The sequence below is a fragment of the Neisseria macacae ATCC 33926 genome (assembly GCF_022749495.1).
GTDB lineage: Bacteria > Pseudomonadota > Gammaproteobacteria > Burkholderiales > Neisseriaceae > Neisseria > Neisseria macacae.
Window position 1 is genome coordinate 1779295 of sequence record NZ_CP094241.1, and the last position, 57671, is coordinate 1836965.

50 protein-coding genes, 1 other RNA gene and 1 pseudogene (2 of these 52 only partly in view) are annotated in these 57671 nt (G+C 52.1%); 29 read left to right on the forward strand and 23 right to left on the reverse strand.

The genetic code is table 11. The annotated features are described in order from the left end of the window. The 3 genes from MON40_RS08590 to MON40_RS08600 form a co-directional block, all read left to right on the forward strand. Positions 1–1478, forward strand: partial view of a carbon starvation CstA family protein gene (locus tag MON40_RS08590; RefSeq protein ID WP_003777867.1) — the 3' portion only. Its footprint begins 604 nt before the window's first position; only the last 1478 of its 2082 coding nucleotides appear in the window; its start codon lies beyond the left edge, outside the window; its stop codon occupies positions 1476–1478. Beyond that, on the forward strand, positions 1468–1662 hold the full coding sequence (locus MON40_RS08595) for a YbdD/YjiX family protein (protein ID WP_003744600.1): 195 nt from the start codon (positions 1468–1470) through the stop codon (positions 1660–1662). The genes MON40_RS08590 and MON40_RS08595 overlap by 11 nt, the downstream gene beginning before the upstream one ends. A gap of 401 nt (positions 1663–2063) precedes the next feature. Continuing rightward, positions 2064–3332 (forward strand): DUF945 family protein, encoded by a 1269-nt coding sequence (locus tag MON40_RS08600; RefSeq protein ID WP_003777866.1) that lies wholly within the window; start codon positions 2064–2066, stop codon positions 3330–3332. Between the two features lie 298 nt (positions 3333–3630). Here the strand turns inward: MON40_RS08600 and MON40_RS08605 are convergent, their stop codons facing one another. The 3 genes from MON40_RS08605 to MON40_RS08615 form a co-directional block, all read right to left on the reverse strand. Then, on the reverse strand, positions 3631–4041 hold the full coding sequence (locus MON40_RS08605) for an MliC family protein (protein ID WP_003761628.1): 411 nt from the start codon (positions 4039–4041) through the stop codon (positions 3631–3633). Between the two features lie 273 nt (positions 4042–4314). Continuing rightward, positions 4315–4440, reverse strand: coding sequence for a type B 50S ribosomal protein L36 (ykgO, locus tag MON40_RS08610; protein ID WP_003685279.1), 126 nt, complete (start codon positions 4438–4440; stop codon positions 4315–4317). After that, on the reverse strand, positions 4440–4715 hold the full coding sequence (locus MON40_RS08615) for a type B 50S ribosomal protein L31 (protein ID WP_003765525.1): 276 nt from the start codon (positions 4713–4715) through the stop codon (positions 4440–4442). The genes ykgO and MON40_RS08615 overlap by 1 nt, the downstream gene beginning before the upstream one ends. A 150-nt stretch (positions 4716–4865) precedes the next feature. Between MON40_RS08615 and hemH the strand changes: the two genes are divergently transcribed. Both hemH and MON40_RS08625 read left to right on the forward strand, forming a co-directional pair. Beyond that, entirely contained in the window at positions 4866–5876 is a 1011-nt protein-coding gene (gene hemH, locus MON40_RS08620) for a ferrochelatase (protein ID WP_003777861.1), read from the forward strand. Positions 5877–6005: 129 nt separating this feature from the next. After that, entirely contained in the window at positions 6006–6407 is a 402-nt protein-coding gene (locus tag MON40_RS08625) for a c-type cytochrome (RefSeq protein WP_003765473.1), read from the forward strand. A gap of 84 nt (positions 6408–6491) precedes the next feature. On the opposite strand, the gene rpoH is transcribed toward MON40_RS08625, so the two are convergent. From rpoH to MON40_RS08640, 3 genes are all read right to left on the reverse strand, one after another. After that, entirely contained in the window at positions 6492–7355 is an 864-nt protein-coding gene (rpoH, locus tag MON40_RS08630; RefSeq protein ID WP_003744881.1) for an RNA polymerase sigma factor RpoH, read from the reverse strand. A gap of 273 nt (positions 7356–7628) precedes the next feature. Further along, on the reverse strand, positions 7629–9170 hold the full coding sequence (lnt, locus tag MON40_RS08635) for an apolipoprotein N-acyltransferase (protein WP_003777860.1): 1542 nt from the start codon (positions 9168–9170) through the stop codon (positions 7629–7631). Between the two features lie 81 nt (positions 9171–9251). Then, positions 9252–10118 carry a DUF808 domain-containing protein gene (locus tag MON40_RS08640; RefSeq protein WP_003777858.1) on the reverse strand — a complete coding sequence of 289 codons (867 nt, stop codon included), beginning with the start codon at positions 10116–10118 and terminating at the stop codon, positions 9252–9254. Between the two features lie 464 nt (positions 10119–10582). Here MON40_RS08640 and MON40_RS08645 point away from each other — a divergent pair, with 464 nt between their 5' ends. Together MON40_RS08645 and hisH are read left to right on the forward strand one after the other, a co-directional pair. Next, on the forward strand, positions 10583–12745 hold the full coding sequence (locus MON40_RS08645; RefSeq protein WP_003777854.1) for a heavy metal translocating P-type ATPase: 2163 nt from the start codon (positions 10583–10585) through the stop codon (positions 12743–12745). 233 nt (positions 12746–12978) lie between these two features. Further along, positions 12979–13623: an imidazole glycerol phosphate synthase subunit HisH gene (hisH, locus tag MON40_RS08650; RefSeq protein ID WP_003777852.1), complete on the forward strand. Its 645-nt coding sequence runs from the start codon at positions 12979–12981 to the stop codon at positions 13621–13623. 364 nt (positions 13624–13987) lie between these two features. Here hisH and MON40_RS08655 read toward each other — a convergent pair whose 3' ends face one another. From MON40_RS08655 to gshA, 4 genes and pseudogenes are all read right to left on the reverse strand, one after another. After that, entirely contained in the window at positions 13988–14707 is a 720-nt protein-coding gene (locus tag MON40_RS08655) for an SDR family oxidoreductase (RefSeq protein ID WP_003761605.1), read from the reverse strand. Between the two features lie 114 nt (positions 14708–14821). Beyond that, positions 14822–14884, reverse strand: a pseudogene (locus tag MON40_RS13590) (transposase); the annotation flags it as partial. 214 nt (positions 14885–15098) lie between these two features. Continuing rightward, positions 15099–17873: a DNA gyrase subunit A gene (gene gyrA / locus MON40_RS08660; protein WP_003777847.1), complete on the reverse strand. Its 2775-nt coding sequence runs from the start codon at positions 17871–17873 to the stop codon at positions 15099–15101. Positions 17874–18138: 265 nt separating this feature from the next. Beyond that, positions 18139–19491 carry a glutamate--cysteine ligase gene (gene gshA / locus MON40_RS08665; RefSeq protein WP_003777845.1) on the reverse strand — a complete coding sequence of 451 codons (1353 nt, stop codon included), beginning with the start codon at positions 19489–19491 and terminating at the stop codon, positions 18139–18141. A gap of 268 nt (positions 19492–19759) precedes the next feature. Between gshA and leuC the strand changes: the two genes are divergently transcribed. From leuC to MON40_RS08710, 10 genes are all read left to right on the forward strand, one after another. After that, entirely contained in the window at positions 19760–21169 is a 1410-nt protein-coding gene (leuC, locus tag MON40_RS08670; RefSeq protein WP_003765512.1) for a 3-isopropylmalate dehydratase large subunit, read from the forward strand. Between the two features lie 124 nt (positions 21170–21293). Next, positions 21294–21515, forward strand: coding sequence for a hypothetical protein (locus MON40_RS08675; protein ID WP_003777842.1), 222 nt, complete (start codon positions 21294–21296; stop codon positions 21513–21515). A gap of 107 nt (positions 21516–21622) precedes the next feature. Continuing rightward, positions 21623–21988: a VOC family protein gene (locus MON40_RS08680; protein ID WP_003777841.1), complete on the forward strand. Its 366-nt coding sequence runs from the start codon at positions 21623–21625 to the stop codon at positions 21986–21988. A 55-nt stretch (positions 21989–22043) separates the two neighbouring features. Further along, positions 22044–22685, forward strand: coding sequence for a 3-isopropylmalate dehydratase small subunit (gene leuD / locus MON40_RS08685; protein WP_003742170.1), 642 nt, complete (start codon positions 22044–22046; stop codon positions 22683–22685). A 132-nt stretch (positions 22686–22817) separates the two neighbouring features. Next, the gene (locus MON40_RS08690; protein ID WP_003777839.1) at positions 22818–23543 is read left to right on the forward strand and encodes an SH3 domain-containing protein; all 726 of its coding nucleotides are present in this window, start codon (positions 22818–22820) and stop codon (positions 23541–23543) included. Positions 23544–23578: 35 nt separating this feature from the next. Further along, on the forward strand, positions 23579–24040 hold the full coding sequence (locus MON40_RS08695) for a NanQ anomerase/TabA/YiaL family protein (protein WP_003777836.1): 462 nt from the start codon (positions 23579–23581) through the stop codon (positions 24038–24040). 102 nt (positions 24041–24142) lie between these two features. Beyond that, positions 24143–24274: a hypothetical protein gene (locus MON40_RS13380; RefSeq protein ID WP_003777834.1), complete on the forward strand. Its 132-nt coding sequence runs from the start codon at positions 24143–24145 to the stop codon at positions 24272–24274. A gap of 10 nt (positions 24275–24284) precedes the next feature. Further along, positions 24285–25355 (forward strand): 3-isopropylmalate dehydrogenase, encoded by a 1071-nt coding sequence (gene leuB, locus MON40_RS08700; RefSeq protein ID WP_003777832.1) that lies wholly within the window; start codon positions 24285–24287, stop codon positions 25353–25355. Between the two features lie 186 nt (positions 25356–25541). Beyond that, positions 25542–26105 carry a YceI family protein gene (locus MON40_RS08705; RefSeq protein ID WP_003761584.1) on the forward strand — a complete coding sequence of 188 codons (564 nt, stop codon included), beginning with the start codon at positions 25542–25544 and terminating at the stop codon, positions 26103–26105. Positions 26106–26254: 149 nt separating this feature from the next. Next, complete coding sequence (locus MON40_RS08710; protein WP_003761582.1) at positions 26255–26821, forward strand: peptidylprolyl isomerase; 567 nt, start codon at positions 26255–26257, stop codon at positions 26819–26821. Positions 26822–26923: 102 nt separating this feature from the next. On the opposite strand, the gene MON40_RS08715 is transcribed toward MON40_RS08710, so the two are convergent. Next, positions 26924–28315, reverse strand: a complete 1392-nt coding sequence (locus MON40_RS08715) for a nucleobase:cation symporter-2 family protein (protein ID WP_003777829.1) — start codon at positions 28313–28315, stop codon at positions 26924–26926. A gap of 379 nt (positions 28316–28694) precedes the next feature. Here MON40_RS08715 and dapA point away from each other — a divergent pair, with 379 nt between their 5' ends. Continuing rightward, positions 28695–29576: a 4-hydroxy-tetrahydrodipicolinate synthase gene (gene dapA, locus MON40_RS08720; RefSeq protein ID WP_003761579.1), complete on the forward strand. Its 882-nt coding sequence runs from the start codon at positions 28695–28697 to the stop codon at positions 29574–29576. Between the two features lie 72 nt (positions 29577–29648). Beyond that, positions 29649–30776: an outer membrane protein assembly factor BamC gene (bamC, locus tag MON40_RS08725; protein WP_003777827.1), complete on the forward strand. Its 1128-nt coding sequence runs from the start codon at positions 29649–29651 to the stop codon at positions 30774–30776. Positions 30777–31700: 924 nt separating this feature from the next. Here bamC and MON40_RS08730 read toward each other — a convergent pair. Further along, the gene (locus tag MON40_RS08730) at positions 31701–35534 is read right to left on the reverse strand and encodes a DUF3683 domain-containing protein (protein ID WP_242925871.1); all 3834 of its coding nucleotides are present in this window, start codon (positions 35532–35534) and stop codon (positions 31701–31703) included. 333 nt (positions 35535–35867) lie between these two features. Between MON40_RS08730 and ffs the strand changes: the two genes are divergently transcribed. After that, positions 35868–35964: signal recognition particle sRNA small type (gene ffs, locus MON40_RS08735), an RNA gene on the forward strand. Positions 35965–36112: 148 nt separating this feature from the next. Here ffs and MON40_RS08740 read toward each other — a convergent pair. The 3 genes from MON40_RS08740 to folB form a co-directional block, all read right to left on the reverse strand. Then, positions 36113–36994 carry a DMT family transporter gene (locus MON40_RS08740; RefSeq protein ID WP_003760017.1) on the reverse strand — a complete coding sequence of 294 codons (882 nt, stop codon included), beginning with the start codon at positions 36992–36994 and terminating at the stop codon, positions 36113–36115. A gap of 139 nt (positions 36995–37133) precedes the next feature. Beyond that, positions 37134–37667 carry an NUDIX hydrolase gene (locus MON40_RS08745; protein ID WP_003760014.1) on the reverse strand — a complete coding sequence of 178 codons (534 nt, stop codon included), beginning with the start codon at positions 37665–37667 and terminating at the stop codon, positions 37134–37136. A gap of 157 nt (positions 37668–37824) precedes the next feature. Continuing rightward, positions 37825–38175: a dihydroneopterin aldolase gene (gene folB / locus MON40_RS08750; RefSeq protein ID WP_003762738.1), complete on the reverse strand. Its 351-nt coding sequence runs from the start codon at positions 38173–38175 to the stop codon at positions 37825–37827. 57 nt (positions 38176–38232) lie between these two features. Between folB and plsY the strand changes: the two genes are divergently transcribed. From plsY to MON40_RS08780, 6 genes are all read left to right on the forward strand, one after another. Continuing rightward, positions 38233–38844, forward strand: a complete 612-nt coding sequence (gene plsY / locus MON40_RS08755) for a glycerol-3-phosphate 1-O-acyltransferase PlsY (protein WP_003777818.1) — start codon at positions 38233–38235, stop codon at positions 38842–38844. 156 nt (positions 38845–39000) lie between these two features. Further along, positions 39001–40452, forward strand: coding sequence for a patatin-like phospholipase family protein (locus MON40_RS08760; RefSeq protein WP_039862895.1), 1452 nt, complete (start codon positions 39001–39003; stop codon positions 40450–40452). Positions 40453–40519: 67 nt separating this feature from the next. Then, complete coding sequence (locus tag MON40_RS08765; RefSeq protein ID WP_003777814.1) at positions 40520–41263, forward strand: epoxyqueuosine reductase QueH; 744 nt, start codon at positions 40520–40522, stop codon at positions 41261–41263. Between the two features lie 146 nt (positions 41264–41409). After that, entirely contained in the window at positions 41410–42633 is a 1224-nt protein-coding gene (gene pncB / locus MON40_RS08770; RefSeq protein ID WP_003777811.1) for a nicotinate phosphoribosyltransferase, read from the forward strand. A gap of 209 nt (positions 42634–42842) precedes the next feature. Beyond that, positions 42843–43690, forward strand: a protein-coding gene (locus MON40_RS08775; protein ID WP_242925872.1) for an IS630 family transposase whose coding sequence is annotated in 2 segments (ribosomal slippage) — positions 42843–43158 and positions 43158–43690 — 849 coding nt in all. Because the reading frame shifts where the segments join, the coding sequence is not laid out codon by codon here. Between the two features lie 100 nt (positions 43691–43790). Next, positions 43791–45032: an NAD(P)/FAD-dependent oxidoreductase gene (locus MON40_RS08780; RefSeq protein ID WP_003777808.1), complete on the forward strand. Its 1242-nt coding sequence runs from the start codon at positions 43791–43793 to the stop codon at positions 45030–45032. Positions 45033–45216: 184 nt separating this feature from the next. Here the strand turns inward: MON40_RS08780 and MON40_RS08785 are convergent, their stop codons facing one another. Beyond that, a complete protein-coding gene (locus MON40_RS08785; RefSeq protein WP_003777806.1) occupies positions 45217–45363 on the reverse strand; it encodes a hypothetical protein in 147 nt (48 codons plus the stop codon). Here MON40_RS08785 and MON40_RS08790 point away from each other — a divergent pair. Together MON40_RS08790 and MON40_RS08795 are read left to right on the forward strand one after the other, a co-directional pair. Beyond that, the gene (locus MON40_RS08790) at positions 45351–45881 is read left to right on the forward strand and encodes a hypothetical protein (RefSeq protein WP_003777804.1); all 531 of its coding nucleotides are present in this window, start codon (positions 45351–45353) and stop codon (positions 45879–45881) included. The two genes, MON40_RS08785 and MON40_RS08790, sit on opposite strands and share 13 nt — an antisense overlap. Continuing rightward, positions 45881–47095, forward strand: coding sequence for a beta-ketoacyl-ACP synthase (locus tag MON40_RS08795; RefSeq protein WP_003777802.1), 1215 nt, complete (start codon positions 45881–45883; stop codon positions 47093–47095). Before MON40_RS08790 ends, MON40_RS08795 begins: the two co-directional genes overlap by 1 nt. Positions 47096–47376: 281 nt before the next feature. On the opposite strand, the gene MON40_RS08800 is transcribed toward MON40_RS08795, so the two are convergent. The 7 genes from MON40_RS08800 to MON40_RS08830 all read right to left on the reverse strand — a co-directional run bounded on the left by MON40_RS08800 (position 47377) and on the right by MON40_RS08830 (position 55448). Then, positions 47377–47745, reverse strand: a complete 369-nt coding sequence (locus MON40_RS08800; RefSeq protein ID WP_003777800.1) for a hypothetical protein — start codon at positions 47743–47745, stop codon at positions 47377–47379. A 105-nt stretch (positions 47746–47850) separates the two neighbouring features. After that, on the reverse strand, positions 47851–49467 hold the full coding sequence (locus MON40_RS08805; protein WP_003777798.1) for an NAD(P)-binding protein: 1617 nt from the start codon (positions 49465–49467) through the stop codon (positions 47851–47853). Between the two features lie 85 nt (positions 49468–49552). Beyond that, positions 49553–51343 carry a hypothetical protein gene (locus MON40_RS08810; protein WP_003777794.1) on the reverse strand — a complete coding sequence of 597 codons (1791 nt, stop codon included), beginning with the start codon at positions 51341–51343 and terminating at the stop codon, positions 49553–49555. Positions 51344–51443: 100 nt separating this feature from the next. Further along, positions 51444–53294, reverse strand: coding sequence for a hypothetical protein (locus tag MON40_RS08815; protein ID WP_003777793.1), 1851 nt, complete (start codon positions 53292–53294; stop codon positions 51444–51446). Positions 53295–53393: 99 nt separating this feature from the next. Next, a complete protein-coding gene (speD, locus tag MON40_RS08820; protein ID WP_003777791.1) occupies positions 53394–53777 on the reverse strand; it encodes an adenosylmethionine decarboxylase in 384 nt (127 codons plus the stop codon). After that, the gene (locus MON40_RS08825; protein WP_003758673.1) at positions 53774–53920 is read right to left on the reverse strand and encodes a hypothetical protein; all 147 of its coding nucleotides are present in this window, start codon (positions 53918–53920) and stop codon (positions 53774–53776) included. The genes speD and MON40_RS08825 overlap by 4 nt, the downstream gene beginning before the upstream one ends. Position 53921: 1 nt before the next feature. After that, entirely contained in the window at positions 53922–55448 is a 1527-nt protein-coding gene (locus tag MON40_RS08830) for a DUF4178 domain-containing protein (RefSeq protein WP_003777790.1), read from the reverse strand. A 678-nt stretch (positions 55449–56126) separates the two neighbouring features. Here MON40_RS08830 and MON40_RS08835 point away from each other — a divergent pair. Continuing rightward, positions 56127–57671, forward strand: the 5' portion of a protein-coding gene (locus tag MON40_RS08835) for a CRISPR-associated helicase/endonuclease Cas3 (RefSeq protein ID WP_003777787.1). It continues 738 nt past the right edge of the window; the window shows 1545 of its 2283 coding nt (coding positions 1–1545); its start codon is at positions 56127–56129; its stop codon lies beyond the right edge, outside the window.

Consider the following 57671-nt stretch of genomic DNA (forward strand, 5'->3'; position numbering starts at 1 on the left):
TTGCGCTGTTTATGGGTATTTACACCCGCTATATCCGTCCGGGCAAAATCGGCGAGATTTCCATCGTCGGCTTTATCCTGCTGATGCTGGCGGTGATTTACGGCGACAATGTGGCACACAGCTCCATCGGTCATTGGTTTGACCTTGACGGCATCCAGCTCACTTGGGCGATTATGATTTACGGCTTCGTAGCATCAGTATTGCCGGTATGGCTGCTGCTGACTCCGCGCGACTATCTCTCTACCTTCCTGAAAATCGGTACGATTGTCGCACTCGCCATCGGTATCCTCATCGTCAGCCCTGCGCTGCAAATGCCTGCCGTAACCCACTTTATCGACGGTTCCGGCCCGGTATTCTCAGGCGCATTGTTCCCGTTCCTCTTCATTACCATTGCTTGTGGTGCGGTTTCAGGCTTCCACGCGCTGATTTCTTCCGGTACTACGCCGAAAATGCTGGAAAACGAAACCCACGTCCGCATGATCGGTTACGGCGGTATGTTGATGGAAAGTTTCGTGGCCATTATGGCGCTTGCCGCTGCCGCATCGCTTGATCCAGGCGTGTACTTCGCCATGAACAGCCCTGCCGCCCTGATCGGTACAGATGCCAATACTGCCGCCGAAGTGATTACCACCAAGCTGCAATTCCCTGTCGATGCCGCAACCCTGTTGCACACCGCTAAGGAAGTGGGCGAAAACACCATCCTGTCCCGTGCAGGCGGTGCGCCAACCCTCGCAGTCGGTATGGCACACATCATGAGCCGCCTGATTCCGGGCGAAGCCATGATGGCATTCTGGTATCACTTTGCCCTGTTGTTTGAAGCCTTGTTCATCCTGACCGCCGTCGATGCAGGTACCCGCGTCGCACGTTTCATGATTCAAGACTTGGGCAGTATCTTCTACAAACCCTTCGGCAACACCGACTCCATCCCCGCCAACCTGATTGCAACCTTCTTCGCCGTGGCATTGTGGGGCTACTTCCTCTACACCGGCGTGACCGACCCGTTGGGCGGCATCAACTCGCTCTGGCCTTTGTTCGGCATCGCCAACCAAATGCTGGCAGGCGTAGCCTTGATTATGTGTGCCGTTGTGCTGATTAAGATGAAACGCGACCGTTATGTCTGGGTGGCACTCGTTCCTGCTGTCGGCGTACTGTTTGTAACCTGCTACGCCGGTCTGCAAAAACTGTTCCACAGCGATCCGCGTGTCAGCTTCCTTGCCCATGCCGGCAAATACAGCGACGCATTGGCTAAAAACGAAGTCCTCGCGCCCGCTAAAGACATCGGCGAAATGTCGCAAATCATCTTTAACGACCAAATCAATGCCGGTCTGACCGCATTGTTCCTCTCCGTCGTCGTCGTCGTTGCCATCTACGGCGTGCGTACCGCCATGAAAGCACGCAAAGTCGGCTGGCCGACCGCCAAAGAAATCCCAGCGGTGTACCGCGACGGCAAACAACCGGAGGCACAAGGTGAAGCGTAAACTCGCCGCTTGGTGGAAAACCGCCAAACTTACCGCCAATCTCATGGCAGGCGTGCCCGATTATGAAAACTACGTTGCCCAACAGCGCAAACATAATCCCAACGCCCCCGTCATGACCGAGCTGCAATTTCAAGACTACTGCCGCAAACGCCGCTGCGGTGCAAACGGCGGAAGATGTTGTTAATCGCTTGAACGGTTGAAAAAAGGTCGTCTGAAAGTTTTCAGACGACCTTTTTATATTACAATATTGGCATTTTTAAAATCGGCATAGGCAAATATAGTGGACTAAATTTAAATCAGGACAAGGCGACGAAGCCGCAGACAGTACAGATAGTACGGAACCGATTCACTTGGTGCTTCAGCACCTTAGAGAATCGTTCTCTTTGAGCTAAGGCGAGGCAACGCCGTACTGGTTTAAAGTTAATCCACTATACCAACAGTTGATCCAATTTCCGCCAAAGCGCAACCCGGCAGCGTCGCAGTTTGAGTTCAACAGGAAACTGCCCTATCTTGCGCAAAGCTGATTTGAATCTACCCGATTCCAACCCATCCATTACATTTTTACCACCTACTTAAGGACAAGACATGAAGAAAAGCATCATTGCGACATTAGTCGGCATCGCCGCACTGGGAGGAGCAACCGTTGGCGGCGGCATTTATGCCGACAACAAATTGAAACAGGAATACTATTTCCAAAACAATCCCGATGCCGACAAACGCCTGAAAATCACTTTGGATAAATTCGACATGGGCCTCACTTCGGGTAAAGCTTCATGGAGGGGCGACATCACGCCCGACTTGTGCCATCAGGACACAAAATTCTCAATACGCGGCGAGGATATCATCACCCGCGGTCTGAACGGCTACACCATCCAAACCAAACTCTATCTGATTGGAGATGACAATAAAGAAATATTCCGGTTGGACGGCAATACCGTGCTTTCTTGGGGTGGCGAATTAGAGGGCAAACTGACCGCACCGGCAGGCTCATTAAACATCGATTCCGACGAAGTCAAATGGGAAACGGCGACTTTGGCTGTCAAAGGCCACAAAGCCGACCATCAGTACCATCTCGATAATTTCAATTTCGAATGGCCCGGCATGACTGCCTCACACCCTGACAAACCTGATAGCCCGGGATACCAATTTAGCTTGAAAAACGTTAAATATCAGGCCGATATGGAAAAAGGTGACACCACTGCATTGCGCAACGGCACATCCCTCTTCACCCTAGACTCTGCCGCATTCAAAATGGGCAACCAAACCTTTGATTTCGCTGTCGACAAAATCAAAGCAGGAAGCAAACAGTCTGCAAAAGACAACAAATACGCTATGGAAGGACAAAGCGAAGTCGAAAACTTCCGCATCAACAACATCAAATTCGACCGCATACATTACAACTTCAACCTCCGCGATATCAATGGCGAAGGTATCGACCGCATCAATAAATTCTTCGACCGTCAAGGTAAAGAGTGCGTCGATATGAACAGTCCCGACACACAAAAAGAACTGATGGAAGCCGTAAAAACCTTTTTAAAAACCGGCATCAAATTCGACTCAAAAGGCAATCAAATCTACTTGAACAACAGCGCAGTCAAAGCCGACGCAGACGCCTCCATTCCGCCTATCGAATATAAAAACGACGAGCAGCTTCAACAAGACCTCCTCAGTAAGCTGAAATACAACGTCAACGCGGAGGTCGATAAAAACTTCATCAGAGAAGTGCTCAAACTGGCTTCTCAATACGATCCCAATATCAAAGAAAGCGATTTGGACAACGTCGTCAAAGAAATGGCAACCGCGCTCAATGCCGAAGTCACCGAAGACAAGCTGATTATCAAACGCAGCCAATAATCCGCCGGCAAACCTGTTGGAAAATATAGCGGATTAAATTTAAATCAGGACAAGGCGACGAAGCCGCAGACAGTACAGATAGTACGGAACCGATTCACTTGGTGCTTCAGCACCTTAGAGAATCGTTCTCTTTGAGCTAAGGCGAGGCAACTCCGTACTGGTTTAAAGTTAATCCACTATACCGACAGGTTTCGCATTTACCCATAGCAAAAGGTCGTCTGAAAATTTCAGGCGACCTTTTTGGTTTCACGGAGATAGGCATCGCAAACCCGCCATCCCCTAACAATTCACGCAGTCATTAACGCTGATTGCAAGAAGTGTCTACTTTGTTGCCATAAGGATCAACGAAGCTGAAGAAGGCTTGGCTGCCTTTTTGATGCCATTCTGCACCTTTACCGAACAGACCGCGGTTGGAAACATAACGCTCGCCGGAACCGGAAACCGCAGAAGACAAGACAGCGCGTTTGTCATCCAGGCTCAACTCGACGCGGTTGGTGTCCAGATTGCGTACAGTCACAGACAAACCGTTTTCACACTCAAAAGATTGGGGCGAACGGCGGTCGCTAGACTGACCACGATCATCATAGTTGCGATCTCCATGGTCATGACGGTGCTCGTGGCGAGGAGCATCATTATCATCATAATCAGGGGCAGCACAAGCGCCCAAGGACAAAACAGCCGCTACGGCCAATACAGCTTTAAGTTTCATATTAATACTCCTGAAAAATGTGGAACTGCATAACAGTCGTTCCATGTTATAAACATCTTTATAGTCTAGCAAGGGAGCTTACCCTAATTTACCTGCACGCCCCGAATGTAGCTTTTTCCAAAGCTCCGTAGTTTTTTCGCAAACATTAAAACTTCCCTCAACCATTGCTTCACACTTACCCGCCCGTCCGAGGTCGTCTGAAAACAAAAAAAACCGCCCACGAAAATCATCGCGAGCGGCAATCCATTGAGAGCATTACAAAATATGAAAACATTACCGCTGACGGGCTTTAAAACGGGGATTGCTTTTACAGATGACGTAAACTTTACCTTTGCGTCGAACGATTTGACAATCGCGATGGCGCTTTTTCGCTGTTTTCAATGAAGACAAAACCTGCATTATTTATCCTTTCTAAAAGACGAAATCATAGATTGGAACCTTTGGTTGAACTTGCTGGCGCGGCCTTCGATATTCACATTGCGCTGTTTGCCCGTATAGACGGGATGCGAGGCAGAAGACGTATCCAAAGAAAATAAGGGATATTCTTTACCATCGTTCCAAACCATCGTTTTGCCGTGCGTATCCGCACAAGAACGGATCAGCCAGCCTTCATTGGCACCACTGTCGTAAAAAAGCACAGTACGGTAATTTTCAGGGTGGATATTCGCTTTCATCATTCCTCCAATAAATGTTATGGTATAACATTATACATCATAAACTTTAAAACACAACCCCGAAAAAAGGTCGTCTGAAAACGCAGACCATATTCAGACGACCTTCACATTGCTACAATACGGGCTTCCACTCCAATCCAAAGGCACATCATGCCGCTTTTCCACGTCGAACCCTCCCTGTCTTACACTCAGCAAAACCGTGTAGGCGTCCTCCTCCTCAATCTCGGCACGCCCGATGCCCCGACCGCCGCCGCCGTCAAACCATATCTTCGAGAATTTCTATCGGACCAACGCGTCGTCGAACTGCCCAAACTACTTTGGCAGCCGATTTTGCATGGCTTGGTGCTGACACTGCGTCCCAAGAAAAGCGCACATGCTTACGCCAAAATCTGGTTTGAACAAGGCTCTCCGCTTGCCGTCTATACCCAACGCCAAGCAGACGCCCTCGCCAAAGCCATGCCCGACACCATCGTCCGCCATGCCATGACCTATGGCAACCCGGGCATCGAAACCGTCCTTGCCGAAATGAAATCCCAAGGCGTAGGCAAATTGCTGATTGTCCCTTTATATCCGCAATACGCCGCCTCCAGCACCGGCGCGGCATTAGACAAAGTGTTCCAACAACTGCTGAAGCAGCGCAATCAAATGAGCCTGCGTACCGTTTCGCGTTTTTACGACGACGCAGCCTATATTGATGCCATGAAACAACACATTGAAGCATATTGGAAAGAACACGGACGCGGCGAGAAACTCATGCTCAGCTTTCACGGCATTCCGCAAAAAAATTACGACGACGGCGACCCTTATCCCGACGAATGCCGACATACCGCGAAACTTCTTGCCCAAGCGCTCAACCTAAACGAGCAAGAATACATCGTTTCCTTCCAAAGCCAATTTGGCAAAGCAAAATGGGTGACGCCCAGCACACAAGCCCTGTTTGACCAACTGCCCAAACAAGGCGTCAGCAAATTAGATGTATTCTGTCCGGGCTTTATGGCGGATTGTCTGGAAACCATGGAAGAGATTGCCATCATGGGGCGCGAACAATTTCACGCAGCCGGAGGCAAAGAATACCGCTACATCCCCTGCTTGAACGACCACCCCGCATGGATTCTCGCCCTGACCGAACTGGTCAAAAACAACCTGCAAGGCTGGCAATAACCAGATACATCATGTTTCCGATGAAAGCGTTACATTTGATTTAAGTCTAAGGTCGTCTGAAAAATCTGTTTTCAGACGACCTTTATTGTATTATCGATAAACAGACCACACCGATAAAAAGGACACATCATGACCACAACAAAAAAAATATTGGCGGCTGCAATTTTTACCCTGTCCGTCCACAGCACCTTTGCCGCCGATGCTGCCCAAATGACGCAAGGCCAAAAAATTTATGAAAGCAACTGCGCCGCCTGCCACGGTAAAAAAGGGGAAGGCAGGGGAACCATGTTTCCCCCTCTTTACCAATCGGACTATATTATGAAAAAACCGCAGGTATTGCTGCAAAGCATGACCAAAGGCATCAACGGCCCCATCAAAGTCAACGGTAAACCTTACAACGGCTTTATGCCCGCGACCGCCATCAACGACGCCGATCTCGCTGCCGTTGCCACCTATATCATGAATGCGTTTAACAACGGCGGCGGCACCATTACCGAAAAAGACGCCAAACAGGCCAAAGCGAAAAAATAAGGCATCCATACACCAAAAAGGTCGTCTGAAACCGAGATTTCGGGTTTCAGACGACCTTTTTCCTTCTACTGAACTGTTTATTTTTTAAACCGCTTCCGCTTCTTCCGCGAGGAAACCGCGCAGTTTTTGCATGGCTTTGGCTTCGATTTGACGGATACGCTCGGCAGACACGCCGTATTCGGCTGCCAGCTCGTGCAAAGTCAATCCGCCATCGTCTTGCAGCCAGCGGCTTTCTACGATGCGGCGACTGCGGTCGTCCAATTGCGCCAACGCGTTTTGCAGACCTTCGGTTTGCAGGGCGTAGTGGGCTTGTTTGGACAGTTGGCGGCTGGGTTCGGCATCGTGGTCGGCAAGCCAGTCGATGGGGGCGAAGCTGTCTTCGTCATCGTTGTTGTCCGCCATGATGGCGATGTCGTGTCCGGTCATGCGTTGTTCCATTTCCATGACTTCGGACAATTTGACGCCCAAATCGTCGGCGATGTCTTGCGCTTCTTTCGGAGACAAGGCATTCAGGTTTTTACGCATGCTGCGCAGATTGAAGAACAGTTTGCGTTGCGGTTTGGTGGTCGCTACGCGTACCAGTCGCCAGTTGCGCAGGATAAATTCGTGGATTTCTGCCTTAATCCAGTGTACGGCGAATGAAAACAGGCGCGCACCACGGCTGGGCTCGTAGCGTTTGACCGCTTTCATCAGTCCGATGTTGCCTTCTTGGATAAGGTCGGCTTGGTTCAGGCCATAGCCGTCGTAGCCTCGTGCGATGGATACGACGACGCGCAAATGGGAAAGAATGAGTTGTTTGGCGGCGTTAAGGTCGCCTTTTTGCTGACGCTCCGCGAGTTGGCTTTCTTCTTCGGGCGTCAACATGGGAATGCTGTTGACGGTATGAATGTATTGCTCAAGGCTGCCGTTGCCGCTGTGGATAACGGGTAATGCAAAGGCGTTATTCATGAGAGTTGCTTTCCTTTATATGATGTAGAGACTATTGTTTACTTGTTGTTTGCCGTGCAGTATATCACTGCCTGTTGCCCTATCGTATGCTGTCAAATGCCTTTTTCTGTAAAAGACTGTTTGATAGGTGGATTTTTTTGCTTTTTGAAATTCGATTGATTTTGAAAATTTGACTGTTTTACTGGGAATAAGTTCAGTATATTACAAACATTCTTGTATGTAAATATTAAAGTTCAAGAAAAACGGTCTGGTAAAAAGACCGCTTTTTCAAACTCAATCTGCTTTTTTCCTGATTAAAAACAGTGCGATGGCAATGATTGACAATACCCCGATCAGCCACAGCGAACCGCCCGCCTTCATATAAGGAGTTTCGCCGACATAGCCTTTGATATGCCCTTCCAAGACGGCATCGGTATTGGGTTCGCTCTCGGCGATGATGCTGCCTTTGGGAGAAATAATGGCGGTTGCGCCGGTATTGGTGGCACGGACCATATAGCGTCCAAGCTCCATCGCGCGGGCTTGGGATTGCTGGAGCTGTTGGTACATGGCGTTGGAATCGCCGTACCACGCCATATTGCTGACGTTGGCAAGCAGCGTAGCATTTTTGGCGGTAGCAATGAGTTCGTCGCCAAAGCCGTCTTCATAGCAAATGTTGAAGGCGACTTTTTGATCTTTCATCGTCAAGGGAGCCTGTCCCGCTCCGCCGCGACGGAAATCGGCAAGCGGCATATTCATCATTTTGTACAACGGTTCGGTCAAAAAGGGCAACGGTTTGTATTCGCCAAAGGGAACCAGATGATTTTTGGCGTAATACGGGAGGTCGTCTGAAATATCATCGTAGTCGCTCAAATTGATTACGGCGTTTTCGTATCCGCTGCCGTCGGCTGTGTATTGACCGATACCGACGGCCAATGCGCTGCCGTTCGTGCGCGCCTGCTCGGCAAACTGGGTCAGGATGTTTTCCGGCAAATCCTGACGCATCACGGGCAATGCGGTTTCCGGCAGGATAACGATGTCGGCGGATGTTTTGCTGATTTGACCGTAGTATTTCTGAATGGTGGGGACGACTTGTTCTTCATTCCATTTCAGACTCTGCTCGATATTGCCCTGCACGAGCGCGACGGTACTGGTGCTGCCGTCGGGTTTGGTAAAGTCGGTTTGCTGGGCGACATAGCCGACGGTACACAGCATGACAATCATGCACATCGGCAGCAGGCGCTGTTTCAGACGACCCGTATTGTCAATCAGCAACACCAGCCATGCGCTGACAAATGCCGTCGCCAGCGTTACCAGATGAATACCGCCCAAAGGCGCAAAGCCGGCAAGCGGGCTTTCTTTGACGATTTGGGAATAGCCGATTGCCCCCCAGCCGAAGCCGGTCAACAGGCGTTCGCGGGCAAATTCCGCCAGCGTCCACAAAATCGGCAAAACGATGCCGACCTTAACCCAACGTGGCAGATGAAACTTCTTCCATAACCAAAAACAGGCGGCAGGGTACAGCGCGAGAAACGCCGGCAGCAGGAAAGTCAGCGGAACCGCGTATAAATTAGGCAGGCCGGAAACATCGTGCAGCGCGGTATGTATCCAATAAAACTGCGCCGTATAAGCAACCAGCCCAAACAGATAGGCGGTAGAAACAGCAAAGCGCGGACGCAGTTCAATCAGTCGGATCAATGCGCCAAACAGCAAAGGCATCAACCAAAAATGGTAATAAGGTGCGAAAGTCAACGGCGTGGCGGCGGCAATCAGGATCACCAGCGGCCAGTACAGCACAGGATGCTGCCAATATTGTTCGAGTTTGCGGAAAATGTTCATTGCAGAGAAAAGAAAATAAGAGGTCGTCTGAAAATACAGCTTCAACAAAGTTAAACCATTTTCAGACGACGTATCGATTGTTTAGTGTTTTTGAAACAGCTTCATCAATGGCAGAGCAACAGCGCAGGCGACGGCGCCGGCAATCAGCCCGACGGCGAGGTTGGCGACATGCTCCATCAAACCGCTGTCCCAATGTTGCGCGTGTAAGAAATCATGCAAAAAGCCCAAGTTGTGGGTAATCAGACCGCCGCCGACGAGGAACATGGCAAGCGTGCCCACCACGCTCAAACCGCGCATGAACCAAGGCATAAAGGCAATCAAGCCCCGTCCGACCGTTTGGATGCCCGTGCTTTTTTGACGCATCAGCAGCATGCCGAAGTCGTCGAGTTTGACGATAACGCCGACCAAACCGTACACAAAAGCGGTCATACCGATGCCGATTGCCGTCATCACCAGCGAACGGGTCATCAGATCGTATTTTTCAACCACGCCCAAAGCAATAATAATGATCTCGGCAGACAGGATGAAATCCGTACGAATCGCGCCTTTAATCTTGGTTTTTTCGTCCAGCGTTTCGGCGGCAGCCTCCTCGTCTTCATGCGCTTCGTGGCGGTGTAGAAATTTATGCAGCAGCTTTTCCACGCCCTCGAAACACAAATAAATCCCGCCTATCATCAATAAAGGCGTAATCAGCTTCGGCAAAAAGGCAGACAGCAGCAAAGCCAGCGGCACCAAAATCAGCTTGTTCACCAAAGAACCTTTCGCCACCGCCCAAATAATCGGCAGCTCGCGTTCCGCCGACACGCCCGTAACCTGATTCGCATTGAGCGCCAAATCATCGCCGACCACGCCCGCCGTTTTCTTCGCGGCCATTTTGGTCATCAGGGCAACGTCGTCCAAGACAGCGGTAATATCGTCCAAAAGGGTGAAAAGCGAGGCAAATGCCATGATATATTTCCGAAAAGGGTCAGATTGAAGAAGCCGGCTATTATAACCGAGAAAGTATGACACCGAAGGCTTTCAGACGACCTTTAATGGAAATTAACGGAATTTGGCGCGGCTTAATTAAAAACCTTCCGCAGCGGCATAAAATATGTGTATTCCCAAGATTTTAAATCTAACAACAAGCCCTCCGCCCCACTCAAAAAGGTCGTCTGAAAACCGCCATCCCCCTTTTCAGACGACCCTGCCCTTTTTGCCATTATGCCGTTTTAGTTCGATAATATATAGTGGATTAAATTTAAATCAGGACAAGGCGACGAAGCCGCAGACAGTACAGATAGTACGGAACCGATTCACTTGGTGCTTCAGCACCTTAGAGAATCGTTCTCTTTGAGCTAAGGCGAGGCAACGCCGTACTGGTTTAAAGTTAATCCACTATATAAACGCTAACAAACAACAGAGGCTTTACCATGCAACAAAAAGTCCGTTTCCAAATCGAAGGCATGACCTGTCAGGCATGTGCTTCGCGCATTGAAAAAGTGTTGAACAAAAAAGATTTTGTCGAATCGGCTGGAGTGAACTTCGCCAGCGAAGAGGCGCAGGTGGTGTTTGACGACAGCCAAACCTCCGCCGCCGACATTGCGAAAATCATCGAGAAAACCGGTTACGGCGCGAAGGAGAAGATGGAGGACGCGCTGCCGCAACCCGAAGAAACCGCGCATGTAAGCTGGCGACTGTGGCTTTTGCTGGCAATCAATATTCCGTTCCTTATCGGCATGGCAGGCATGATGATTGGTCGGCACGATTGGATGATTCCGCCGTTGTGGCAGTTTGCGCTGGCGAGCGTGGTACAGCTTTGGCTGGCGGTGCCGTTTTACAAAAGCGCGTGGGCGAGCATTAAAGGCGGGCTGGCGAACATGGACGTGCTCGTTACCATCGGCACGGTGTCGATTTACCTGTATTCTGTCTATATGCTGTTTTTCAGCCCGCACGCGGCACACGGCATGGCGCATGTGTATTTTGAAGCGGGCGTGATGGTGATTGGTTTTGTGTCGCTGGGTAAGTTTTTGGAACACCGCACCAAAAAATCCAGTCTGAACAGCTTGGGCTTGCTGCTGAAACTTACGCCGACCCAAGTCAACGTGCAACGCGATGGCGAATGGAAACAACTGTCCATTGACCAAGTGCAAATCGGCGACCTAATCCGAGCCAACCACGGCGAACGCATTGCCGCCGACGGCATTATCGAAAGCGGCAGCGGCTGGGCGGACGAGAGCCACCTCACCGGCGAATCCAATCCCGAAGAGAAAAAGGCGGGCGGCAAAGTGTTGGCGGGCGCGCTGATGACCGAAGGCAGCGTGGTGTATCGCGCCACGCAGCTCGGCAGCCAAACCCTGCTCGGCGACATGATGAATGCGCTCTCCGAAGCGCAAGGCAGCAAGGCGCCGATTGCGCGCGTGGCGGACAAGGCGGCGGCGGTATTCGTGCCTGCCGTCGTGGGCATTGCGTTGTTGACTTTTATCGCCACTTGGCTGGTGAAAGGCGATTGGACGGTTGCGCTGATGCACGCCGTTGCCGTTTTGGTGATTGCCTGCCCGTGTGCGCTTGGTCTGGCGACGCCCGCCGCGATTATGGTCGGCATGGGCAAGGCGGTGAAACACGGCATTTGGTTTAAAGACGCGGCGGCGATGGAGGAAGCAGCCCACGTCGATGCCGTCGTGTTGGACAAAACCGGCACGCTGACCGAAGGCAGGCCGCAGGTTGCCGCCGTTTATTGCGTTCCCGACAGCGGCTTTGACGAAGACGATTTGTACCGCATTGCCGCCGCCGTCGAACAAAACGCCGCCCACCCGCTCGCCCGCGCCATCGTCTCCGCCGCCCAAGTGCGCGGTTTGGACATTCCCGCCGCACAAAACGCGCAAACCGTCGTCGGCGCAGGCATTACCGCCGAAGTCGAAGGCGCGGGATTGGTGAAAGCGGGCAAAGCCGAATTTGCCGAACTGACCTTGCCCGAGTTTTCAGACGACGTCTGGCGCATCGCAAGCATCGTCGCCGTTTCTGCCAACGGCAAACCCATCGGCGCATTCGCACTCGCCGATGCGTTGAAAGCCGATACTGCCGAAGCCATAGGTCGCCTGAAAAAACACGGCATTGACGTTTACATCATGAGCGGCGACAACCAAGGCACGGTCGAATACGTCGCCAAACAACTGGGCATCGCGCACGCCTTCGGCAACATGAGTCCGCGCGACAAAGCCGCCGAAGTGCAGAAACTCAAAGCCGCCGGCAAAACCGTGGCGATGGTCGGCGACGGCATCAACGATGCACCCGCACTCGCCGCCGCCAACGTCAGCTTCGCCATGAAAGGCGGTGCGGACGTTGCCGAACACACCGCATCCGCCACGCTGATGCAGCATTCGGTCAACCAGCTCGCCGATGCCCTGCTGGTATCGCAGGCAACTTTGAAAAACATCAAACAAAACCTGTTTTTCGCCTTCTTCTACAACATATTAGGCATCCCGCTCGCCGCACTCGGCTTCTTAAACCCCGTCATCGCAGGCGCGGCAATGGCGGCAAGCTCGGTGTCGGTGTTGGGCAATGCGTTGAGGCTGAAACGGGTGAAGATTGAGTAATATGGGAAAGGTCGTCTGAAACAAGGTTTTCTCTTTCAGTTGCCTATTTCAGACGACCCATCATCCGGTAAACGATATAAAGAGCCAAGTTTTCAAACTTGGCTTTGTAACATATCCCACCCTGGCCGCCGCTCAACGCAACGATTTTCCGCGTTCGGGGTTTGCTATAAAATCATTACCATCGCAATGCCCTTCCCCGCCTTGCCCCGTTATCCAAAAATCAAGGAGAAAACATGAAAACCGCTATTGTCGATTACGGCATGGGCAACCTGCATTCCGTCCTCAAATCCGTACAGGCCGCGCAAGCCTTGTCCGGCAAAGCTGCTGAAATTTATCTGACCGACCGCCCCGAAGACATCTTCGCTGCCGACAAAATCATTTTCCCCGGTCAGGGCGCGATGCCCGACTGTATGGCGGCGCTGCGGCAAAGCGGTTTGGGCGAGGCAGTGGAAGACGGATTGAAAAACAAACCGTTTTTCGGCATCTGCGTCGGCGCGCAATTATTGTTCGAACACAGCGAAGAAGGTGATACTGCCGGACTGGGCTGGTTTAAAGGCAGGGTCAAACGCTTCGCCGCCAATCAAACCGATGGACACGGAGGTCGTCTGAAAGTGCCACACATGGGCTGGAATACAGTACGCCAAACCCGCCCGCACCCGCTGTTTAAAGACATCGGGCAAGAAACGCGCTTTTACTTCGTCCACAGCTACTACTTCACCCCCGAAGACGCCGAAACCGTCCTTGCTACCAGCGAATATCCAAACGAATTTGCCTGCATCGTCGGCAAAGACAATGTGTTCGCCACCCAGTTCCACACGGAAAAAAGCCACAACGCGGGACTGTTGCTGTTGCGTAACTTCTTGGATTGGCAGCCCTAGCAGTCTGTTTATAGCAGAAGGTCGTCTGAAATTTTTCAGACGACCTTTCGTATCACAAACTCAGATTCAGTTAAAAACCAACACTTCTTTTCTATTCACAAAAAATCGTCGGAATACCAAACTTGATTTCAGACGACCTTATGCATCGCTTGCCTGACATTTCAATCGTATAGTGGATTAACTTTAAACCAGTACGGCGTTACCTCGCCTTGCCGTACTATCTGTACTGTCTGCGGCTTCGTCGCCTTGTCCTGATTTAAATTTAATCCACTATAAAAAACTGCTTTCAGACATAAAGATAATGTTTTGAAAATCAAAACGCGTCAGTCATCGAAGGATGATTTTGCCGCGTTACCGTTCAAGCTTAGAGGTACACAATCTCGCCGCTGCGCCCTTTGCTTTCCTGACTTGCCCACCACACAAACTGCGGCAATACGTCGGTATAGTTTTTACGTTCGCTTTTCGACTCGCCCGGATGGGACTTGATGCGCTGCGGCGAGTTAATCGGACCCGGAATCAGAACATTGGCGCGCAGGTTGTCAAAACGTTCCCACTCGTCGGCAGCGACTTTGCACAAATAATTCAACGCGGCTTTAGACGCACCGAACCCGCCCCAATAAGCCTTGGGATCTTCGCCATGACTCTCTCCGACAAAAATCACGGAAGCATCGGAAGAAGCTTTGAGCAAAGGCAGCATTGCGCGTGTCAAACCCATCGGCGCGACGGTGTTGATCCGGTATTGGTTGACCCATTCGGATACGGTCTGGAAATCCAAAGGAGAAAGCGCATAGAAATAGCTGGCGCAATGCACGATACCGTCCAAGCGTCCGCCGGTCGCCTCGGAAATGGTTGCGGCAAATTGGTCAAACTCTTTTTCTTCCGCGCTCATTAAGTCGAAGCAGATGGCAAAGGGTTCGGGATAGCCGGCATCGACAATGGCATCATAAACTTTTTCCAACTTCTTTTGATGACGCGCCACCAAAATGACGGTCGCGCCAGCCGCCGCATAAGCCTTGGCAACCTGCTCGCCCAAACCTTGGGACGCGCCGGTTACCATGATGATTTTATCGGATAAAGTTGACATGATTTCTCCATTTTTAGATTTATAGTGGATTCACTTTAAACCAATACGGCGTTGCCTCACCTTAGCTCAAAGAGAACGATTCTCTAAGGTGCTGAAGCACCAAGTGAATCGGTTCCGTACTATCTGTACTGTCTGCGGCTTCGTCGCCTTGTCCTGATTTAAATTTAATCCACTATATCAATAAATTATCGAAAATCTGAAAGAAGGCCGTGACAGGGCGGACATATAAAAAATCGATTTTAAAACCATTTGGTTTATTGCCTGCTCACCCACTCTTTCTATTGAAATAGAAACGATGAACAGGCAATCGTTCAGCCGATATTCTTAATATTGTGAAACCTATTATTTCAGACGACCCTGCCAATCGGCGCTAGTCAATCGGAAGATTGATTTACGCTTCGCCGCCTTCAGTATCCGATACGGCGTTCTCGGCTTCATTGCCTTCCGGATTTTCCACTTCGGGATTTTCATCTTCCGCTTCTTCGGCGACACGTTCCAGCGATACCAAGGTTTCGCCTTCGTCCAGATTAATCAGGCGCACGCCTGCCGCGGCGCGGCCGGTTTCACGGATTTGTTCGACTTTGGTGCGGATGAGGACGCCGCCGCTGGTAATCAGCATCAGGTCGTCGGTTTCGCCGACTAGGGTTGCGGCGACCAAATCACCGTTGCGCTCGCCGGTATTGATGGCGATATTGCCTTGTCCGCCCTTGTTTTTACGGCTGTAATCGGCAATCGGGGTACGTTTGCCGTAGCCGTTGGCGGTAGCGGTCAGCACTTGCAAATCGCTTTGCGCGGCTTCGGGGGCAAAGGTAATCAGGCTGACGATTTTGCCGTCGGCAGGCAGGCGCATACCGCGTAGGCCGCCGCTGCCGCGACCGGACGGACGCACACCGTGTTTGCCGCTTGGCAGGGCATTTTCGTTGTCGGCGGTTTCGTCTTCGAGGTCGTCTGAAATCTCGGTTTCGATGTCGGCATCTTCCGCTTCGTCGTTACCGGATTTTTCCCAGTATTCGTTGAAGCGGATGGCTTTGCCCAAGTTGGAGAACAGCATGATGTCGTCCGAGCCGCTGGTTTGCGCGGCGCCGACGAGGTAGTCGCCTTCTTTGAGCGCGATGGCTTTGATGCCTTGGCTGCGGACGTTTTTAAAGGCGGAAAGCTGGACTTTTTTCACCATGCCTTGTGCGGTGGCGAAGAAGACGTATTGGTCTTCGGGGAACTCGCGCACGGCGAGGATGGCGCTGACTTTTTCGCCTTCTTCCAACTGGATAACGTTGTTAATCGGACGGCCGCGGCTGTTGCGTCCGCCTTCGGGCAGTTTGTAAACCTTAATCCAGTGGCACTTGCCGAGATTGGTGAAACACATCAAATAGTCATGCGTGTTCGCGACGAACAAGGTTTCGATGAAGTCTTCGTCTTTGGTGGCCGCAGCCTGCTTGCCGCGCCCACCGCGACGCTGCGCCTGATAGTCGGTGGTCGGCTGGGTTTTGATATAGCCGCCGTGGGTCAGGGTAACGACCATTTCTCGTTGCGGAATCAGGTCTTCATCGGCAATGTCGCCGCCGAACGGGTTGATTTCGCTGCGGCGTTCGTCGCCGAAATTGGTTTTGGTTTCTTCCAATTCTTCGCGGATGATTTGGGTGATGCGTTCCGGTTTCGCCAAAATGTCCAAAAAGTCGATGATTTTTGCCATGATGTTTTTGTAGTCGCCGACGATTTCTTCTTGGTCGAGGCCGGTCAGGTTGCGCAAGCTCATGCGCAGGATGGCGTCGGCCTGGATTTCGCTCAGATAATAGCCTTGCTCCTGTAAGCCAAGGTTGGCAGGCAGGCCTTCGGGGCGCGCCATGCGCAGGTCGAGGTCGGTACGGCTCAACATGTCTTCCACCAAGCCGCTGCGCCATGCGCGGGACAGCAGTTTTTCTTTGGCTTCAGGCGCGTCGGCGGATTCTTTAATCAACCGAATCATCTCGTCAATATTGGACAGGGCGACGGCTTTACCTTCGGCGATATGGCCTTCATGACGCGCTTTTTTCAGGCGGAACAGGGTGCGGCGGGTAACGACTTCGCGACGGTGGCGCAGGAATTCCGCCAAAATCTGTTTCAGGTTCAACAGGCGCGGCTGACCGTCAACCAAAGCAACCATGTTGATGCCGAAGCTGTCTTGAAGCTGGGTGAGTTTGTAGAGTTGGTTTAAAACGACTTCGGCGTTTTCATTTCGTTTCAATTCGATAACGACGCGCATACCGGATTTGTCGGATTCGTCGCGCAGGTCGGATACGCCTTCCAGCGTTTTTTCGCGCACCAATTCGCCGATTTTTTCCACCAGCTTGGCTTTGTTCACCTGATACGGAATTTCGTCGATGATGATGGCTTCGCGTTCGCCGTTTTTGCCTATGGGTTCGATATGGGTTTTACCGCGCATAACGACGCGGCCGCGGCCGGTTTTATAGCCTTCGCGCACGCCGCTCAAGCCGTAGATGGTTGCGCCGGTCGGGAAATCGGGGGCTTGGAGGATGTTGATTAATTCGTCGATTTCGGTTTCGGGTTCATCCAAAAGACGCAAACAGGCATTGATGGTGTCTGTGAGGTTGTGCGGCGGGATGTTGGTCGCCATACCGACGGCAATACCGGACGAGCCGTTGACCAACAGCGCGGGGAAGCGGGTCGGCAACACCAGCGGCTCGTGTTCGCTGCCGTCGTAGTTCGGACCGAAATTGACGGTTTCTTCTTCGATGTCCGCCAGCATTTCGTGGGCGATTTTCGCCATGCGGATTTCGGTATAACGCATGGCCGCGGCACCGTCGCCGTCAACCGAACCGAAGTTGCCCTGACCGTCGATTAAGACGTAGCGCATCGAAAAATCCTGCGCCATGCGCACGATGGTGTCGTAAACCGCGGAATCGCCGTGCGGATGGTATTTACCGATGACGTCGCCGACAATACGCGCCGATTTTTTGTAGGCGGCGTTCCAGTTGTTTTTCAGCTCGTGCATGGCGTAAAGCACGCGGCGGTGCACCGGCTTCAAACCGTCGCGCACATCGGGCAGCGCGCGGCCGACAATCACGCTCATGGCGTAATCGAGATAGCTTTTGCGCATTTCGTCTTCAAGGCTGACGGGCAGGGTTTCGAGTGCGAATTTATGGTCGTTGCGGATAGTTGCGTCGGTCATGGTTTTCTTTATTTCGTATGGCAAAAATAGATGGGAATTTTAGCATAAAACCGCGCTTTTCGGGCTTTTTGCATCCCTTTCGAATCGTATGGCGAATAAACTGATTTTTCGCCACAGCTGCGATGCTACACGTAGTATCTGCGGCTTGCTGCCTTCATGGGTTGTCTGCCATATCCTACCTGCCCATATAAAAAGGTCGTCTGAAAACCTAAACTATGGTTTTCAGACGACCTTTACTATTTTAAATAATCAGACCAAACACGCTTTACGGAGCGGTTTGCTCCAACTCAAGCGCGGCGGCAAGCAGCGACAGGCGAGCCATTACGCCGTAAACGTAGAGGCGGTTGTGTTCGTTGTCCACATCGCAATCTTTTTCAGAGCGCGGCATGCCGAGCGAGTCCCATTGTTCGAATACGCGTTTACAGGCTTCGGGGGCTTCTTGGGAGTTGTCGCCGCTGCCGGTGGGGATGCTATTGGACAGCGGGACGAATACCATGCCGCCGGCGTTGAGGTTTTCGTCCGCGCCGCGTCCTTCGTGTACGCGGAAGAAGCCGCCGATAACGAAACGGTCCATCATATAAACGACGGGTTCGCACACGGCGCCGTTCATGGTTTCATAGGTATAAATGCCTTCTTGGACAATCACTTCGCTGACTTCCAAGCCTTCTTTCACCTTCGCCATTTTGTTGCGGTTTTTGCGGTTCAGCCCGCGCACTTCGTCGGCGGATTTGACACTCATCACGCCCATGCCGTAAGTACCTGCGTCGGCTTTGACGATAACGAAAGGCTGGTCGGTAATGCCCAATTCGTCGTATTTGGCTTGAATTTTCGCCAGCACGCGTTCTACCGCTTCCGCCAACGCGTCTTCGCCTTCGCGCTCTTGGAAGTCCAACCCGCCGATTTTTTCGAAATACGGGTTAATCTGCCATTCGTCGATGTCAATCAGTTTGGCAAATTCGGCGGCGACTTGGTTGTATGCGCTGAAATGTTCTGTTTTACGGCGCGTCGTCCAACCGCCGTGCAGCGGAGGCAATACGGTTTGGCTAATGCCTTTGAGAATGTCGGGAACGCCCGCGGACAAGTCGTTGTTCAACAAGACGACGCAAGGCGAGAAACCGTCGGCAAGATGGACGCGCTCGCGGGTACGCAATAAAGGTTCCAGCAGGATTTTATCGCCCAACGCGGTTTCAAACTCGGTCAGCTCGGTAACTTCCGGATTCAGGCTGCCCAAACGGACTTCATACCCTGCCGAGCGCAAAATCTCGCTGAGTGCGTAAACGTTTTGCAGGTAGAACGTGTTGCGGGTATGGTTTTCGGGAATAATCAATACGGATTTTGCCGTTTCACAGGCGCGCTGTACTGCGTCTTGCGCCGCCACTGCCGCCAGCGGGATGAAATTCGGATTCAGGTTGTTGAAACCGCCGGGAAATAAGTTCATATCAATAGACGAAATTTTATAACCGGCATTGCGGATATCGACCGAACCGTAAAACGGCGGGCGGTGCGCGTTCCATTGCGAACGGAACCATGCTTCGATTTTGGCGTGGTTGCACAAGATTTTCGCTTCAAACGCCTGAAGTTGCGACAGATGTTCGGCAGCCATAACCGGTAATTTCATTCTCTATACCTCTGTTGTCGGATGTGGGATACGGATGGAAATGATAGTGCTTTTTTAGGCGGTACGACAAGCATTGTTTCAAATAAAATACCTCTTTTTGTCAACAATTCTACAATTTGTCCAATTTTTGAAAGTTATTTTTAGATTTTTACGGGAAAATGTAGAAATTAGACAAATTTCTATTGCACTACCCCTGTAAAAAGCCTAAAATCCGCCCATTAAAACAAACCATCTACCCCTATTATTAATAAGCAAAGATAACCCCATCATGAGCGCACAAACCCTCTACGACAAACTCTGGAACAGCCACGTCGTCCGCGAAGAAGAAGACGGCACTGTCCTGCTTTACATCGACCGTCATCTAGTGCACGAAGTCACCAGCCCGCAGGCATTTGAAGGTCTGAAAATGGCGGGACGCAAGCTGTGGCGTATCGACAGCGTCGTCTCCACCGCCGACCACAACACCCCGACCGGTGATTGGGACAAAGGCATCCAAGACCCGATTTCCAAGCTGCAAGTCGATACTTTGGACAAAAACATCAAAGAGTTCGGCGCACTCGCCTACTTCCCGTTCATGGATAAAGGTCAGGGCATCGTTCATGTTATGGGGCCGGAACAAGGCGCAACCCTGCCCGGCATGACCGTCGTCTGCGGCGACTCGCACACCTCTACCCACGGCGCATTCGGCGCGCTGGCACACGGTATCGGCACTTCCGAAGTCGAACACACCATGGCGACCCAGTGTATTACCGCGAAAAAATCCAAATCCATGCTGATTGCCGTTGAAGGTCGTCTGAAACCGGGCGTTACCGCCAAAGACGTCGCCCTCTACATCATCGGACAAATCGGCACGGCAGGCGGTACGGGCTACGCCATCGAGTTCGGCGGCGAAGCCATCCGCAGCCTCTCTATGGAAGGCCGCATGACCCTGTGCAACATGGCGATTGAAGCAGGTGCGCGCTCCGGCATGGTTGCCGTCGATCAAACCACCATCGACTATGTCAAAGACAAACCCTTCGCACCCAAAGGCGAAGCATGGGACAAAGCCGTCGAATACTGGCGCACGCTGGTTTCCGACGAAGGCGCGGTATTCGACAAAGAATACCGTTTCAAAGCCGAAGACATCGAACCGCAAGTAACATGGGGCACATCACCTGAAATGGTTTTGGACATCAGCGGCAAAGTACCGAATCCTGCCGAAGAAACCGATCCCGTCAAACGTAGCGGCATGGAACGCGCCCTCGAATACATGGGTTTGGAAGCCGGTACGCCGCTGAACGAAATCCCCGTCGACATCGTATTCATCGGCTCCTGCACCAACAGCCGCATCGAAGATTTGCGCGAAGCCGCCGCCGTTGCCAAAGGCCGTAAAAAAGCCGACAACGTACAGCGCGTGTTAATCGTTCCCGGTTCCGGCTTGGTTAAACGGCAGGCGGAACAGGAAGGCTTGGACAAAATCTTCATCGATGCCGGTTTCGAGTGGCGCGAACCGGGCTGCTCGATGTGCCTCGCCATGAACGCCGACCGCCTCACTCCGGGTCAACGCTGCGCCTCCACCTCCAACCGCAACTTCGAAGGCCGCCAAGGCAACGGCGGGCGCACGCACTTGGTCAGCCCCGCTATGGCTGCTGCCGCTGCGGTCAACGGTAAATTTACCGACATCCGTACCATGGCATAATCTTTCAGACGACCTCATCAATAGAGGTCGTCTGAAAACGATACGTTGCTCAAGCAAATCTCCCCATCGTTGCGCAAAACGTCTGAAACCTTTTCAATCAGTTTTCACTTGAAAGGAATCCATTATGAAAAAACTTTTTGCATTGGCTGCCGCAGCTTTCATCTTGTCTGCCTGTTCCAGCACTTGGTCCGGAGCGAAAGATGACACCAGCCGCAACTGGGACAAAACCAAAGAAACTGCTGAGCACGTAGCCGACAAGACCGAGGAAGCCGTTAAAAAAGGCGGCAACGCCGTAGGCCGCGGAATGAGCAATGTAGGCAGCAAAATCGAAGCCGCTACCGAATAAACCGGCAGCTGAGGTCGTCTGAAAATCCAAACCTTTTTTCAGACGACCTCTAACCCTACATTAACAATACAACCGAAATTTTCAGCATTCCATGCAAAGAAAGAACCATGAGTAATCCGTCAAGCTGGTTTGGCATTCATGCCCAAGATTTGGATCGAGCCAAAGCGTTTTACGAATCCGTCTTCGGCAAACCTTTGCAAGACATCGGAGGTAACGGCTTCCGTTTCATCATTTTCCCAGCCGATTACACGCAACACGGTACTGCCGGCATGATTTGGCACGACAGCAACGCCCAACCCGGTCACGGCGGCACGACCATTTTCTTCAATTGCCCCGATTGTGCCGAGACCGCAGAAAAAGCCGTTTCAGCAGGCGGAAAACTGTTGCAGGAGAAATTCCCCATCGCCAACGGCTTTGCCGCCTTTATCGAAGATACCGAAGGCAACCGAATCGGTTTGCACAGCACACGTTAATCCAACCCGCCAAACAACCATCATTTTTTTCACATTATTCCTATAAGAACCTGACATGAAAGCCTTTACCAAAATCACCGCCATCGTCGCCCCGCTCGACCGCAGCAATGTCGATACCGACGCCATCATCCCCAAACAGTTTTTAAAATCCATCAAACGGAGCGGCTTCGGTCCCAATGCCTTTGACGAATGGCGTTACCTCGACCACGGCGAACCGGGCATGGACAACAGCAAACGCCCGCTGAACCCCGATTTCTCGCTGAACCAGCCGCGTTACCAAGGCGCGCAAATCCTGTTGACTCGCAAAAACTTCGGCTGCGGCTCCTCGCGCGAACACGCCCCTTGGGCATTGGACGACTACGGTTTCCGCGCCGTCATCGCCCCCAGCTTCGCCGATATCTTCTTCAACAACTGCTACAAAAACGGCCTCCTGCCCATCGTGTTGACCGAAGAACAAGTCGACCAACTTTTCAAAGAAGTCGAGGCTAACGAAGGCTATCAGCTCTCCATCGACCTTGCCGAACAAACCCTGACCACACCTAGCGGCGAGACGTTCAAATTCGACATTACCGAACACCGCAAACACTGCCTCTTAAACGGCTTGGACGAAATCGGCCTGACCCTGCAACACGCCGACGAAATCCGCGATTTCGAAGAAAAACGCCGCCAAAGCCAGCCTTGGCTGTTTAACGGTTGATAAACGATGAGGTCGTCTGAAAACGAGCGTAGCGAATTTTCAGACGACCTCTTTTATTAACACACAATCAGATCGTTACTCTTTACCATCATATTTGAAAAACATACCCAACAATTTCACACACACAACACCATGAAAAAAATTATCCTGCTCCCTATACTTTTTATCAGCCTCGCCGCACATGCGGAATTCTCAGAAATTCAAGATCCTGACGGATACAGTAACTTACGCGAACAACCGAACACCCAAAGCCGAATCCTGACCAAAATTCCAAACGGCACTCATGTTTATACCCCCGAGATGGAGGGAAAGCTTCATTTAGAACACGGTTGGCAGATGACCTACGATTTGCGCGGCAAAAAAAGCCTGGATGGCTGGGTGCATACTTCGCGACTGATTCCGTTGTCGCGTTATGAAAGCATCCCCGTTACGGCTACTGCCGACGGTTTTACCTGTCAAAAAAACGGCATGGGCGTGCGCATTAAATCGGAACGTTTCAACTATAAGAAAGAAAAACATCTGTTTACACACGATCAATACGGACTCTCCCATTATCGCGGAAAAGAAATGTTCGGCACTGACGGTACAATTCCATTCAGCCACTATCGTGAAATTGCCTTTTTCCGCAACGGTAAAACACAAATCGCCCCCCGAGCCCAATATGACCACCTGTTCGACCCATATTTTGAAAAGGCAGGCGATAATACGCAACTGAGCCACTGTTACTACCGCGCTAAAGACGACACCCTTTTCTTAACGACCGTCATCGGAGATGGTGCCGCCTATACCGAAGTCTTATTTGTCTTCCGGCAAGGCATCTTGAAGAACGTATTGGCTTCGCTACACCCTGAGGTTTAATTTTCAGACGGCCTTTTTATCTCTTTCTGCAAAACATGATTACCGACACCATCACCAACGCCGCCCGCTACGCCGCGCTGCACCCCGACTTTGCCGAAGCCTTCCGCCTGCTGCAAAGCCTGGATTTGGCCGCCCTGCCCGACGGCCAAGTGCCGTGTGCAAATCCCAATATCCGCCTCTTTGTCGGCAGCGAACCGATGAGGAGCAAAGCCGAAGCCAAGCCCGAAGCGCATTTGAAACACATCGACATCCAAGTCCCCATCAGCGGGGAAGAAACCTACGGCTGGATAGACAGGGGTCGTCTGAAAAACGGTTTGGGCTACGACGAAAAGCGCGACATCGAATTTTTCGACTGCGAACCGGAAACCTGGCTCACGCTCCAACCGGGCGAGTTCGCCCTCTTCTTTCCCAACGACGCGCACGCCCCACTGGTGGGCGAAGAAAAGTCCATACGCAAAGCCGTCTTTAAAATCCGTATCGAAGCAGAACGCTACTGATTTCCTTCGCCTTCGCAAATACTGTAAAACTCGGCTACATCGCCCATCGCGTTCCCGACGAATCCGCCTGCATGATTTCCACGCAGCTTTCTCGATGCCGCAATGGTACAATCAGCCTCGTTCAAACAAACCGACCTGCAAACAGACACAAAAGGTCGTCTGAAAACACCATCCTTACAAATGGAAAACGCTTCGCCGTTTTCAGACGACCTTCCCTTTTCCAAACCCTCATAAGGATTTTGCCATGACCAAACATATCGCCATCCTCCGCGGCGACGGCATCGGTCCCGAAATCGTCGCCGAAACCGTCCGCGTACTCGACAAACTCATCGCCCAAGGCTTGGACGCCGGCTACGAATACGCCCCACTAGGCGGCGAAGCCTACGACGAATACGGCCATCCCTATCCCGAATTCACACAAAACCTCTGCCGCAAAGCCGATGCCGTCCTGCTCGGCGCGGTCGGCAGCCCGCAATACGACAACCTCGACCGCCCGCTGCGTCCTGAGCGCGGACTATTGGCCATCCGCAAAGACCTGAACCTGTTTGCCAACCTGCGTCCCGCCATCCTCTACCCCGAGCTTGCCAACGCCTCCACACTCAAACCCGAAATCGTCGCAGGCCTCGACATCCTCATCGTGCGCGAACTCACCGGCGACATCTACTTCGGCGAACCGCGCGGCATCCGTGTTTTGGAAAACGGCGAACGCGAAGGCTACAACACCATGAAATACAGCGAAAGCGAAATCCGCCGCATCGCCCACGTCGCCTTCCAATCCGCCCAAAAACGCAGCAAAAAAGTCTGCTCCGTCGGCAAAGCCAACGTCTTGGAAACCACCGAACTCTGGCGCGAAATCTTTGAAGAAATCGGCAAACAATACCCCGACGTCGAACTCTCCCATATGTATGTAGACAACGCCGCCATGCAGCTCGTGCGCGCGCCCAAACAATTCGACGTCATCGCCACCGGCAACATCTTCGGCGACATCCTCTCCGATGAAGCCTCCATGCTGACCGGCTCCATCGGTATGCTGCCCTCCGCCTCGCTGGACGAAAACGGCAAAGGCCTGTACGAACCGTCACACGGCTCTGCTCCCGACATCGCCGGACAAAACAAAGCCAACCCACTTGCCACCATCCTCTCGCTCGCCATGCTGCTGCGTTACAGCCTGAACGACGAAGCCCGCGCGCAACAAGTTGAAAGCGCCGTCCAAAAAGTGCTGCAACAAGGCTTGCGCACCGGTGATATTTACGAAGAAGGCACAAAACTCGTTTCCTGCTCCGAAATGGGCGACGCGGTACTTGCAGCCTTGTAAAAGGCCGTCTGAAAACCAAAAGCGCGGATAACTCCGCGCTTTTTTGATTAATATTGTCCTTCTCAGGTTTCAGACGACCTCATCATCAAATCCAAGTAAATCCACCGTTCACCCTTAAGAAATGATATGCATTCTTTCCTATGTTAAGATAAACGTCTTTACAACCTCACACAAAGGACAAGAATCATGAAAAAAATCATCTTCGCCGCACTCGCAGCAGCAGCCATCGGTACTGCCTCCGCCGCCACCTACAAAGTGGACGAACACCACGCCAACGCCCGTTTCGCCATCGACCACTTCAACACCAGCACCAACGTCGGCGGTTTCTACGGTCTGACCGGCTCCGTCGATTTCGACCAAGCCAAGCGCCAAGGCAAAATCGACATCACCATTCCTGTTGCCAACCTGCAAAGCGGTTCGCAACACTTCACCGACCACCTGAAATCCGCCGACATATTCGATGCCGCCAAATACCCGAACATCCGCTTCGTTTCCACCAAATTCAACTTCAACGGCAAAAAACTGCTTTCCGTTGACGGCAACCTGACCATGCACGGCAAAACCGCCCCCGTCAAACTCAAAGCCGAAAAATTCAACTGCTACCAAAGCCCGATGGCGAAAACCGAAGTTTGCGGCGGCGACTTCAGCACCACCATCGACCGCACCAAATGGGGCGTGGACTATCTGGTTGATGCAGGCATGACCAAAAACGTCCGCATCGACATCCAAATCGAAGCAGCCAAACAATAAGCCGCTGCGCAACACAAAAGGTCGTCTGAAAACGAAGTTTGCTGTATCCGTTTTCAGACGACCTTAAAATATTTCACAACGCCTTTTAGAGATTTCACATAAAATCCGCGATAATAACGTTTAATTTTCACACTACGAGAAACACTCAAATGAACAAAACCCTCAAACTCACTTTCGCCACCCTTGCGCTTGCCGCAGCCTTCAACGCCCAAGCCGAGACCCACGCCGTTATCGAAACCAATATGGGCAACATCAGCCTGTCGCTCGACGAAACCAAAGCGCCCAAAACCGTCGCCAACTTCGTCAGCTACGCCCGCAAAGGCTTTTACGACAACACCGTTTTCCACCGCGTGATCGACGGCTTTATGATTCAAGGCGGCGGCTTTACCCCGGACCTTGCCCAAAAAGCCACAGACAAAGCCATTAACAATGAAGCAGACAACGGCTTGAAAAACACCGTCGGCACCATCGCCATGGCGCGCACCGGCGATCCTAATTCCGCCACCAGCCAGTTCTTCATCAATACTGCCGACAACGCATTCCTCGACTTCAAAAACAAAACCCCGCAAGGCTACGGCTATGCCGTCTTCGGCAAAGTAACTTCGGGCATGGATGTCGTGCAGCAAATCAGCAAAACCCCAACTGCGACACGTGGCTTCCATCAAAACGTCCCCGTCAAACCGGTTATCATCAAACGCGTCACCATCGGCAAATAAATCGCAAACCGACTTCTTCGGCAGAATACGGTTTCAATACAAGCCCGATATAAAAGGTCGTCTGAAAATCAAATTTCAGACGACCTTTTTTACGCTTGAAGCTTAATGCTCCAGCCCCTCGGTATCGATTTTGACGACTTTGTCGGTTTTATCCTCCGGCAAAAGCAGGTTCAGGATAACTGCCGTAATGCCGCCGGCGGAAATGGAGTTTTGGAACAAGACTGGCAGGTTTTTAAACACTTCCGGTTCAAACGCCACGCCCAAGCCCAAACCGACCGATGTTGCCGCAATCACCGCCTCACGCCTGCGGATGCCGTGGCTGACCAAAATCCGCACGCCCGCAATCGCAATCAGTCCGAACATCAAAACCATCGCGCCACCCAACACCGGACTCGGAATCGTCGTAAACGCGCGCCCGACAACGGGGAACAAACCCAGCAGCACCAAAATCACCGCAATATATTTGCCCACATGGCGCGAAGCCACGCCGGTCATCTGAATCACGCCGTTGTTTTGCGCGAAGGTGGTCAACGGCAGCGAACCCAAAGCCGTCGCAATCACCGATACCAAGCCGTCCGCCAACACACCGCCGCGCAGGCGTTTGGTGTATTCCTCACCTTCAATCGGCTGGTCGGACACCATTGCCGTCGCAGTCAAATCGCCGACCGCCTCAAACACGCTCAACAGGAAAATCGCACCCGCCACAATAAATGCGTGCCAATCGAAAGCGAAACCATATTTAAACGGTACGGGCAGCGTAACCAGCGGCAGGTTTTGCAGTGCGGAAAAATCCACCTTGCCCAAAAACAGCGCGACGATGTAGCCGACAATCAAGCCGACCGCGATACCGCTCATACGCAACAGCGGATTTTTCATGCAGTTGAATATCAACACGATCAACAACACCAGCGACGCCAGCCCCAAGTTTTCCATCGAGCCGAACGTGCCGCTCGTCTTCGCGCCGAAGCCGCCGCCGAAATCAGTAATGCCGACGTGTACCAAACTCAAACCAATCAGCATCACGACCACGCCGCTGACCGTCGGCGTAATCACTTTTTTCAAATACGGCAAAAGCCATGCCGAGAAACACACCAAAAACGCGCCGACAAACGATACGCCCAACAGTGTCGAAATCATCGCATCCTTAGTCAAACCGCCCTCTTTCATCCCTGCTCCGAGCGCAATCATGACGGTAACGAACGAGAAATTCACCGACTGGATAGACAGCATCCCCGAACCGACCGGTCCGAAGCGGTTGACCTGCAAATAAGTGCCGACACCCGACGCCACCATCGCCATCGACACAAGATACGCCGTCATCTCCACCGGCAATTCCAGCGCGCCGCCCACAATCAGCGCGGGCGTAATCATCGGCACAAAAATGGCCAGAAGATGCGTTATCGCGCTCAATAAGGCATTTCCGAATGGCGGTTTATCCTCCAAACCGTACACCAAATCAGGCGAATCCACCTGTTTTTTCATTGTTTCAGCCATCGCAGTCTTTCTATCCGTTGTCAAACGTTAAAAAATTTTAAGGAACGAAATTGTAGCGAATCAAAGATTCCTTATCAATTCTAATCCTCCAGTGCAAAAACATCTCCGGCCGCCCAAATTCGAATTTCTTTGAATTTCCGCGCCAGACAGTCCTTCATTTTTAGACGGTATTTATGCGCTTAACACATTTTAATTCTTGACAGCACTTCCACCGCTCAAAACCAATAATTTTATGATTATAAAAAATATTATTTATTAAGATATGATAGCCCTTAAGCCTTTAAACCAACCGTCCGGCCGATATGTTTCACACAAACAACAAAGTAAGCTACAATCCGAAGCATAATCGACCTCACACAATGAATAAAAAGGTTTCCGTATGTTACAAGGTAGCTTGGTTGCCCTGATTACACCCATGAATCAAGACGGCAGCATCCATTACGAACAACTCCGCGATTTGATCGACTGGCATATCGAAAGCGGTACCGACGGCATCGTCGCCGTCGGCACGACAGGCGAATCCGCCACCCTCTCCGTCGAAGAACATTTAAGCGTAATCGAAGAAACGGTCAAACACGTCAACAAGCGCGTTCCCGTTATCGCAGGTACCGGCGCCAACAACACCCTCGAAGCCATCGCGCTCTCCCGCGCCGCCGAAAAAGCCGGTGCAGACTACACCCTTTCCGTCGTCCCCTATTACAACAAGCCCTCCCAAGAAGGCATTTACCAACATTTCAAAACCATCGCCGAATCCACCTCGATTCCGATGATTATCTACAACGTACCCGGCCGCACCGTCGTCAGCATGACCAACGACACCATCCTGCGCCTTGCCAAAATCCCGAACATCGTCGGCGTCAAAGAAGCCAGCGGCAACATCGGCAGCAATCTCGAATTAATCAAACACGCGCCCGAAGGCTTCACCGTCCTTTCTGGAGACGACCCTACCGGCCTGCCCTTCATGCTCTGCGGCGGGAAAGGCGTTGTGACTGTTGCCGCCAATGTCGCCCCCAAACTCTTCGCCGATATGTGCCGCGCCGCCCTTGCAGGCGATATTGCGACCGCTCGTCAATTAAATGACCGCCTGATTCCGATTTATAACACTATGTTCTGCGAACCAAGCCCTGCCGCGCCCAAATGGGGCATCTCCGCATTGGGCAAATGCGACCCTTATGTCCGCCTGCCGCTCGTCCCCCTGACCGAAGCCGGACAGGCAAAAGTCCGCGCCGCATTGCAAGAATCCGGACAACTCACCGCATAAACCGCAAAGGTCGTCTGAAAACCGTTTTCAGACGACCTGCCGTTAACCCATCACATCCCACAGGAAACCAATATGACCTATATGAAACCTGTCGTCGTAGCAATCGCCCTGATCAGCATGACTGCCTGTTCGGGCAACAAAAAAGACCTGCCTAAGCTGGACTACCAAACCCAGACACGCAAAATCGTCAAATTAGAAGTACCGCCTGATTTGAACAATCCCGATCAAGGCAACCTCTATCAAATACCCGCAGGCAGCGGCGCCGTCCGCGCCAGCGACCTGAGCCGCCGCACATCGGCAACGCAACAAGCCGCGAATTCCGAAGTCCTCAAATCCGTCAAAGGCGTCCGTTTGGAACGCGACGGCAACCAACGCTGGGTTGAAGTTCAAGGCAAATCCCCAGCCGAAATTTGGCCTCTGTTGAAAGCATTCTGGCAAGAAAACGGCTTTGACATCAAATCCGAAGAACCCGGCATCGGTCAAATGGAAACCGAATGGGCGGAAAACCGCGCCAAAATCCCGCAAGACGGTCTGCGCCGCCTCTTGGACAAAGTCGGCTTGGGCGGCATCTATTCCACCAGCGAGCGCGATAAATTCATCATCCGCATCGAACAAGGCAAAAACGGCACGACCGACGTCTTCTTCGCCCACAAAGGCATGAAAGAAGTTTACGCAGACAAAAACAAAGACACGACCACATGGCAGCCTGCCGCCAACGACCCAAATCTTGAAGCCGCCTTCCTCGCACGCTTCATGCAATATATGGGCGTCGATCAGCAACAAGCCGAAAACGCGCTGACCCAAAGCGTTGCCAAACGCAGCGGCAACGAATTGGCGCGAATCGACGGCAACACCCTGCTCGTCTCCGGCGACTACGGCCGCAACTGGCGCCGCACCGCGCTTGCCCTTGACCGCATCGGCTTGAATGTCTTGGGTCAAAACATCGAACGCCACGCCTTCTTGGTTCAACAGGCGCCTAACGAAAGCGACGCCGTTTCCACGAAAAAACCGGGCTTCTTCGGCCGTATGCTGGGCAAAGGCAAAAAAGTTGAGAAACCTGCCGCCTACCCCGAAATCATCGTATTCGTCGAGCCTGTCAACGGCGGTTCGCGCATCAGCCTCTTAAACAAAGACGGCAGCGCATACAAAGGCAGCGATGCCTCTACGCTCCTCAGCCGCCTGCATACGGAACTGCGTTAAGCAATCTGATGTCACAACAGGTCGTCTGAATTTGAATCTAAACTGCGCCTCAAATCTCGGACGCTCGTAAAAGCCTATTTGGGCGCTCCCTATTAAGCCGGGTTCTGCATAAACAGGACTCGGCTTTTTCCATCTCAAATTGCAACGCTCCCGTTTGCAGCAATCCATACAACCATCTGCCTGCTTCATCCGCCTTTAAGCAGTATCATGCTGATCGTGATATCACGCTACTCGTTGCTTCAACGGCAACCTGCCCTTCCCTATCTGGGCGGGGTATTTAGCATGTTCTGATTACGAGAAGAGGTCGTCTGAAACCAAATTTTCAGTTTCAGACGACCTTTTACCGTATCAGCAACCTTGTCCCTTCCCCCGTCCTGCGGGGGAAGGTTAGGATGGGGGGGCTTCGCGGCTTTAGACAAAATCAAATTGGTGCAGCCCGTAAAGCCACCCTCTCCCCAACCCTCTCCCGCCGGACGGGAGAGGGGGGCAGGTTGCGCGTCGTGGCATAGATTTCTGTCTGGCTACCGTCATTCCCGCCCCCGCCTACGCATAGTGGATTAAATTTAAATCAGGACAAGGCGACGAAGCCGCAGACAGTACAGATAGTACGGAACCGATTCACTTGGTGCTTCAGCATCTTAGAGAATCGTTCTCTTTGAGCTAAGGCGAGGCAACGCCGTACTGGTTTAAAGTTAATCCACTATAAAAATGCACCCTGACGGCTGGAGGGTACAGCCGTCAGGGTGTTATTCAAACTGTTTTCATCTGCTTAAAACGTAGTGGTCGTCTGAAAATTGGATTGACTGTTCGGCGCATTGTATTAAGGGTTCGGCAAACTCTTCTCCAACCTTCCAAAGTCTCTCCGCCGATTTAATGAATGACGGTTTTCAGACGACCTTTGAGGTCGTCTGAAAACCGTACGCCTTACAGCAACACTTTCTCCACGCCGCCGTTGTTGGCTTTTTTCACAAACTCGTCCAGCCAGTTTTCGCCGAGGATGTGTTTCGCCATTTCGATGACGATATAGTCGGCGGGCATGTCGTTGTCGTCGGCGTAGCGGCTCAGTCCTTGCAGGCAGGCGGGGCAGGTGGTGAGCATTTTGACGGGTTCGCCCTGCGGCAGCTCTTTGAGATTTTTCTCGATTTCTTCCTGTTTGCGGAATTTGACTTGGGTGGCGATGTCGGGGCGTTTGACGGCGAACATGCCGGATTCGCCGCAGCAGCGGTCGCTTAAGATGACTTTCTGCCCCATGAGGCTGCTGGCCATTTGGGTGGCGTTCATGGTTTTGATGGGCGTGTGGCAGGGGTCGTGGTAGAGGTATTGCTGACCTTTTACGCCGTTTAGTTTCACGCCTTTTTCGAGCAGGTATTCGTGGATGTCGATGATGCGGCAGCCGGGGAAGATTTCTTCAAAGCGGTATTTTTCAAGCTGGTCGTAGCAGGTGCCGCAACTGACGACGACGGTTTTGATGTCGAGGTAGTTGAGGGTGTTTGCCATACGGTGGAAAGCGACGCGGTTGTTGGTGCTCATTTGCTCGGCTTTTGCCTTGTTGCCGCCCGCGTCCTGCGGATAGCCGCAACACATATAGCCGGGCGGCAGGACGGTTTGTACGCCGACGTGCCAGAGCATGGCTTGGACGGCGAGTCCGATTTGGCTGAACAAACGCTCGGAACCGCAGCCGGGGAAGTAGAACACGGCTTCGGCATCTTCGGGCGCGGCGGGGTTGCGGATGATGGGGATGCTTTTGTCGTCTTCGATGCCGAGCATGGAGCGCGGTGTTTTGGCGGGCACGCTTTTGGGCAAAGGACGGTTGATGAAGTGGATGATTTGTTCTTTGACCGGAGCGGTGCCGACGGTGGCTTTGGGTTCGGCTTTTTGTTTTTTGGTGCCGACGGGCAGGAGTTTGCCGATTTTGTAGGCGAAATTCTGCGCGGGGAAGCCGGTCTGTATCATGGCGGCACGCAGGGCTTTGATGGTTTTCGGGCCGGTGGCGTTCAAAAATGCCATGCCCATCGATGCGGCGGGGGCGAAGCGTTTGTGGCCGGAGTCGGCAAGGTAGTTGCGGATGGCTACGGTTACGTCGCCGAAGTCGATGTTGACGGGGCAGGGTTTGACGCAGCGGTGGCACACGGTGCAGTGGTCGCCGATGTCCATGAGTTCTTCGAAGTGTTTGATGGAAACGCCGCGGCGGGTTTGTTCTTCGTATAAAAAGGCTTCGGTCAAGAGCCCCACGCCGAGGATTTTGTTGCGCGGGCTGTACAGCAGGTTGGCGCGCGGGACGTGGGTGGAGCAGACGGGTTTGCATTTGCCACAGCGCAGGCAGTCTTTGACGGAATCGGCAATGGTGCCGAGGTCTGATTTTTCCATAATCAGCGATTCCGCGCCCAACAGTTCGAAGGACGGCGTGTAGGCGTTGCGTAGGTCCGAACCTTTCATCAGTTTGTGACGGTTGAAGGTGTGTTTGGGATCGACTTGGTTTTTGTAGTCCCAAAACGGCTGCAAGTCTTCATCGGTCAGAAATTCGAGCTTGGTGATGCCGATGCCGTGTTCGCCCGAAATCACGCCGCCGAGCGAGCGGGCGAGCTTCATGATGCGTTCGACCGAACGGTAGGCCGTCTGAAGCATTTGGGCGTCGTCTGAATTGACGGGGATGTTGGTGTGGACGTTGCCGTCGCCGGCGTGCATGTGCAGGGCGACGAAGACACGCCCGCGCACGGTTTTGGCGTGGATTTTGCCCAAGCCTTCGATGATTTTGGTGTCGGTTTTGCCGCTGAAGATTTCGGCGAGCGGTTTCATTACGTCTTCTTTGACGGACACGCGCAGGCGGAAATCGCGGAATGCGGTGAAACAGCTCTCGTCGTCTTTGGCTTCGGGCGCGGCATGGACGGCTGCGCCGTAGCGGGCTTTGTAGTCGGCAAGCGGCGTATCGAGATGGGCGAGCAACCAGTCCCAACGCTCTTTAACGGCGGAAACGTGGGCAAGGGCGTGTTTGCCGCGTTCGCCTAAAAGTTCGGCGGTCGGCAGGTCCGTGCCCATTTTGTCGATGGGGAGTTTGCCCGAAAGATATTGCTCCAATGCGGCGCACAGGGTGAGTTTGTTTTGGATGGAAAGCTCGATGTTGATGCGTTCGATACCGTCCGAATACTCGCCCAACCGCTCCAGCGGAATCACTACGTCTTCGTTGATTTTAAAGGCGTTGGTGTGTTTGGCGATGGCGGCGGTGCGGCTGCGGTCGAGCCAGAAGGTTTTGCGCGCTTCGGGCGACACGGCGATAAAGCCTTCGCCGTCGCGGGCGCGGGCAAGTTCGCAGATGTGTTCGGCGGCTGCCTCTACGGCGGCTTCGTCGTCTGAAACCACGTCCGCCAGCAAAACCATTTTCGGCCGTCCTTTGCCCGCCGCTTTGGTGGCGTAACCGACGGCGCGGACATAACGCCAGTCCAAATGTTCCAAACCCGCCAGCCGCACGCTGTCGTGGGCGAGCAGGAAATCGCGGATTTCGACGATGGACGGCGTGGCGGTGGCGACCGTGCCGAAAAACTCCATACACACGGTACGCGTGTATTTCGGCATTTTGTGCAACACGAAGGCGACGCTGGTGATGATGCCGTCCGTGCCTTCTTTCTGCACGCCGGGCAGGCCGCTCAAGAATTTGTCGGTAACGTCTTTGCCCAAACCGACTTTGCGGAATTTGTGGCCGGGAATTTCCAAGCGTTCGGTTTTAACGACATTGAGGCCGTCTGAATCCAGCGTGTGCACGTCGAACACGGCGGTTTCTTCGTCGTGGATTTTGCCGAAATTGTGGCGCACGCGCTCGATGCGCAGCCATTCGCCCTGCGGGTTGACCATCTGCCAGTAGGCGAGGTTGTCCAACGCGGTCCCCCACAGCACGGCTTTTTTGCCGCCCGCATTCATCGCCACATTGCCGCCCACGCAGGACGCATCGGCGGAAGTCGGATCGACGGCGAACACCAAACCCGCCTGATGCGCGGTTTCTTCCACCCGTCGCGTTACCACGCCCGCGCCGCAATGGATAATCGGATGTTTTCCGTCCAAACCCGCCAGTTCGACAAATTCGACGCCGCGATGCTTGTCCAGCTTTTCCGTATTGATGACCGCGCTCATGGCATCCAAAGGCACGGCACCGCCGGTATAACCCGTGCCGCCGCCGCGCGGGATAATGACCAAATCCAGCTCGATTAAGGCGCGCACCAAAGGCGCGACTTCCGCTTCCGTGTCGGGATTGACGACGACAAACGGATATTCGACGCGCCAGTCGGTCGCATCGGTAACGTGCGTTACCCGCGCCAACCCGTCAAACATAATATTGTGCGGCTTGGTGATTTTGCTCAAACGCTCCAAAATCTGCCGCCGCTTTTGGCGCGTTTCGTCAAAGCTGCCGTCAAAACGCTCGACCGCCTTTTCCGCCGCCGCAACCAATACATCGACTTGCGGATTGTCGTCACGGCGTTTGCGGATTTCGTTCAAACGGTGGCGCATTTCGCGCACCAGCGCGGCGCGGCGTTTCGGATGCTCCAGCAAATCATCGACCAGATACGGATTGCGCACGACCACCCAAATATCGCCCAACACTTCAAACAACATCCGCGCCGAACGCCCCGTCCTGCGCTGTCCGCGCAAGTCCTGCAGAATCTGCCACGCCTCATCGCCCAACAGGCGGATGACGATTTCGCGGTCGGTGTAGGAAGTATAGTTGTAGGGAATTTCCCGAATACGCTGCGGGGCGGTAGTCGTGGTCATGGTGGCGGTGTGTCCGTATGATTATTGGTACGGCGAAACTGCGGAAAGCTGCGGCATGATTTCGCCGTATTTTTATGAAAAGGTCGTCTGAAAGTGCAGCTTCAACGAAGTTAAAATGATTTTCGAGACAATCAGACAACTCGTTGGAAAAGCGATAATGTAGTTTAAATTCCGATGTTTTTCAACGGAAAAGGCGAAAAATGTTTCAATAGGAATAATTTTCAAAAAGGCGGATATTGTTGACAATTTAAAGGTAAAAAGACTTTTCAGACGACCTTTGATGCAGCCGCGCTTGAGTTTTCCCGTAAAACAGTTATAATGCCACTCTCTTACGGCGGGTCTCCCCGCATGGTAATTCGGAACAACGGGTCAGGGGCGGAAGCCAGCAGCCCACTCCGATGCGTCAGTGCCGGGGGTCTGGCTCGCCACCCTATTAAAAAACACCGAAGATTAATTGGTCTTCGGTGTTTTTGCTTTTGCAGAATCCGGGATTGGGAAAAGGTCGTCTGAAAATCTATTGAATGCACCTACTCGAATAACGGCAAGTCATCGCATCCGTTTGTGACGGTAAGGCAACATCAAGCATTTTTCTCGTTGGCACGCCCTAAGTAAATAGCAATCAGGGTCAACACGGCGCCGCTCCATTGGAGGGCGTTGATCGGTTTATCCAACCCAAAATAGTCTATCAGCAAGGCGGCGACGGGTTCGGAGAGCAACAGCAGTCCGGTCAGCGAGAATGATAATAAGGGAATGGCGTAGGCTATCATGCCCCATGCGAAACACTGCATCACCGCGCCGTAAATCAATACCAACCCAATATCGCGCATGGTGGCGGGATAGAGGGCGTGGCTGTCAAACAATATGGACGGGATGATGAGGGATAACGCGCCGCCAAAGCTCAAAATCATCATCATCGGGAACAGGGAGGTTTTCTCGATTTGGTGGGTTTTGTGGATACACACCATAGACAATGCGAGCATCCCGCCCGAAGTGATGCCGCTGATAAAGCCCCAGACGGCGTTGCCGTTGTGTCCGAACTCAGGGCTGCCGATAAGGGCGACGCCGCTGATGGCGAGAATGAGGCTGAACATTTGCGATTTGCTCAAGCGTTCGCCGAAAAAGAAGAAACCGATGGCGGAGAGGAAAAATATCTGCAAGCTGTTGAGCAAGGTGGAAATACCGGGGCCGACGGCGTGTATGCTTTCGTGCCACAGCGACAGGTCGAATGCCAAAAACACGCCGGAGAGCATGGCGGTGTAGATGGCTTTTCTGCTTTTGGGCAGCTTTTGCCCAAAGAGGCGCGACAGCAGCCAAAAAATCACTGCCGCTATCGCCAGCCGCCAAAATGCGATAGCGTAAGAGCCGACGTCGACAAATTTGACAATCAAGCTGCCCAATCCGAAAACGACGCAGCCGACGACCAGCAAAGGGGCGGCATGCGAATGATGCGGCTTATTCATAACGTTCTCTATTCTCTTTGTTTTATAGTGGATTTGAAATCGTCGGTTTTATAGGTATTGCTCTCCAGCCGGTTTGCAGAAAGGTCGTCTGAAAACGTGCAACCTGCTTTTCAGACGACCTTTTTACATCCTTTTCACATCAATCCTGCATCAGCCAATATTGCAGGCCGATTAGGGTTTTGCCGTCTTTGATTTCGTTGTGTGCCAAAGCGGTGCGGGCTTCTTCCTTGCTCATCAGGACGGTTTCGGTGATTTCGTCTTCATCGTTGCTCAGAGTGCTGCCGAGGCGCACGCCTTCTGCTTGGTAGAAGTACATTTTTTCGTCGCAGAAGCCGATGGCGGTGTAGAAGCTGCTGATAAGTTTGACGCGGTCGGCGGTGTACGGGGTTTCTTCCGCCAGCTCGCGCAGGGCGCATTCGGCGGGATCTTCGCCTGCATCGAGTTTGCCGGCGGGCAGCTCGAGCGTGGCAGCGTCTGCGGCGTAACGCCATTGGCGCACGAGTACGGCTTTGCCCTCTTCGGTAACCGCTAAAACGCAGGCCGCACCGGGATGGCGGATGACGATGCGCTGGCTTTCGTTGCCGTTGGGCAGGCGGACTTTGTCGCGGTTGATGGTAACAAATGAGCCTTGATAAATCGGCTCGCTGCTGAGTTTGGTTTCTTTCAAATCCATTTGCGTGTTCTCTTTGTAAAGTTTGATACGGGGTCGTCTGAAAATCGGGAATGGGTTTTAACTTCGTTGAAGCCGAGCTTTCAGACGACCTCTTGAGTCATGAAAAGGCTCGTCTGAAAGGGAGCGAAGCGGGTTTCGCTAAACCGTTTGTACTGCTTTAAACCCTGCTGCGTTCGATTTCAATGCCGACTTCTTTGACATCGGGCAGGATGCCGGGCTTGATGATTTTGACGCGCACACTCAACGCGCCGAAGTTGTCGAGAATCAGCTTGGCGATGTGTTCCGCCAATGATTCGAGCAATAGGAAACTTTGTTCGGCAAGGCTTGCCCTGACGGCTTCGCAGACTTCGCCGTAGTGGACGGTATTGCCGATGTGGTCGTCTTGACCGCTTTGTTCGGGGATGCCGATGTCCAAGTCCAAAATCAGGGTTTGGGGGCGTTCGCGTTCCCAGTCGTACACGCCGATCAGGGTGTCCGCCTTCATGCCGCGTAAAAAGATTTTGTCCATTTGCCTGCCTGTTTTTTTTGATAAAATGAGCGTCCCATTTTAAGTAAAGCATCTGAAATGTTCAATGTATCCGCCGTTATCGCGGCTTATTTAATCGGTTCGCTGTCGTTTGCCGTCATTGTTTCCAAATATTACGGCATGGACGATCCGCGCACTTACGGCTCGGGCAACCCCGGCGCGACCAATGTTTTGCGCAGCGGCAAGAAAAAGGCGGCGGCGCTGACTTTGCTGGGCGACGCGCTCAAAGGTTTGGTTGCAGTGATTTTGGCACGCTGTCTGCAAGATGCTTTGAATCTGTCGGACATCGCCATAGCGGCGGTTGCCGTTGCCGCGTTGGTCGGACATATGTGGCCGATATTTTTCGGCTTCAAAGGCGGCAAGGGCGTGGCAACGGCTTTGGGCGTATTGCTGGCGCTTTCTCCCGCGACAGCTTTGGTTTGCGCGGCGATTTGGCTGGTAATGGCGTTCGGCTTTAAAGTGTCCTCGCTTGCAGCACTCGTCGCCACCGTAGCCGCGCCGCTCGCCGCCTTCTGGCTGATGCCCTACCCTTCTTGGGCTTGGGCGACCGTCATCATCGCCGTGCTGGTGTTGTACCGCCATAAAAGCAATATCCAAAACCTGCTTCAAGGCAAGGAAGGAAAAATCGGAGACAAGGCAGATAAATCCTGATTTTGTTTTTCAGACGACCTGTCCGATTACGGAATGAACCAAGGTCGTCTGAAAACCTTCCAATCTACGCTGCGGCATTACCTTAACCTGCCGCACGGTATCGAAAACCGATTTAATCCATTATAATCAAGCTCTTTGGTTTCTTATCCGACTTCCATGTTGAAACGCCCGTTCAAAACCGTTCTGACCGCCTTTACTTTGGCCGCACTGTCTGCCTGCTCGCTGGTCAAATATCAGCCTGTCGCGACCATCAATAAAATTGATATGAACCAAGGCTATCGTTTTGAAACCAGCCAGTTTCAGCGCGAAGAAGACGACACCTTCATCATCCTGATGCTCTCCGGCGGCGGCACGCGCGCGGCGGCGTTGGGCTACGGCGTATTGGGGCAGCTTCAGCAGCAAAAAGTCAGCATCGGCGGCAAAAGCAAATCGCTGATGTCCAACGTCGATTTGGTGGTCGGCGTATCCGGCGGCTCCGTCCTCGCCGCCTACTTCGCGCTCAAAGGCGAAGAAACCATCCCCATGTTTTACAAGCGTTTCCTTCACCAAAACTTCCAACGCCAAGTCGTCAAACAAGCCTTCTCCATGACCAACCTGCCCCGCCTCGCCTCGCCCGAATACGGACGCGGCGACCTCTTGCAGGAGCAGTTTGAAAACCACCTTTTCGGCAAAACCACCTTCCGTGATTTGGAAAAATACGGCAAAGGCCCGTTCGCCATCATTTCCGCCACCGACATGGGCGCGGGCGAACGCCTGAACTTCACGCAAGAATACTTCGACCCCATGTGTCTCGACTTGGGCGGTTTGCGCCTTGCCCGTGCCGTCGCCGCTTCCAGTGCAGTGCCGATGGTGTTTGCCCCGATTACCCTCAACAACAACGGCGGCAACTGCGGCTACACCCTGCCGCCGCAACTGCAAATGACCGGCCTCGAATCGCAAAAGCAGCAAAACGCCACTTATCAAGAGTTTAAAAACAGGTTCAACAAATACAGCGACAGCAAAACCCGCCCTTACATCCACCTGATAGACGGCGGACTGACCGACAACCTCGGCATGCGCAGCCTCTTGGACATGACCGAAATCTATCCCGACAAAGTGTTGGAACAACAAATCCGCAGCCGCAACCTGCGCCACATCGTCGTCATCAGCGTCAACGCCCAAAACCAAATCAGCAGCAATATGGACAAAACCGCCGCCGTACCCGGATTCCGCGACGTCGTTACCGCCATCGTCAACATCCCCATCGACCAATACACCCAAGAATCCCAACGCCGCTTCCGCGCCTTTGTCGACAAGCGCAACGAAGCCAGCCGACAAAACGGCGACGGAATCAGCTTTTCCTTTGTCAGCCTCAACCTCAAAGACCTGCCGCCCTCCGCGTTGCGCGACAAAGTGTTGAACATCCCCACCAGCTTCTACCTCCCGCCCGAAGACGTGGACAACCTGCGGACCGCCGCGGCAGAGCTGATGAAACAGTCCCAAGACTACCAAAAACTGCTGCACGAATTTGCCGCACACCCCAACCCCGAAAGCATCTTCGCCGAGCCGCCGCCACCCGACCCCAAAGACGGCAAGGCAGCCAAAAAACAAAACAAACCCATCCCATAACGACATTTCAGACGACTCATAAAACCCAAGAGGTCGTCTGAAACACCACAAACGGAACACCACGATCATGAACGACAAAACCAGCCCCATTGTTACCGACATCAACCGCCCCGTCCTCGTCCCGCCCAGCGGCCATAAAAAAGTCCTGCTGCATTCTTGCTGCGCCCCGTGCAGCGGCGAAGTCATGGAAGCCATGCTCGCCAGCGGCATCGACTACACCATCTACTTCTACAACCCCAACATCCACCCGCTCAAAGAATACATGTTGCGCAAAGAAGAAAACATGCGCTTCGCCGACAAATTCGGCATCCCCTTCATCGACAAAGACGACGACTACGAAAACGACCGCAAAGAATGGTTCGCCAAAGCCAAAGGTATGGAATTCGAACCCGAACGCGGCATCCGCTGCACCATGTGTTTCGACATGCGTTTCGAAAAAGCCGCCCAATACGCCCACGAAAACGGCTTCCCCGTCTTCACCAGCTCGCTGGGCATTTCCCGCTGGAAAAACATGGCGCAAATCAACGACTGCGGCCACCGCGCCGCCGCACCTTACGACGACGTCGTGTATTGGGATTTCAACTGGCGCAAAGGCGGCGGCAGCGCGCGCATGATCGAAATCAGCAAACGCGAACACTTCTACCAACAAGAATACTGCGGCTGCGCCTACTCCCTGCGCGACTCCAACGCCCACCGCAAATCGCAAGGCCGCATCCCCATCAAACTCGGCGTGCTGTACTACGGCGACGAATCCACACAATACGAACCCTCGCCTGACGGACAGACAGCCAAAATCGTTGTGGACAAATAATTGATGTCGGTTTTATATGAAGAAAAAGGTCGTCTGAAAGATTTCAGACGACCTTTTCAGCATTTCCCCGTTCAAAAAAAGTAACACCCGTCCGTCTAACCGTGTTCTAATAATGCTTTACATTTACGCTGAACGAGAGAAAAGCCATGACCGCACCTCAAACGCCCGTTATCCGCTCCCTGCTCGACACCGACCTGTACAAGTTCACCATGCTTCAGGTGATACTGCACCAATTCCCCCAAACCCACAGCCTTTATGAATTCCGCTGTCGCAACAAAGACATGGTTTACCCGCTTGCCGACATCCAAAGCGACTTGGAACGAGAACTCGACGCACTCTGCCAACTGCGTTTCACCCACGACGAACTCGATTACCTGCGCAGCCTGCGCTTCATCAAAAGCGACTTTGTCGATTATCTCGAACTCTTCCAACTCCAACGCCGCTTCGTCAAAGTCAGCCCCGATTCAGAAGGTCGTCTGAATATCCGCATCGAAGGGCCTATGATTCAGGCGATGTTCTTTGAAATCTTCATCCTCGCCATCGTCAACGAACTCTACTTCCGCCGTCTTGAAACCCCCGCCGTCATTGAAGAAGGCGAACGCCGCCTCCAAGCCAAAGCGCAACGCCTCAAAGAAATCTCCGCCGCGCAAAACCCCGATGATCCGCCATTCCTCATCTCCGACTTCGGCACCCGCCGCCGCTACACCCGCGACTGGCAGGAACATGTCATCCGCACCCTGCTTGAAGCCGCCCCCGACATCGTGCGCGGTACCAGTAACGTTTATCTCGCCAAAAAAATCGGCATCACCCCCATCGGCACGATGGCGCACGAGTTCCTCCAGGCTTTCCAAGCCCTCGACGTGCGCCTGCGCAACTTCCAAAAAGCCGCCCTCGAAAGCTGGGTACACGAATACCGCGGCGACCTCGGTATCGCGTTGACCGACGTGGTCGGCATGGACGCATTCCTGCGCGACTTCGACCTTTATTTCGCCAAGCTATTCGACGGTCTGCGCCACGACAGCGGCGACCCCTATGTATGGGGTGACAAAGCGCATGCCCACTACAAAAAACTCAAAATCGACAGCCGCACCAAAATGCTGACCTTCTCAGACGGTCTGGACATCGAACGCTCATGGGCGTTGCACCAATATTTCAAAGACCGTTTCAAAACCAGCTTCGGTATCGGCACCAACCTCACCAACGACATGGGCCATACCCCGCTGAACATTGTTTTGAAACTTGTCGAGTGCAACGGTCAATCCGTCGCCAAACTCTCCGACTCTCCAGGCAAAACCATGACTACCAACAACACCTTCCTCGCCTATCTGCGTCAGGTGTTTGACGTTCCCGAGCCGAAGGCGGAGGATTGATTAACTGAAAAACGGCAAAAGGTCGTCTGAAAACCTTGATTCGAGGTTTTCAGACGACCTTTTTATCAGACAAATTGACAACAAAACCATCCATGCCAAGCCGCAATCCGCCCTATCCCGATATAGGGCTGTTGTCGTTTATGCAACCATTTCATCTTATAGTCAATTAAAAATAAAATAGTACAATACTCAACTTTGAAGGTCTAACCATGGCATACTCTGCGGACTTAAGAAACAAAGCTTTAAACTATTACGAACAATGCAAAAACATCAGCCAAACCGCAGCAACGTTTAACTTGTCAAGAAACACGCTTTACCTGTGGATTCGCCTTAAAAAGCAAACAGGCAGCCTAAAACATCAAGTCACCGGTCTAAATGCCGTCAAATTGGATAGGCAAAAACTGGCTCAATATGTTGAGCAACACCAGGATGCCTATCTACATGAAATCGCCAAACATTTTGATTGTACGCCAGCCGCCGTTTGCTATGCACTCAAACAGATGGGGATGACGCGCAAAAAAAGACCACCACTTACAAAGAACAAGACCCGGCCAAAGTGACGCATTATTTGACACAGCTGGCCGAATTTCCCGACTACCAACGTGTTTATTTGGATGAAACAGGATTTGACCGCTACCTGTTCCGCCCCTATGCCCGCAGCCCGAAAGGGCAAATAGTGAAAGCGCAGATAAGTGGAAAAAGATACCGACGCTTATCTCTGGTGTCCGCACAAGTCGGCAACCGGCTGATTGCTCCGATGGTTTATCAAAATACGATGACCGGAGTCTTTTTTGAAGCGTGGTTTCAGCAATGCCTACTGCCCGCATTGACTCAAAAATCGGTGATTATTTTAGATAATGCGCGATTTCACCGTATGGGTGTCTTACGGGAAATGGCGGAAAAATGGGGACATAAGGTATTGCCTCTTGCACCTTATTCACCTGAGCTCAACCCGATTGAGAAGGTGTGGGCGAATATTAAGCGGTATCTGCGAACCGTATTGTCTGATTACGCCCGATTTGACGATGCGTTACTGTCCTATTTTGATTTTAATTGACTATAGTCATGATGTCGCCTTTAAAATTCATTTCAGATAAGTCTATTAAGGAGTAAAATAGCGCCCGTTTTATTTTGTTATGTTTTGAAAGTATATTTAAATGTCCGCACCTCAATTCGATGTCGCCGTGATCGGCGCAGGTCCTGCAGGCTCGGTAGCATCCGCCCTGCTTCACAAAACAGGTTATAAAGTCTGCGTATTGGAAAAACAGCACTTTCCACGCTTCGTCATCGGCGAAAGCCTGCTGCCGCACTGCATGGAAATGCTGGAAGAAGCCGGATTTGCCGACGCCGTACACGCCGAACCCAGCTTTCAGTTTAAAAACGGCGCGGCGTTTTCATGGGGCAGCCGTTATACCGAATTTGATTTCACTGATAAATTTTCAGACGGTCCCGGCACGGTTTACCAAGTGCGCCGTGGGATTTTCGACAAAATCCTGATTGACGAAGCCGCCAAACAAGGCGTGGAAGTACGTTTCGGACACGGCGTGACCGCGTTCGACAACAGCGGCGACCTTGCCCGTTTGAGCGTGGAAGCCGACACAGGCGAGAGCTATGAGCTGACCGCGAAATTCGTATTGGACGCCAGCGGCTACGGCCGTGTGCTGCCGCGCCTGCTGGACTTGGAAACACCGTCGCACCTGCCGCCGCGCCAAGCGCATTTCACGCATATCGACGACAACATCACCCACCCGAAATTCGACCGCAGCAAAATCCTGATTACCACCCACCCGCAACACCGCGACGTATGGATTTGGCTGATTCCCTTCGGCGACAACCGCTGCTCCATCGGCGTAGTCGGCACGCCCGACGTACTCGCGGGCGAATCGGAAACCGTGTTGAAAAAATTTGTCTACGAATGCCCGATGCTGAAAGAAATTCTGGACAAAGCCGTCTGGGAAAACGACTTTCCGTTCCGCTCCATCCAAGGCTATTCCGCCAATGTGAAATCGCTGCACGGCAAGCATTTCGCGCTGTTGGGCAATGCCGCCGAGTTCCTCGACCCCGTGTTCTCATCAGGCGTCACCATCGCGCTGCACTCCGCCAAACTCGCCGCCGACCTGTTGGCAAAACAGCTTGAAGGCGGTGCGGTGGACTGGGATGCCGAATTTGCCAAACCGCTGATGATCGGTGTGAACGCGTTCCGCACTTACGTCGACGGCTGGTATGATTTCCGCTTCCAAAACGTCGTGTACGCACCCAACCGCAGCCCTGAAATCAGCCGCATGATTTCTTCCATTTTGGCAGGCTACGCATGGGATACTGAAAATCCGTTCGTAGCAAAATCCGAACAGCGCCTGTCCACGCTGGCGGCTTTGGTCGGCGATCTGAAAATCGAATAAAGGGGCAACCGACGCCCTTTCGCAACCGCTTCCACCCCGGTACGCCAATCGTTGTCCACCGGGGCAAGCTGTTTTATAGTGGATTAACTAAATCAGGACAAGGCGACGAAGCCGCAGACAGTACAGATAGTACGGAACCGATTCACTTGGTGCTTCAGCACCTTAGAGAATCGTTCTCTTTGAGCTAAGGCAAGGCAACGCCGTACTGGTTCAAAGTTAATCCACTATACATTTTCAGACGACCCCTGAAAGGTCGTCTGAAATACTGTCCGACATCGGTTACAATACTTCCTTCCTCCGCACCGACAAAGGAACCCCATGCGATTTCCAAGCCTAGCCCTTGCCGCGCTGACCCTCAGTGCCTGCGCCCTTTCCCCCTCGCTGCCCCATCCGCAAACCCTGCCGACGCTTGAGCAATCGGGTTTGTGGTTCAAGCTTGAGCAGACCGACGCTTCGGGCAATGCCGCCCAAACCAGCCTACTGGCGGTCGAGCAGTTGCCGGAGGGCATCCGCTTCGTGCAGACCGACGCGCTGGGTGCGCCCGTATCGCGCCAGTTTGTCGGCACAAAAGGCTGGAAAAACGACGGCTTTATCATGCCCAATTCCGCTTCGCGCCGCCTGTTTGCCGCGCTGCTGCCGCTGCTTGCCGCCGACCGCGCCGCCGAGCTGTATCCCGAAGTGGAACAAAAAACATTCGAACACAACACATTCTGCCCCGACGGCAACGGCGCGGTATTCCGTTATAAAGAACAAGATTTATGGTGCGTCGCGCAAGATAACGGACGTTTCGTGATTGCCTTCCCCGACAAAACCCGTTGGACCGTCAGCCCGATCAAAGAAGAAGAATAATGAAATCCCCTGTTTATCTCAGCCGCCCCGCCGTAACCAGCGCGCTCGGCAGCGGCCTGCAAACACATATCGACGCGCTGCTGGCGCCGTTTGAAACTTCGCCGCTGACGTTTTCCGACCAATGGGTCAAGGGCAAAACCTTCGCATTCGGCGCAGTAAGCGAAACGCTGCGCCTGCTGCCCGACAACCTGCCCGCCGCATACCGCAGCCGCAACAACCAACTGCTGTGGCACGCGCTGGAACAGATTGAAGACGACATCCGCGCCGCCGTCCGCCGTTACGGCGCGGCGCGAATCGCCGTCATCATGGGCACGTCCACCAGCGGCGCAGATGAAAATATGCCTTTGTTCCAACACGTTGCCGACGGCGGCAGCTGGACGGACAAACCGTTCAACCAGCTTCAACACGAAATGGCATCGCCTTCGGAATTTGTTGCACACGTTTACGGCATTCACGGCCTGTGCTACGCCGTTTCCACCGCCTGCACATCGGGCGCGCGTGCCTTAATCAGCGCGGCTCGGCTGTTGCGTGCGGGTTTGTGCGACGCGGTTATTTGCGGCGGCGTCGATACCCTGTCGCCATTGACCATTAACGGTTTCGCTTCGCTGGAAGTGCTTTCAGACGACCTTGCCAACCCGTTTTCCGCCAACCGCAACGGTATCAATATCGGCGAAGCCGCCGCCGCCTTCGTCATGACCCGCGATGCCGATTTCGGCGGTACGATGCAGCTGTTGGGCCACGGCGCAAGCAGCGACGCTTATCATATGTCCTCGCCCCGCCCCGACGGTTTGGGTGCGGCGCAGTCTTTTCAGGCGGCGCTGAAAAATGCCGGGTTGCAGCCGCAGGACATCGGCTGGATTAATCTGCACGGCACCGGCACGAAACACAACGACAGCATGGAAAGCCGCGCCGTCGCCGAAGTGTTCGGCAGCCAAACCTTCTGTACTTCGACCAAGCCGCAAACCGGACACACGCTCGGCGCCGCCGGTGCCATCGAAGCCGCATTCGCCTGGGGCATCGCCGACCGCGGCTGCAACCCGCAGGGCAAACTGCCGCCGCAACAGTGGGACGGCATCCCCGACCCCGAACTGCCCGCCATCGCCCTGACCGACGGCAACAGCGTATGGTCGTCTGAAAAACGCATCGCCGCCAGCTCGTCTTTCGCCTTCGGCGGCAGCAACGCGGTATTGATTATTGGAGAATCAGCCGAATAAACCGCTTCCGGCTTTGCCTCAACGATATAATGGATTAACTAAATCAGGACAAGGCGACGAAGCCGCAGACAGTACAGATAAGTACGGAACCGATTCACTTGGTGCTTCAGCACCTTAGAGAATCGTTCTCTTTGAGCTAAGGCGAGGCAACGCCGTACTGGTTTAAATTTAATCCACTATAAAAAGGTCGTCTGAAAACAGTTTTGGGTAACTGTTTTCAGACGACCTTTTCCCTTACTGCGGCCAAACCCGCCCAAGCATGGTTCGGCTTGACGTTTATCCTAATTGGCTGCGTTGACGCACAAAGAATCAATCTTGCCCGCGCGCGGGAAGCGGATGGTGTAGCGTCCTTTTTGGTTGATTTCGGCAAAGCTGAAGCGGTCTTCAGGCGTATCGCCGTCCGCGCCCACTTCCAAAGCAACGCGTTTGCCTTTCGGGTCTTTCACGACCACATTAGGGCTGACGGGCGCGAATGAAAGCATCAAACCATTGTCTTCCGTCACCTTAAAGCTGTACACCTCGCCGCGTTTGACCTTCATAGGTTGGTCGATGCAGCCCGTTTCATTCAAGGGCAAATTTTTTTCCGCATAAGCAAAAGCGGTGCTGCCCAAGCCCAAAGCAAGCATCAGGGAAAAACTCAGAGATTTCATACGGTTTCCTTTGAGATTTAAATATTCAAACGAAGCGGGATTATAGCACTGATTATTTGGCATCCGCGCTAGGCGAGACGAAAAATAATCCAACCAACATAAAACTCAACCATCCCTCCGTTCCAACACCTTCCTCGCCGCTTCCACGCCCCAATACAAGGCTTCTTCGAATACCGAATAGCCGCTCAAATCGCTGTGGGCAAACAGCAATCCTGACGCACGGTTTCTGATTTCTAACAAAGATTCGTCGTTCAGATAACCGACTTTCGGTACGCTCATGCCGTGTCCGCGCACCGTAACATCGACGTGTGAAACGTGTTGCCAGAAGCCTTCTCCGTAGGCGGCGATCAAGTCTTTGGCGGCCAAGTCGCGCAGTGCTTCGTCGGAGGCTTCGAGCAGTTGGCGGCGGACGGCTTGCGGAGTGTCGTGGTTGAGCGCGGCGTAGGCGGTGAAGATGGTGCGCTCGGGGCGGGCGACGCGGATGAGCTGGTTGGTGGCGACGACGTAGCCGAGTCCTTGACTGCCGTAGATGACGTTATCCCACGCCGTTTCGCTGTTGTTTTTTTCTTTCGGGAAACCGTGCAGCTCGAAATTGGCGACCAACCACGGGGCGTATTCGGGAATGTTCAAACCGTATTGCGCGGGATTTTCGACGATGCGGGCGGCGACCATCAACGGCATGGCGGAGATAACGTGTTGCGCGGTCAGGGCAACGGTTTCGCCGCTTGAATTGTTGCGCAGCCAAACTTCGATACGGTCGTCTGAAAGCGGTTTGATTTTGACGGCGGATGCGTTGACGGAAGCGGGTTTGTCGAGGCGGATGCGGTTTTCAGACGACCATTGCCAACCTTCCTGCAAACCGGCATAGCGGCGCAGGTTTTCGGAAAGGTGCGCCAAACCTTCGGGCCAAGTCAGGACGGTTTCCGCGCTGTTGCGGGCGGCGAAGTAATGCAGTCCGGCAAAGGCGGATACTTGCGCCATGCCCTGTCCGTAATCGTCGCGGCAGCAGTAATCGAGATACCACAAGAGTTCGGGCGAGGTGTAGCCTTCTTGCGTAAGCCATTGTTTAAACGTCAGGCTATCGAGTTTGCGCCACGTTTCGTCTGCCGATGACAGGGCTATCGGAATAGCAAAAATCTTTTTGTCGTCGCTGCCGTAAGCCTGTTTCAGACGACCGATTAAATCAAAAAATCGTTTGGAATCAGCATCTTCTTTCGGCAACAGGTGTTCCTGCCATTTATCCTGATACAGAAGGCGCGACTCGGGCGCGTAAACTAAATCGGTTTCCCTGAAGCTGCCGTCCGATTGCAAGATACCAAAATCCGCCAGCATCTCGCGCACATACGCACTCTCTTTCGACGGCAAGGCAAGATAATGCGCGCCGCTCGGCGCTTGCAGGCCGTCTGAAGCAGTGTAGGCGGCATTGTTGCCGTTGCGCTCGAATCCTTCCGCCAGCAATACATCACGATGACCGTGTTTCGCCAAATACCACAACGCCCCCAAACCCGCCGCGCCGCCGCCGAGTATCAGCGTATTGCATTCGTAACGGCGGCTCGGAGGACTGAGCAATTTCCCGTCGCGCAACAAATGCCCCAACGGCAGCCCGATGCGGTTGACGGAAACCGGCGGTTTGCAGTTGAGGCGGTTGTAAGTCAGCCAAGAGAAAGAGGACGCAGCGGCAAGCGCGGCGGTGTAACTGAGAAATTGACGGCGTGTCGGCATGGGGTTGAATGTCGGTTTAGGGTTCTGACTGGTCGTCTGAAAACATCAAGACGGTTTCAGACGACCTTTTGATGAAATGTTTCCATCAATTTTGTTTGACTGAGGATGCTTGTTGAAAACGTTTTTTATTAAGCAGGGTGCCAATGAAAAAATCAATTCGTTTCCCATCAAAAAATACAGCCCCTCGGATGTTTTTACATACCGGATCCCGCGAAACATACGAAAATCCATTATCCTCTTCTGAAACGTCTGATTCTTGAATGATGCCACTGATATTTTTGAGACATTGTCTATATACCGCTTCTCGTTTGGCATCGTCTTTCATCCACTCGTTGTACTGTTTTTCCTCTTTCTCCTGCAATACTAACCTGTAAAGTATCCCAATTCTTGGAAACTCTTCTTCATATTTGGCTTTTGAAATCGAGAGCTCTTCTACAGTCTGATCCTGAAATTTTTTAAAGAGCACACGGATATGTATCTGGCACGATACGCCTTTTACCCAGTTTATTGATGCCTTACCATTACTACAATGCTCTGCTTCTTCCGCAATCAATTCATCGATACTTTTTTTCTGCAACTCATCCTCTAGAGACTTGGTTTTGTCAGCAAGTACCTGTCCCAATGCGATGTCAATTAATACCGGCTCCCTCTCTTCCGTACCCAATGCATCAGTTACCATGCGCGAATGGTCTTCTTTCATGATACTTTCGAAGTCTTGCCAAGGTATTTGGGCATATTTCTGCGCCAAAATTTCTTTGATTTTTGCAACTTCAGGTGATTTTTCCAGCCGCTCCCATTCTGGCCGTTCCCCCTCTTTCTTTTTCAAATTTTGTTTGATCTGTTTTATCAGAATTTCTCTGTCAACAGCCTTGCTTAAATTTATAGGCAGCTCCAATTGCTCCATGACCCGATTCGCAATGGCGCATTCTGGATAAAACACATAATAGTAGGAAGAATCTTCGTGTTCGGATTCATCAACTTGGGTTACCGCCACTTTGTCCTTAAGTTGTTTAAAGCATCTTCTGTATTCAGCCTCGAGTTTGCTGTGGTCCAACATTAATGTCTTCTCAATGTTTTTCCAATCTGCCTCTGTGGCGGCGCGGTAGGCGGCTGTCAAGATGGGCGTGGGAATGTGCTTGCCATCGCTATATCCTAATTCTGTCTGAACGAGCTCAAATAATGTTTTTTCTGAGAATTTCTCTTTTAAAACATGATAATAAGCTTTACACAAAGGAATATGATCCCAAGCTTCCTTCTGACAGCTTTGCGGGATTTCTTTGGTCAGTGTTTCGATATTTTTTGTTTTCAATTCATTCAAAAACGGCTCCGCCTTATCTGCAAAGATGCGGTCTATGGCTTCTCTTTTAGCCCGTTCTTCCATCGAACTGTCGGCATTTATGGAGTGAACGGATTCTTGATGTAAAGCCTTGGAATAAAATGTTTTCCAATCTTCATCGGCATATTTCTTTTCCCATTCTGTTTTGAATTGCATGGCTTGCTTTTCAATTTTTTGATTAAGCGCTTCTTTTTCCGCATTTTCTTTCTGCCATTCATGGAGCGGTTCTGCGGAATCAACAGCCGTCCATGCGGCGAAACAGGGTAATAATTCGGTGTTGTCAGGGTTCAACATCAAAAGATCGTCGGGATACGCCGCAATCATTTGTCGTCCATCGACGTTTTCCATATCAACACCCGCCTTCTTGAACACATCGTCTTTCAAACATTGTTCTTTTTTAGTTTTGGCTTCGTCGAGATGCTGGAAATAATACACGCGGTCTTTGACGGGCGACGTGATGGGTGCCGAATTTGGCTGACTGATACATGCGCCTAAAGAGAGGGCGGATAAAGCGAGGATGGCGGAAGTGCGTAAGCGCATTGTTAGTTCCTTAGTCAGGATATTTTTAAAATTTAAGAATGAGGTCGTCTGAAAACATCAAGACTACGGTTTCAGACGACCTTTTGATGAAATGTTTCCATCAATTTTGTTTGACTGCGGATGCTTGTTGGAAACGTTTTTTATTAAGCAGCGTTTCAGTAAAGTAGTCGAAACGTGACTCTTCAACTGGAAGACTAGAGCTAAACGCTAGACATCCCGGCGCCCGCCTAGCATACGAAGAACCATTATCCTCTTCTGAAACATATGATTTTTCGATGATTCCACTGATATTTTTGAGACATTGCCTATATGCCGCTTCTCGCTTGGTATTATCATTGCTCAGTTCAAGGTATTGTTTTCTCTCTTTTTCATGCAATACCGAAGAGTAGGCTACGTAAACCAATAAAAACCCATCTTCATCTTTATTTTCATATTTATCTTTTGAAGCGGAAAGCTCTTCTAACGTCTGATTCTGAAATTTTTTTGAGAGAGCGCGGGAATATACTTTACATTGACTATCTGCTAACCAATCTATTTTTCCTTCATCGCGACAGCTGGCAGGAATTTCGGCAATCAGTTTATCGATGCTGTTTTTCGCCAATTCATCCACGAGAGGCTGGATTTTGTCAGTAAACACCTGGTTCAATGCTATGACCATTATCTGATGCTGCTTTTGTTTCTGCTTCGGTTTCTCTTCCGTACCCGAGAAAATGTCTGCCATATTCACCGGATAGTCTTTTTCTACGGTGCTTATGAAATTTTGCCAAGGTGTTTGGGCGTATTTCTGAGCCAAGATTGTTTTGGCTTGTGCGACCTCAGGCGTTTTTTCCAACTGCTTCCATTCTTTTTCGCTGTTTGCTTCCGTTTCCCGGGTTTGTTTGCCGAAATTGATCCAAACCGCGCTGTCAATAACCTTATTTAAATCAGTAGGCAGCTCCAACCTTTCCATGACTTGATTCGTAATAACGCATTCCGGATAAAGTTCTAAATAAAAGGAAGGTGTGAAATGTTCCGTGTTATTTATCTGGGACTCTGTTGCTGCTATTTTATCGCCGATTTTTTTAGTACATTGCATATATTCGGTATTGAGTTTGCGATAGTCCAGCATTAATGCTTTATCCATTTTTTCTAAACTCTCCTCCACCGCAGAACGGTAGGCAGCCGACAAAACAGGAGCAGGCAGATGCTTGGCGTCGTTATATTGTTTTTCCATACCCGCCAATTCGGATAATGTTTTTTCTGAGAATTTGTCCTTTAAAACATAATAATAGGCTTTACACGAAGGAATAAGATCCCAAGCTCCCTTACGACAGCTTTGTGGAATTTCTTGGGCCAATGTTTCAATGTTTTTTGTTTTCAATTCATTCAAGAACGGCTCTGCCTTATCGACAAAAATGCGGTCGATGGCTTCTCTTTTGGCCCGATCTTCCAATCGGTTTTTTCTATTCCGCGCTTGAACAGATTCTTTACGCAAAGCCTCGGGATAGAATGTGTTCCAATCTTCATTGGCGTATTTCTTTTCCCATTCGGCTTTGAACTGGCTGACCTGCTTTTCAAATTTTTGATTAGTCGCTTCTTTTTTCGCATTTTCCTCCTGCCATTTGCGCAGTGGTTCTGCAGCATTGTTTGCCGTCCATGCGGCGAAACAGGGGGATAATTCGGTGTTGCCAGGATTGAGCATCAAAATATCGTCGGGATACTCCGCAATCATTTGTCGTTCATCGGCGTTTTCCATATCAACGCCCACCTTTTTAAACACGCCGTCTTTCAAACATTGTTCGTTTTTCGCTTTGGCTTCGTCGAGATGCTCGAAATAATAGATGTAGTCTTTGGCGAACGGGTTGATGGGTGTTGATGATGAAGAACTGGTGGATGCCGAACTTGGGTTGCTGATACACGCGCCTAAAGAGAGCGCGGATAAAGAGAGGATGATGGAAGTGCGTAAGTGCATTTTGGTTCCTTGATGTTCTTAGTGAGAATATTTTTGGGGGTTTTAAAATGAGGTCGTCTGAAAACAGATTGAGACTGTTTCAGACGACCTTTACAGGTTTTATTGTTCTATTGGCGGCTGCGTATCGTCCAATATTCCTTCGCCACGTTGCGCAACCGTCCAAACTGCCCGTTCTGCCGCCAATTCCCTGCACAATACTTCCTTCACTTTTTCCAACTTCATGCCGCCGCAGATAAATGCGTCTATGGCGGCGAAGCGGTGTTCCGGCCAAGTGTGGATGCTGATGTGGGATTCGGCGAGCAGTAAGATGCCGGTAATGCCGCCTGCACCGCCGAAGGTGTGGAAACGCTTGGCGAGGATGGTGGCTTCTGCAGCTTGGGCAGCGGCTTTAAGGGCGGTTTTCAGACGACCTTCGTCTTTCAAGACAGCTTGATTACAGCCATATAAATCTAAAAGACCGTGATTGCCTGGGATATGGGTCATTTATGGCCTCCGGAGAAACCTCCGCCGCCGTAATAGCCGCCGGAGTGCATACGCGAGCCGTCGGAATCGGAAGAGCCGTAGCTGATGATCATGGAGATGACGATGATGATGGTGCTGAAAATGATGTAAGTAACTCTCGACATGTTAATCCTCGTCCTCGTCTTCTTTACCCATATTCCACAATATCCAGCTTCCTATAAAGATGGTGATAAATGCAACGGAATTGCCGTCGGTCAGCAGCGCAGGGAGGTTGACGACGACCAAGATGGCGATCATGACAAACCGTAATTGGTTATCGACCCCGTCTGCGTTCATTTTTGCCGTGTATCTGGGTGCTTCCGCCTGCAAACCGAAGGCGCCGGCAACTTTGCCGTAGGTGGTGCGCGTGCTTTTACTCCATGCCAGCTCGTGTTCGGTCAGCTCGGCACACAGTTTGCTGTTGCTGCCGACTTGGTAGTCGGTGTAATACGCCAAATCACCCGAACGGATATGCCAGTAAAACGCGCCGGCGGCGACTTCGACTTTGCCGCCGTAGGAATAAAGTTCATTACAACCTTGCGGTTTGCGGGCGCTGTTTAAACGCGGCCAGTTGTTTTGCGTTTCAGACTGGCTCCACTCGCCATCGGACGATTCAACCAACCACAAAAAGCCTTTTTGCGGATTGTAAAGCAGGTATTCGACCCACCAACCAACCGGCGTCAGTATCCGCCGTTTGCCTTCAAACATATATTCATAAGTCGCATCGGGATCCAGCTCGGAATACCTGACCGCACCCATCACAAAATAATCATTGTTATTCAGACGGCCCTGCGTGCCGATAGGCAGGGTAAACAGTTTACTCTGCGACACACGCATGGCATTGGCAGTAATCAACCGCGCTTTTTCCTTGCCGACTTCCAATTCGCTGCCGCAACTCGGGCAAATCAAAAAATCGGTGACACCGCTCAACCAATGGACGGACGACCCGCAATTCGGACAATTTTCCGAATGATGACTGCCTTTCAGACGACCGGCCGTTTCACGGATTTGGTCGTCGGTACGGGTATTCTGCAGTTTCAGTTCATTTAGGCCGACCATACTGCCGTAATAGATTTCGGGAGGATCATCGCCGTAATCTATCGTCAGAAAAAGACCTGAGCATCGCCAGTCTATGACTTTACTTGTCGTATCTTCAGTCAGCTTAAACGGCAATTCGCCCTGAGCCGCCGCTTTTCTGAGGCTGATTTCACGCTTATCCGACGGAACAAAGTTTTTATTTTGAAAATTAAAATTGCAACCGCCCGGCACGACATCGTGAAACTCCGGCACAACTTCAGGCGATTCAACCAAGCGCGTCATGGAATACAGGTCGCCGGATTCAGACAGCCAACCGGTTTGCCCGTCATCAAACAGCGCATACCATTCGTTCCACACACCGTCGTCGTATTGCACCTGAAGCCGTCCGACCAAGGTAAATGGGCGGGTAACGTATGTCCCTGTCGTGCCGATTTGCAGCGGGCTGAAATCTTCCAACAAAGCGGAATCGCGTCCGGAATCGACGATACTGTCATCCTGCCGCACCAGCATGCTGTTGCAGTAGCCGCACACCAGCGTAACGGCTGTCGCGGAATGCGCCTCAACAGGCGCGCCGCAGCTCGGGCAGTCGGTTTTGAAGAATGGGGTGTTTGACATGAATTTTCTTTTTCGGAATTTCAGACGACCTGGGGCAAACCAATACAGGCTTCAGCCGATGCTTAAAAATACTGGCAAATAAACATCTTGCCGCATTTTCCAAAACGCAAACAGCGTCCGCACTATCCGTATGCCGATGCAGACCTCAGCAAACAAGCAGTCGGCAGCAATATGATTGTATAGTAAAACAAAACGGCTTGGGTACGGAATCAGGCAAGCACAGCCGCATCCTACCGAATTTAACCCATCTATACGACAAAGGTCGTCTGAAAACCTGTCATCGTTTATCTGCATCATTCGAGCCATCACGCTATGTTTGATTTGTCCTATTCGCTCACAAATAGTCAAATTAATATTTTTATTTATTACAAATACTGTATTATGTTCGGGTAATTGTAACAAATAAAACAATAACATCATAAATTCCCAATTATCTACAATATTTTCCCCGTCATTCAGACGACCTCATTCCACAGATTTTCGATTTTTCAACACCTCAAACCATTTTGTATGGCTTGTTCGTTAAATTTTGCGCGTTTTAAATTTGGAGAATCGATGTGAGTTTCGACTGCATCGCCCATATCCGTAAAACAAACGGACTCCCACAGCCTGTCTTTGCAAAGACAGATGGCAGAAAACAGAAATAGCCCAGCTGTGAAAATACCCAAGGGGATTTAGATGACGACTTACTACGCTCATTCCGCGCAAGATGAATTCGGAAATCTCTTGCCTTACGAACACTGGCAAACCTTACAAAGCCATTCGGTCAATGTTGGTGAAATGGCGGCGGAGTTTGCTCGGGTATTTGGTGCGCAGGAAATTGCCTGCCAGACGGGACAGCTTCATGACTTAGGGAAATATTCGGAAGCCTTTAACCGCCGATTGCATGGTGGCCCCTCAGTCGATCATGCCACTGCCGGAGCCAAAATTTCTGTCGAGCGTTGGGGAAGTGTTATTGGCAAGCTGATGGCGTTTTGCATTGCGGGGCACCATGCGGGTTTGGCAAATGGGGGTGGCGAAGGTGATAACCGCCGTACGTTAAAGCAGCGTTTAGCGTTACAATTTGGCGCAGATATTCCCGCTCTTGATAACCTGTGGCAACAAGAAATCAAGCTCCCGGAAACCCTGTCCGCACCGCCACTCAAAGCCGACGCGCATCATCCTTTTTTCTCCTACGCCTTCTTTACTCGAATGCTTTATTCCTGTTTGGTGGATGCTGATTATCTCGACACCGAAGCCTTTTATTCAAACCTAGAAAACAAAGCTGTCGAGCGCGGCGGCTATCCCAAGTTAAACGCCTTGCAACACAATTTCAATCAATTTATCAACGCTTTCAGACGACGTATCGCCCAAGCTCCAGAGCAAACCGAAGCCGAAAAACGCAATGCCGCCTTAAACCGCCTGCGTGGTGAAATCCTCGATCATGCCGTAGAACAAGCGGCACAACCGCAAGGGCTGTTCACGCTCACCGTGCCGACCGGCGGCGGAAAAACTTTCACTTCCATGGCATTTGCGCTGGAACACGCCAAACGGCACGGTATGCGACGCGTGATTTACGTCATCCCGTTCACCAGCATCATCGAACAAAATGCCGCCGAATTTCGCAAAGCCTTTGGCGAATTGGGCGAACAAGCCGTGTTGGAACACCACAGCACCTTCGACGACGGCAAACTGCAAAATGAGGCCACCAAAGACAAATTGCGCCTTGCCTCGGAAAACTGGGATGCGCCGATTGTCGTGACCACCGCCGTGCAATTCTTCGAATCCCTCTTTGCCGACCGCTCCTCGCGCTGCCGCAAGCTGCACAACATCGCAGGCTCCGTCATCATTCTCGACGAAGCGCAAATGCTGCCGCTCAATCTGTTGCTGCCCATTATGCAAGCCATCAAAGAATTGGCGCAAAACTACCGCTGCAGCGTCGTCATGTGCACCGCTACCCAGCCAGCCGTACAAGCCGAAAACGGCTTCTATCGCGGCTTTGAAAACGTGCGCGAAATAGCCCCAAAACCGACCGCACTTTTCGACAAACTGCGCCGCACTACCGTGCAACACATCGGCACGCAAACCGACGCCGACCTGCTCGCCAAACTTGCCGAACACCCGCAAATGCTCGTTATCGTCAATAACCGCCGCCACGCCCGCAGCCTGTACGACCAAGCCAAACACCTTGAGGGCACATTCCACCTGACCACCTTAATGTGCGCCAAACACCGCAGCCAAAAG

Bases quoted from the DNA above. Each gene is read 5' to 3' on its own strand.
- MON40_RS08600 (WP_003777866.1), top strand. From the start codon at position 2,064: ATGAAGAAAAGCATCATTGCGACATTAGTCGGCATCGCCGCACTGGGA.
- MON40_RS08605 (WP_003761628.1), bottom strand. From the start codon at position 4,041: ATGAAACTTAAAGCTGTATTGGCCGTAGCGGCTGTTTTGTCCTTGGGC.
- ykgO (WP_003685279.1), bottom strand. From the start codon at position 4,440: ATGCAGGTTTTGTCTTCATTGAAAACAGCGAAAAAGCGCCATCGCGAT.
- MON40_RS08615 (WP_003765525.1), bottom strand. From the start codon at position 4,715: ATGAAAGCGAATATCCACCCTGAAAATTACCGTACTGTGCTTTTTTAC.
- hemH (WP_003777861.1), top strand. From the start codon at position 4,866: ATGCCGCTTTTCCACGTCGAACCCTCCCTGTCTTACACTCAGCAAAAC.
- MON40_RS08625 (WP_003765473.1), top strand. From the start codon at position 6,006: ATGACCACAACAAAAAAAATATTGGCGGCTGCAATTTTTACCCTGTCC.
- rpoH (WP_003744881.1), bottom strand. From the start codon at position 7,355: ATGAATAACGCCTTTGCATTACCCGTTATCCACAGCGGCAACGGCAGC.
- lnt (WP_003777860.1), bottom strand. From the start codon at position 9,170: ATGAACATTTTCCGCAAACTCGAACAATATTGGCAGCATCCTGTGCTG.
- MON40_RS08640 (WP_003777858.1), bottom strand. From the start codon at position 10,118: ATGGCATTTGCCTCGCTTTTCACCCTTTTGGACGATATTACCGCTGTC.
- MON40_RS08645 (WP_003777854.1), top strand. From the start codon at position 10,583: ATGCAACAAAAAGTCCGTTTCCAAATCGAAGGCATGACCTGTCAGGCA.
- hisH (WP_003777852.1), top strand. From the start codon at position 12,979: ATGAAAACCGCTATTGTCGATTACGGCATGGGCAACCTGCATTCCGTC.
- MON40_RS08655 (WP_003761605.1), bottom strand. From the start codon at position 14,707: ATGTCAACTTTATCCGATAAAATCATCATGGTAACCGGCGCGTCCCAA.
- gyrA (WP_003777847.1), bottom strand. From the start codon at position 17,873: ATGACCGACGCAACTATCCGCAACGACCATAAATTCGCACTCGAAACC.
- gshA (WP_003777845.1), bottom strand. From the start codon at position 19,491: ATGAAATTACCGGTTATGGCTGCCGAACATCTGTCGCAACTTCAGGCG.
- leuC (WP_003765512.1), top strand. From the start codon at position 19,760: ATGAGCGCACAAACCCTCTACGACAAACTCTGGAACAGCCACGTCGTC.
- MON40_RS08675 (WP_003777842.1), top strand. From the start codon at position 21,294: ATGAAAAAACTTTTTGCATTGGCTGCCGCAGCTTTCATCTTGTCTGCC.
- MON40_RS08680 (WP_003777841.1), top strand. From the start codon at position 21,623: ATGAGTAATCCGTCAAGCTGGTTTGGCATTCATGCCCAAGATTTGGAT.
- leuD (WP_003742170.1), top strand. From the start codon at position 22,044: ATGAAAGCCTTTACCAAAATCACCGCCATCGTCGCCCCGCTCGACCGC.
- MON40_RS08690 (WP_003777839.1), top strand. From the start codon at position 22,818: ATGAAAAAAATTATCCTGCTCCCTATACTTTTTATCAGCCTCGCCGCA.
- MON40_RS08695 (WP_003777836.1), top strand. From the start codon at position 23,579: ATGATTACCGACACCATCACCAACGCCGCCCGCTACGCCGCGCTGCAC.
- MON40_RS13380 (WP_003777834.1), top strand. From the start codon at position 24,143: ATGGTACAATCAGCCTCGTTCAAACAAACCGACCTGCAAACAGACACA.
- leuB (WP_003777832.1), top strand. From the start codon at position 24,285: ATGACCAAACATATCGCCATCCTCCGCGGCGACGGCATCGGTCCCGAA.
- MON40_RS08705 (WP_003761584.1), top strand. From the start codon at position 25,542: ATGAAAAAAATCATCTTCGCCGCACTCGCAGCAGCAGCCATCGGTACT.
- MON40_RS08710 (WP_003761582.1), top strand. From the start codon at position 26,255: ATGAACAAAACCCTCAAACTCACTTTCGCCACCCTTGCGCTTGCCGCA.
- MON40_RS08715 (WP_003777829.1), bottom strand. From the start codon at position 28,315: ATGGCTGAAACAATGAAAAAACAGGTGGATTCGCCTGATTTGGTGTAC.
- dapA (WP_003761579.1), top strand. From the start codon at position 28,695: ATGTTACAAGGTAGCTTGGTTGCCCTGATTACACCCATGAATCAAGAC.
- bamC (WP_003777827.1), top strand. From the start codon at position 29,649: ATGACCTATATGAAACCTGTCGTCGTAGCAATCGCCCTGATCAGCATG.
- MON40_RS08730 (WP_242925871.1), bottom strand. From the start codon at position 35,534: ATGACCACGACTACCGCCCCGCAGCGTATTCGGGAAATTCCCTACAAC.
- MON40_RS08740 (WP_003760017.1), bottom strand. From the start codon at position 36,994: ATGAATAAGCCGCATCATTCGCATGCCGCCCCTTTGCTGGTCGTCGGC.
- MON40_RS08745 (WP_003760014.1), bottom strand. From the start codon at position 37,667: ATGGATTTGAAAGAAACCAAACTCAGCAGCGAGCCGATTTATCAAGGC.
- folB (WP_003762738.1), bottom strand. From the start codon at position 38,175: ATGGACAAAATCTTTTTACGCGGCATGAAGGCGGACACCCTGATCGGC.
- plsY (WP_003777818.1), top strand. From the start codon at position 38,233: ATGTTCAATGTATCCGCCGTTATCGCGGCTTATTTAATCGGTTCGCTG.
- MON40_RS08760 (WP_039862895.1), top strand. From the start codon at position 39,001: ATGTTGAAACGCCCGTTCAAAACCGTTCTGACCGCCTTTACTTTGGCC.
- MON40_RS08765 (WP_003777814.1), top strand. From the start codon at position 40,520: ATGAACGACAAAACCAGCCCCATTGTTACCGACATCAACCGCCCCGTC.
- pncB (WP_003777811.1), top strand. From the start codon at position 41,410: ATGACCGCACCTCAAACGCCCGTTATCCGCTCCCTGCTCGACACCGAC.
- MON40_RS08780 (WP_003777808.1), top strand. From the start codon at position 43,791: ATGTCCGCACCTCAATTCGATGTCGCCGTGATCGGCGCAGGTCCTGCA.
- MON40_RS08790 (WP_003777804.1), top strand. From the start codon at position 45,351: ATGCGATTTCCAAGCCTAGCCCTTGCCGCGCTGACCCTCAGTGCCTGC.
- MON40_RS08795 (WP_003777802.1), top strand. From the start codon at position 45,881: ATGAAATCCCCTGTTTATCTCAGCCGCCCCGCCGTAACCAGCGCGCTC.
- MON40_RS08800 (WP_003777800.1), bottom strand. From the start codon at position 47,745: ATGAAATCTCTGAGTTTTTCCCTGATGCTTGCTTTGGGCTTGGGCAGC.
- MON40_RS08805 (WP_003777798.1), bottom strand. From the start codon at position 49,467: ATGCCGACACGCCGTCAATTTCTCAGTTACACCGCCGCGCTTGCCGCT.
- MON40_RS08810 (WP_003777794.1), bottom strand. From the start codon at position 51,343: ATGCGCTTACGCACTTCCGCCATCCTCGCTTTATCCGCCCTCTCTTTA.
- MON40_RS08815 (WP_003777793.1), bottom strand. From the start codon at position 53,294: ATGCACTTACGCACTTCCATCATCCTCTCTTTATCCGCGCTCTCTTTA.
- speD (WP_003777791.1), bottom strand. From the start codon at position 53,777: ATGACCCATATCCCAGGCAATCACGGTCTTTTAGATTTATATGGCTGT.
- MON40_RS08825 (WP_003758673.1), bottom strand. From the start codon at position 53,920: ATGTCGAGAGTTACTTACATCATTTTCAGCACCATCATCATCGTCATC.
- MON40_RS08830 (WP_003777790.1), bottom strand. From the start codon at position 55,448: ATGTCAAACACCCCATTCTTCAAAACCGACTGCCCGAGCTGCGGCGCG.